This window comes from Arthrobacter methylotrophus (assembly GCF_039539965.1).
Taxonomy (GTDB): Bacteria; Actinomycetota; Actinomycetes; order Actinomycetales; family Micrococcaceae; genus Arthrobacter; species Arthrobacter methylotrophus.
The window spans coordinates 1,426,336-1,484,006 of record NZ_BAABED010000001.1; the positions used below are offsets into that span (position 1 = coordinate 1,426,336).

Consider the following 57,671-nt stretch of genomic DNA (forward strand, 5'->3'; position numbering starts at 1 on the left):
ATGTCTCCTTCTGGGCCTTTCCTCTGACGACGACGCTCCACGCCACGCCGAACTCGGCACTCACGCTGTCGGCTTCCAAAGCGACGGTGGAATCGGCGTCGATGGCTTCCTGCTTGGTGCCTGTCCCCGTCCGGAACACGAGGGATTCGCCATCCACCTTGTAGTTCACGGGGAAGATATCCGGATGGCCGTCCACGGTGAGCGCCAGGCGCCCCACTGATGTTTCGGCGAGCAGCCTCCAGCACTCCTGAGGCTCAAGGATGTCCGCCGTTGGGATGTTGTCTTTGCTAGTCATGCTGCCCATGCTAGGGCGTTGTTCCGACGGGCAACTAGGGCACAAGGACCCGATTCATTTTCGCCCGACGAAATGACCTTTGGCACTGGCCAACCGTGAGGATACGGGCGATCCTGACCACAGCCGATTCAGCGAGGACAGGGGACAGACCGTATGGTCACTGGGATTTACGTGAGCGCTGTTGCGCCGGAATCAGGCAAATCACTGGTTTGCCTGGGACTGGCCGACACCCTGCATCGCCATGCCGACAGGATCGGCTTCTTCCGCCCGATTGTCGAGGGCATCGACGCCGACCACGATCCGATGATTCTCATGCTTCGGCAGATGTACGGGCTCGACCCATCCGTCTGCCTGGGTGGGGTTACCCTCTCAGCCGCCCTTGGCATGCTGGGAGCCGGCAAAGGCGACGAGATATTCGGGGATGCCGTCGTGAAATACGGCCAGATCGCGAAGCAATGTGATGTAGTGATCGTCGATGGCTCAGACCTGAGGGGACACGACGCGGCCGCCGAATTCGACCTGAATGCCCGGCTGGCCAACAATCTGGGATTGCCAGTACTGGCGGTGGTGGGCGCCAAGGGTTTGTCCCCGGACGAAGCCGCGGACGCCGTCGACGTGGCTCGCAAGCAGCTGGCCTCGATGCACTGCTCTCTGCTGTCTGTCATGGTCAATCGGGCCGACGCCGGTGCCGTCGGCGACATTCATGCCGCGTTGCGCCCGGGCGCCAGCAGGCGCCCCGTCTACGTCATCCCGGAAATCGCAGAAATTTCGCGGCCCACGGTAGGCGACGTAGCGGCCGCCCTTCGCCTCGGCCAAGTGGCCGGCAGCACCGAGCTTGACCGCGACGTCGGTCAGGTCATGGTGGCCGCCATGACCGTGGGAAATTTCCTGAGTGGGCTCGGCGCAGGGGACTTGGTGATTGTGCCCGGAGACAGGGCAGACGTGATGGTTGCATGTTTGGCGTCTGCCTTGTCACCTCAATTTCCCACGCCCAGCGCCATGATCCTGACCGAAGGTTTGGCCGCTGACGCCAATGTTCGTCCGCTGCTCAACCATGCCCCGTTTCCGATATTCGCCAGCGACAAGGGCACGTACACCACGGCACACCTGGTCGCCGGGGTGCGCAGCGAAATCCATGCAAGCCAGCACCGCAAAGTGGCTGCGGCACTCGGCGCATGGGCCCGCTGCGTTGACGAGGCCGAGGTTTTGGAGAGGTTGTCCTTGCCTAGACCGACCACCATCACGCCTTTACGTTTCCTGCACGAACTCATCGAACGGGCCCGCGTGCAGAAGCGCAGGATCGTCTTGACCGAAGGGGAGGACGCCAGGGTGCTCCGTGCCGCTGAACTGCTGCACCGGCGGGACGTCTGCGAGCTGATCATCCTGGGGAACAAAGCCGCCGTGGATGGGTTGGCCGCGGCCCAGGGGATCGATCTTGACGGGTTGGCCGTTGTGGACCCGGCAACGTCAGGCCTGCGGGAGCGTTTCGCGGAGGAGTACCAGCGACTGCGGGCGCACAAGGGAATGGGCTTGGCGCGCGCCCGGGAAATCATGATGGAGGGTGCCTACTTTGGCACCATGATGGTTCAACTGGGTGAGGCAGACGGGATGGTTTCCGGAGCTTCGCACACCACGGCGAACACCATCCGTCCGGCGTTGGAATTCGTGAAGACCCGCGACGGAGTCCGCACAGTGTCATCCGTATTCTTCATGCTCTTCCCGGACCGTGTCCTGGTTTACGGGGACTGCGCCGTCATTCCGGAACCGACAGAATGGCAGCTTGCCGACATTGCGATCGCATCTGCGGACACCGCTTCACAATTTGGCGTGGAGCCCAGGGTAGCCATGCTGTCCTATTCCACGGGAGGTTCGGGCGCGGGCGGCGCAGTGGAGAAAGTGCGCCGCGCTACTGACTTGGTCAGGGCAGCCCGGCCGGACCTTCCCATTGAAGGGCCAATCCAGTACGACGCCGCCGTCGATGCGGCCATTGCCAACTTCAAACTGCCCGCATCCGCCGTGGCCGGCCAAGCAACGGTGTTCATCTTCCCCGACCTGAACACCGGCAACAACACCTACAAGGCGGTGGAACAGTCCTCGGGGGCGGTCGCCGTCGGGCCCATCCTGCAGGGTCTTCGCAAGCCAATCAATGATCTCTCCCGAGGTTCAACGGTGGAAGACATCATTAACACGGTTGCCATCACAGCGATACAGTCCCAGACGGTGAGCGCCAGCCCGGAGCCACCGTCCGCGCACGTCCCAAGAGATGAAATCGGCGCGCGGCTCCATGGGACCTGAGTGTCCGGTCCTAGAGCGACTCTTCGACGGCGACCCCGGACTGGAACTCCCGGCCGTCCGCTTCGCTGAAGGCCGTCATCACGTGTCCTTTGCCGAGACCGTTGATCGCCGAGAGGGGGAAGTTGCCCGTAATGGTGTTTCCGGAGTGCTCAACGCCCTTGAGGTCGTAGTTCTCTTCGGCGCTTTGGTCGTGGTTAAAGGAGAAGAAGGCGATTGGCTCCCCGTTCATGAACTCGATTCCCAGTCTTCGTTGAGAGGAATAGTCCGGACTCGCCGCTACGAGGCCCACAACGAAGGCGCCGGAACCAGGGATGTTGCCCTCGATCTCGAACTTGGCCACCAGCGTGGCTTCCGTGGCGGTGATGCTGGCCTGCTTCAGGAGTGCGTCATGGGTGCTCATGGCTCAATCCTGCTCTGTGCGACTCCTGCCGTCCAGCCCTGATTCTGGTTTTGTCGGAGCCGTGGCGTTAGACGGAATTGATCGCACACCAGGCCATAATCGGCGCTGACCAGCCGGGAGACGTGCTGATCGAGGTAATGATGGGGCCTCCTTCACCGGCCGGAAGGCTTCTACGGTTGAGGCATGAAGCGTTTGCTCGTTCCGTCCGCCGCGCTGTTGTGGGGCCTCCAGTTCGCCTTCCTCAACCCAGCACTGGCGCTCCTGCTGGTGGCCCTGTTCAATGCGAGCCCGGCCGAAGTGGGCTGGGTGCTGGCGGTCTACAACGCCAGCGGCTTCGTGTCTTCGCTGCTGTTGCCGGCTTACGCGGACCGTGCAATGGATTACCTGCGGCCCTTGCTTGCTTGCGGAGTTCTGACCCTGGTCTTGGCCGCAGTCTTGGCGGTGAGCACTTCGCTGCCGATCGCCGTCGTGGGCTTGATAGTCCTGGGCGGTCCGGCGGGGGTGGGCAGTTCGCTCCTGTTCGCGCATCTCAAGCATTCAGGTGCAGGGACTGCAGATGTCGTGAACACGCGCGCCATTGTCTCCTTCGCCTGGGTGGCGGGGCCGCCCCTGGCGACGTTCATCATGGGCGGCCTGGGCAATCGCGCGATCTTGCTTGCCCTCGGAGCAGTTGCGGTGCTCAATGTGGCGACGACGGCCGCCATGATTTCCCGGCGGCGGTCGGTCCCCGTCGAGACCCGTCCCCGGGCCGACGCCGACGGCGGGCAACTGTTCTCAAAAACGGGTGTCGCCGCCGTCGTCAGCTTTATCGCGCTGCAGGCCACCAACAGTGCCGCAGTGTCCATCATGGGCCTGTTCGTGACTCGAGGGCTCGGCGTGGATGTCATCTGGGCGGGGATCGCGCTCGGCGTCTCGGCCGCGCTTGAGATTCCTGCGCTCTTCCTCATCGGCCGGGTATCCCGGCGCTTCTCCAGCCGGGCCCTTATTGCTTCCGGATGCGTGGCCGGATTCGCGTACTACGCAGCCATGGCCTTTGTCTCCAACCCTGCCACCCTCATTGCGCTGCAGATGCTGAACGCCTGGTTCTTCGGGATTGTGGCCGGTGTGGGGTTGACGTTGTTCCAGCGGCTCATTCCCCGTCCGGGCCTTGCCTCCGGCCTGTACACCAATACACGGCGCGTCGGCGCTATCGTGTCAGGTCCCGTTATCGCCCTAGGGTCGACGACGGCGATCGGTTACCAGGGGGTGTTTGCCACCTGTGCCGCGCTCACCGTCCTGGCGCTGCTTGTCATGGTGTTGGCAGGCCGGGAGCCCCGGCGGGTGCCCCAGAGAGAGCTCCTCGCCACGACGGCCCCGAAAAGCGGGTTTTGAAGTTAGCGATTGATCCTGACCGCGCGCAGGATGATTCCGACGGCGAACATGGCGACGCCGAGGCCGGCTGAGAGCGGCGGGAGAGTCGCTACCAGGACGACGCAAGCCAAGGCCCCGAACGCTTGGAGTGCCTTGGGGTACTTGCGGTCTTCGGCCGGCTGGGTGAACGCAGCAATATTTGCGACCAGATAGTAGATGAGCACCCCGAAAGAGGAGAAGCCGATCGCGCCGCGCAAATCCGCGACCGTTACGATCATGCAGATCACGACGGCCAGGGCGACTTCGGCCCTGTGCGGGACCCGATAGCGGGGATGGACGGCCGCGAGCCAGCGCGGCAGATCGTGGTGCCGGGCCATGGCGAGCGTGGTTCGTCCCAAGCCCGCGATGAGTGCCAGCAGGGCACCCAATGCTGCTACTGCGGCGCCTGCGCGGACCACGGGGACGGCCCACGGCAGGGAACCGGTTCCGACCGCAACGGCGAGTGGTGTTGGCGTGCCTGCCACGCCGTCCGGACCCAGAGCCGCGAGAAGGGTTACGGCAATGACGGCGTAGAGAACCACCGTGATTCCCAATGCGATCCCGATGGCGCGCGGGATGGCGCGTCGGGGATCGCGGACTTCTTCCCCCATGGTTGCGATCCTTGCGTAACCGGCGAAGGCGAAGAACAGCAAACCGGACGATTGGAGAATCCCGTACCAGCCATGTGCCAGCAGCCCGTCGCCGAGAATGTTGCCTGGTGCGGGAGAGGAACCTCCCCAGCAGGCTGCGACAGCAATGGCGAGGGCCACCAGCACGGCGAGAACCAGAACGCGGGTCAGGCCCGCGGTCCGGGTGACGCCGTGGTAATTCACCACGGCGAGGACGACGACGGCGGCGATCGCCACGGGTCGTTCCCACCCCGCCGGCGCGGCATAGGCAGCGAAGGTCATGGCCATGGCCGCGGCACTGGCCGTCTTGCCGATCACGAAGCCCCACCCGGCCACGAATCCGGCCCACGGTCCCAGCCGCTCGCGACCGTAAATGTATGTTCCGCCCGACGTCGGGTAGACGGCGGCGAGCTGGGCGGACGACGTCGCGTTGCAGAAGGCCACCGCGGCCGCGACGACGAGGCCGAGCAACAGCCCCGAGCCTGCGGCGGCAGCTGCCGGAGTGAAGGCCGCGAAGACGCCGGCGCCAATCATGGAGCCCAGCCCGATGACTACTGCGTCAAAGGTACCCAGCCGGCGGGCCAGGGCTTGGGGGTTGCTCATGGGGGTTCTCCTTCAGCGTTCTCACCAAGCTTAAGTCCTGCGGTCCCATGGAATGCGCAGCGGATTCGGGCGGCTGGATGCGCCTAGGATTTCCCCGTGACTGTCAGGATGATGAGGACACAATTGAGGCCCACAATGAGTGCCGCGCTGGTCCATCCGGCAATCTTCAATGCCGTTGAATCGGTGTGGATGCCCATGATCTCGCGCTTTCCGGTGAGCCGGATCAACGGAATCAAGGCGAAGGGAATGCCGAAGCTCAACAGAACCTGGCTCAGCACGAGTGCAAGGGTGGGTTCTATGCCCGCGCCGAGAATGACCAAGGCCGGGACCAAAGTGACCACCCGGCGGATCACCAACGGTACGCGGATCTTGAGGAGGCCACCCATGACTGTTGCTCCGGCGTAGCATCCAACGGATGTTGAAGCCAGTCCCGAGGCCAGCAAACCGACGCCGAAGGCCACGCCGATGACCGGGCCAAGCGCCGAAGTGACTGCCGCATGTGCCCCTGCGATGGTGTCGGTTCCCTCGACTCCCCGCAAGCTGGACGCGGCCAAGAGGAGCATGGCGATGTTCACTGCCCCGGCCAGTGCCAAGGCCCCCACGACGTCCACGCGCGTTGTCTTGATGAGCCTTGTCCGCACGGCTGGATCGTCCGAGAAGCCATGTCTGTCACGTGCAAGGGCCGAGTGCAGGTAGATGGCATGCGGCATGACCGTGGCGCCGAGCATGCCTGCAGCGAGGAGGATGGTATCCGTACCTTCGAAACGCGGCACCAAACCTGCCAAGACACCCCCGGTCTCCGGAGGATTGACGAAAAGCCCCGAAACGAAACCGATGGCGATGACCGCCAGAAGCATCATGATCGCGTATTCGAAGGACTTCTGTCCGCGTGAGGACTGCAGCCCCAACAGCACCATGGACGCCAGCCCGATGATGGCCCCGCCCATGAGGAGGGGCAGTCCGAAGAGGAGGTTGAGGGCCACGGCGCCGCCAATGACTTCTGCCATGTCGGTAGCCCCGGCAACCACCTCAGCCTGAACCCAGTACAGCCTGCGACGGCGGGTTCCCAGCCTTTTGCCGAGGAGTTCCGGAAGGCTGTGCCCGGTGGCCAAGCCCAGTTTTGCCGACTGGTACTGCACCAGGACCGCCATGATGTTTGCTGCAACCAAGACCCACACGAGCAGGTAGCCGTAGTTCGCGCCGGCCGTCAGGTTTGCCGCGACGTTTCCCGGATCCACGTATGCGATCGCGGCCACGAAAGCCGGCCCCAACAAGAGCAGCCGGGACCGCCATCGGGACTTGACCGCTAGTTGCTCGACAATCGTTGTAGCCATGGTTTCCTCAACATCGGGGATGTGCACATGATGAGGATACCGTTAAGTTAGGCGTGCCGAAAACAAGGTTTTAGGAAGACCGTAGTATGCCCCGCCCAACTAACTCGCACTTGTGGTCGTTTTCGGGGCTGAGAACGACAACAAGTGCGAGTTAGTTGGGTTCAGGCGTGGGTAGGTTCTTCGACCAGCGCGGTGGCGATGCTGTCGGCATCCTCGAGGGCGGCGAGATATCGCTCGGCGTCCAGGGCCGCGGCGCATCCCGTGCCGGCCGCTGTAATGGCTTGACGGTAGCGATGGTCCACCGCGTCTCCACAGGCGAAGACTCCGGAGAGGTTGGTAACGGTGGTCGGGGAGTCGACTTTGATGTAACCCTCGGCATCGAGCTCCACCTGCCCCGCAACAAGAGACGTGCGGGGGACATGTCCAATGGCAACGAATATGCCCGTAGCCGCATGCTCGCGCGTTTCACCGGTGCGCGTGTCCGTCAACGTCAGGCCAGTGACCTTGGGGTCGCCGTGAATGGCGCTGACGACCGAATTCCATGCGAAGCGGATTTTCGGATTGTCCTTGGCCCGCTGGGCCATGATCCGGGAGGCTCGGAGCTCTCCTTTTCGCACGACGACGGTCACCGTCTTCGCGAAGCGCGTCAGGAACGTCGCTTCTTCCATGGCCGAGTCTCCGCCGCCCACCACGACAATGTCCTGTTCGCGGAAGAAGAAGCCATCGCATGTGGCGCACCACGACACGCCGTGTCCGCTGAGCTTTTTCTCCTCTGGCAGGCCGAGTTCCTTATAGGCAGAGCCTGTCGCGATGATCACGGCCGGTGCTTCATGGGTGTCGCCCGATCCGGTGACCACGCGCTTGAGGTGCCCGGCCAAGTGGACTTCCGTGGCGTCGTCGAACACTATCTTGGCGCCGAAGCGCCCGGCTTGCTCCTGCAGCCCGTCCATGAGGTCTGGGCCCTGGATGCCGGCGGGGAAACCGGGGAAATTCTCCACCTCGGTGGTGTTCATCAGCGCACCGCCGGCGGTGACCGATCCGGCAAGGACCAAGGGGCTCAGACCCGCCCGGGCGGCGTAGATCGCGGCGGTGTACCCGGCAGGTCCGGATCCAATGATGATTAGCTGTTTTTTGCTCATAGACAAGTGCAACAAGGACGAGGACTTCAATCAAGGGCTCGTCAATCCAAGCGCATAATGGGTGAATGTTCACCGAAGCGGAAGCCGAAGCCGTCCTGATCCGGCCCATGAAGCTGGACGATTGGCCCGAGGTCAGCGCGATCTTTATGGAGGGCATCGAGACCGGGCAGGCTACGTTCGAAGCGGCCGTCCCGGAGTGGGAACAATTCAACACAGGCCGCCTCCCGGATCATCGCTTCGTTGCCGAACTGGCGGGCAAGGTGCTGGGGTGGACGGCGGTTTCGGCGATATCGGCCCGCCCGGCATATGCCGGCGTCGTCGAACACTCCGTGTATGTCGCCGGGTCTGCGCGCGGACAGGGCATTGGAAGCCTGCTCCTGAAAGCTCTGGCAGCATCCACCGAGCGGCATGGCATCTGGACCATCCAGTCCAGCATTTTCCCCGAAAACCAGGCCAGTATCCGTCTTCATCTGGCCCATGGCTTCAAGATCGTCGGCCGACGCGAACGCATCGCACGCATGAGCGCCGGGCTGCTGGCCGGCCAATGGCGCGACACCTTCCTGCTTGAGCGCCGCTCATCCCTGCTTTGATTTCAGAACCTGCGGGTCCCAGTCCGCTACCCGGGCGGCCCCTGCTGCGCACGGATGACAAAATGCTCAACCCGACGGTCCGGAACCAACCAGATCAGCGCCACCACCGTGTACGTAGCGACGGCGAGCAGCGGCTGAACGAAGCAGAGGCCAAGCCCGGCAAGGTAGATCAGGGGCGAGGTCTTGCCCTTCCAGTCCCGGCCAAGCGCCTGAGCCAGCGCACCTTGCCTGCCCTGCTGACGGATCAACGACTGCTGCAGGACGAAGTAGGCAACTGCGGCGCAGAGCAGGTTGAACCCATAGGCCAACACCGGGACTTGCGCGAAACCGGACTCATCCATCCATCGGGTGCTGAACGGGAAGAGGGACAGCCAAAACAACAAGTGCAGGTTCGCCCAAAGGATCGCTCCGTTGACCCGATCGGCCAAGTGGATCATGTGGTGGTGGTTGTTCCAGTAGATCCCGACGTAGACGAAGCTGAGCAGGTAGCTAAGGAAAGTGGGGAGAACACTGAGGAGGCCATTCCAGCTCGGTTCCGGCGGCACGCGCAGCTCAAGCACCATGATGGTGATGACGATCGCGAGGACGCCGTCGCTGAATGCCTCGAGCCGGTTCTTGTTCATTGGGTTGCCTTCATGAGCACATCATCGTTGGTCCGGCCTAGAGTCGCCAGACGGTACTCCAAGGGCCGCCGCGCTCCGGATCCGAATGACCCTGGCCCGAAATGACCCTGTCCCGAAGCGCAGCGGCGAAGCTTCGGCTTAGCCCAGCGTGGACACGTCAATGACGAAGCGGTACCGCACATCGGAGGCGAGCACCCGCTCGTAGGCGCCGTTGATCTTGTCGGCCGGGATGACCTCGATCTCGGCGCCAATCCCATGTTCGGCGCAGAAATCGAGCATTTCCTGGGTCTCCCGGATGCCCCCGATCGCGGATCCGGCGAAGGACCGCCGTCCCGTGATGAGCGAGAAAACGTTGACCGGGAGTGGTTCCGCCGGGGCCCCCACGTTCACCAGCGCGCCGTCGAGCGTCAGCAACTGAAGGTAGGAGCTGATGTCGATGGGGGCGCTGACGGTGTTGATGATCAGGTCAAAGGTTCGCGCGAGCTTTTCGAAAGTGGCCGGCTCGCTCGTAGCGAAGTACTGGTCAGCGCCCAGTCGCAGGCCGTCTTCCATTTTCTTCAGCGATTGGGACAACACCGTGACGTCGGCGCCCATGGCGTGTGCGAGCTTGACGGCCATGTGGCCCAGCCCGCCGAGTCCGACGACGGCGACCTTCTTGCCCGGGCCGGCACCCCAATGCCGAAGCGGCGAATAGGTGGTGATGCCTGCGCACAGCAGGGGGGCGGCGGCGTCGAGCTCGATTCCTTGTGGGATGCGCACGACGAAGTCTTCCGTCACCACGACGTGCGTGGAGTAGCCGCCTTGGGTGATTGTCCCGTCGCGGTCTACGGCGCCGTAGGTCCCGGTCATGCCTTTGAGGCAGTACTGCTCCTCGCCCTTGCGGCAGTTCTTGCATTCGCGGCAGGAGTTGACCATGCAGCCGACGCCGACCTGATCGCCGATCGCGTGCTTGGTGACTTCGGAGCCGATCGCAGTGACAATTCCGGCGATTTCGTGGCCAGGGGCGAGAGGGTAGGACTGCGGTCCCCAATCGCCGCGGACGGTATGGATATCTGAATGGCAAATGCCTGCGTACTTGATCTCGATCAGCACGTCATGGGCGCCGACGTCGCGGCGCTCAATGGTGGTGGGGACGAGGGGTTCGTTCGCCGACGGGGCGGCGTAAGCGTTCACGGAAAACATGTTTCTCCTGTTGGTGGACGGAGGTTTGGTGGTCGCGGTGTCTGACGCGACGCCCCGTTGGGGGCAGCTGGCTCCGGGGTCCAGAGCGACACTATCCATCAAACAGGAGATTTCCGACGCGAGGGAGGCCCTGTTGGTAGGGGTACTGGCAGGGCCTCCCTCACGCAGCTGCTAGCTGTTACCGAGGAAGATGGGGTTCGTCAGTGCCGCCATGGGGCCGAGCGGAATGACCGTACCCATCTCCGTGCCGCTGCCGGAGGTGCCGTCGATCTTCGGATGCCGGACCTCTACACGCACGTACGCCGCGAGCTGCGGGGTGGTAACCCACGTGCTTGTTCCTTGGCCGGACGCGGGAAGCGTGACCTGCTGGGTCTGTCCTTCATCCGTGATGAAGCGTACGACGCCGTTCGGCACGCCGGCGATCTTCGCCGTCACCGTGACGGGCGTGTCTGCCGCGACGTTGAGCCGGTCTCCCACGGAGGCGCTCTTGCCGCCGGACGTGACCTGGAAATCCACCGAGATGTCAGCGGACTCGGCGATCCAGTTCCGTCCGTTACGGATGCCGTCCAGCAGGGCATCGCGGGACAACGCCGCGGCGTTGACCACGTTGTGTGGGAGTCCGATGACCTGCGGTGCACTGTGGGCGTCGCTGTTACCCATGGCCGGGAGCCAACGGCCACCCGTTCGCGCGGAGTGGGCCAGCATCGAGTCCCAAGTGTTGACGGAGGACTCGTCGTCCAGGGTCCAGGGGCCCGTCCATACCTCGACCGCGTCGGCGTCGTCATATCCGAATTTCCAGCGGCAGGCGACGTAGGGGCAATAGGGGTGGGCCGGGACAACGATTCCACCGGAGGCGCGGATCCGTTGGGCTTCCTTCTCGAATCCCTTGTCTCGGGCCCGGTAGCGCCAGTCGATCCATTCGCCCGGCTCCAGGCCGAGGGCGAGGTAATGGCCGTTCCGCGTGGTGACTTCCTCGCCCGTGAGGATGAGCAGGTCGTTGCCGGCGAGAGGCCCCCACACCCCGTGCGACGCGGGCGTGTTGTGGTCTGTGGAGATCATGAAGTCGAGACGCGCGGCACGTGCGCCCGCTGCGACCTCCTCGGGGGTGCGCTTTCCGTCCGAGTAGACCGTGTGTAGGTGGGCATCGCCGCGGTACCAGGCCGCGCCGCGGCCCGCGATCTGCTGCGGCGGGTACTGGGGCGTGAATGGCGTGCCGTCGGGCCCGTACTCAAGGGTGACGTTCACGGTGTAGCCAAGTCCTTGCTCGGCAACCTGATACGGGCCGAGGACAATGTTCCACGTGCCTTTTCCGATGGAACCCGGCAGGTAGCCCGGCGTCGTATCGCCCCCGACGCTGATACTGAATTCTGTCCGGAAACCGCCTGACCAGCCACGGAAGCCCTTGCCCGCGAGGTCGGTGCCTTTTTCATCGAAGATTCCGATGTCGCACGCATTGCCTAGAAACCCGGGGCCACCTGGGGCTTGCTGTAGGTGTAGGAAACGCTGATCTTGTTGACACCTGCCGGCACGTCGACCGGCAAATACACGAAGTCCGCGGCTCCGGGCTCAAGGTGGCCGGTAATCGTTTTGGTCTTGCTGGTTCCGGTCGCGGCTGCCGCGAAAGACACCGGCGCGAGGGTCAAAGCGGCGCCGGTCAATGCAGCGGCCAGAAAGCCGCGCCGGGAAGGGGAGAAAAAGACATTGTCGCCCGCATGGGCTTTGCATGGTGAAGTCACCCGCTCGATGATGCCGACGGTTACTGAACAGTAGGCAAAGCGAGTGAGAACGCCTCATGAAACCATGTCAGAAGCAAACCGTGTCCGACTAGTGGACCCGCTCAGCTTTGGCCCCTGCCGTAAGATCCATTTTCATCCCGCAGCCATCGGTCGTCTGGTGACAGTCGCCCTCGGCGCTTCGGCGGCCTTTGCAGCGGCGGATTCGCGGGAAAGGAATGCTCCGAGCTCACCGATGGTGCTCATCAGGGGCGCAGGGAAGACCACCGTGGTGTTCTTGTCCACGCCGATCTCCACCAAGGACTGCAGATTGCGCAGTTGCAGGGCCAAAGGGTGGGCCATCATGGTGTCGGAGGCCATACCAAGTGCTGCGGCGGCAAGGGACTCGCCTTCGGCGGCAATGATCTTGGCGCGCTTCTCACGCTCTGCCTCGGCTTGGCGGGCCATCGCGCGCTTCATGCTGTCCGGCAGTTGGATGTCCTTTAGTTCCACGAGGGTCACTTCGACGCCCCATTCCAATGTCAGTCCATCCAGAATCTGACGGATGTTGGCATTGATGACATCCGTTTCTGCGAGTGTCTCGTCGAGCGTGTGCTGCCCCACCACCTTGCGCAGCGTCGTTTGGGCGATTTGGTCAATCGCGGAGTAGACGTTTTCGATGGCGAGCACGGACTTGATCGCGTCCACCACCCGGAAATAGGCGACGGCGGAAATGTCCAGGCTGACGTTGTCCCGTGTGATGATCCCTTGGGATTGGATGGGCATGGTCACGATCCGCAGGGAGACTTTCCGCAGCCGGTCGACGAACGGGATGATGATCACGAGTCCCGGGGTCCTGAGGCCCTGGACCCTTCCGAGCCTCAACAGGACACCACGCTCGTACTGCGTGACAATGTGGACAGCCATCGAAAACCAGATGACCAGCAGGACAATCAAGACAATCAACCAGGTGATGGAGTTCGCTGTCATGGCCGCTCACCTGCTTCGCTGCTAGGTGCTGATACGTTCATGGCGGGGATCCTTCGGGGGTTGCAGTGTTGCTGAAGCGGGAGCCCTGATCCCGCGCGATGTGAAAGGAGCGCCCCAAGCGGGACGTTCCTTTCACCCTTGTGGACTAGACCCTTTCGCGGGTCCGGTCGATCACCGGTTCCGGATCGTTCGTGAACTCACGATGGCGGCGTGGGAATTCCCAGAACTTGAAGTCCTTGGCGTCCACCTTGGGCTCAGGGCGTTCCTCGGGTTCCCGTGAGGCATCTTTCCTGATGTCCCGCTGGAAATCCTTGCTGTACCCGTAGCACATCACTGACCTCCTTCTAGCGACTGCCCTTTAATCGTCCTCCCGATCGGGCATGCCGTCCACTTTCACGGCCTGTTCCGCATGTATGCACAATGGAGGGGTGAATTCCCCAACCGTCGCCCGGGACTCCGCGCCTACTTGCCGCCTTTTCGACCTGGAATCCATCGGGGCCGGGCTGGTCTTCGCAGACTCCTTGGGGGAACTCGCCCAGGCGTTGGCTGCAAGCGGATCCGTGGGAACCGCCGTCGTTCAGGCACCTCCGGGGACGGGAAAGACAACGCTTGTCCCGCCGCTGCTCGCGAACATCGCCGCCAGCGTGGCGAGCGGGGACGAAGGTCCCCGCATCGTGGTGACCCAACCACGCCGGGTCGCTGCCCGTTCCGCCGCACGGCGCCTCGCCGCCCTTGACGGCAGCCGCCTCGGTGACCGCGTCGGGTATACGGTGCGGGGAGAAAGCAAGACGAGCCCTGGAACCCTCATCGAGTTCGTCACTCCGGGGATCCTCTTGCGTCGCCTGCTCGCGGATCCGGGCCTTGAAGCGACAAGCGCCGTGATCCTTGATGAGGTCCACGAACGCGGCCTGGAGACAGACCTGCTGCTCGGAATGCTCATCGAGGTCCGTGAGCTGCGGGACGACCTCACCCTCGTGGCGATGTCGGCAACCCTTGACGCGCCACGGTTCGCTTCCCTGATCGGAAAGCACGACGGCGGCGGGCCGGCACCCGTCGTCGACTGTCCATCCGCGCTCCACCCCCTGACCGTCGACTGGGCGCCCGCGGCAGGTCCGCGGATGGACGGACGCGGCGTGACGCGCGCCTTCCTGGACCATGTGGCGGACACGGCCGCGGCGTCGTACACGGACACACTCGCAGCTGATCCGGACATCGACGCCCTGGTGTTCGTCCCGGGTGCGTGGGAGGTCTCCTACGTCGCTTCCCGGCTCCGTGCCCGCCGGGCTTCGAGGGTACCGGACGCGGAAGTATTGGAGCTTCACGGACAGGCAAGCCCGGCGGAACAAGACCGGGCTGTTTCCGGCCGGAATCCCGGCGACCCTCCCCGCATCATCGTCTCGACTGCGCTCGCCGAATCATCCCTGACAGTTCCGGGAGTGCGTTTGGTTATCGACTCGGGTCTGTCCCGGGAATTACGGCGTGATTCCAACCGCGGCATGTCCGGCCTGGTCACGGTCTCCTGCTCCCGCGCGTCCGCCGAACAGCGAGCCGGACGCGCGGCACGCCAAGGCCCCGGGCGCGTGGTCCGGTGCTACGAACAAAAGGCCTTCGCTGCCGCGCCAGCCCACCCCACACCGGAAATTGCGTCCGCGGACCTCACAGGCGCCGCGCTGGTCCTGGCCTGTTGGGGATCACCCGGTGGCAGGGGACTGGCACTTCCGGACGCCCCGCCGCAAGCCGCGATGGATGAGGCGATCGAAGTGCTCCGGGAACTCGGAGCGATTTCGCCGGACGGTCTTGCCACCGAGCTGGGAAAGACCCTGGCCAGGATTCCCGCTGACCCGCGCCTGGCCCGCGCCTTACTGGATGGCGCCGCCACGGTCGGTCATCGTACGGCTGCGGAAGCGGTCGCCCTCGTGGCAGGTGACCAGCGTGCTCCCGGAGCCGATTTGACGCGCCTCCTGGCCACGCTCCGGACCAGCAAGGATCCCGCGGCCAGGCGGTGGGCGGAGGATGTCCGACGGTTGGAGGCGATCGCGCGGCAGGAGACGTCCGCCGTCGCACCTTCCCCGCCCACGCCGGCAAGCTCGTCATCCCCGGCGAGCGCCGCTGAAGCCTTGGGGTTCGTCGTCGCGCTCGCGTTTCCGGACCGCGTGGCGCGCCGCGTTCCGGGGACGGGGCCTGAGCGCTACCTGCTGAGTTCCGGCACGCGGGCCGGCCTGCCATCCGGCAGTCCCCTCGCCCGGCACGAATGGCTCGCGGTGGCCGAAGTATCCCGCGCGGGCGGTCGGGATGCCGCAGGGACCGGTGCCGTCATCCGTTCGGCCGCGCCGGTGGCTGCGGACACCGCGGAGGCTGCCGCCAGCCATCTCCTCCTCGATACCGTGGAAGCAGAATTCACGCAGGGCAGGGTGACTGCCCGGCGCGAACGGCGACTGGGGGCGATCGTACTTTCGTCCACACCGGTGAGGCCCTCCCAAGACGAAGGACGCGCCGCCGTGGCGCGCGCCTTGGCAAAGGAGGGCTTGGGCACCATCGGGTGGTCGACGGCCGCGGATTCCTTGCGTCGGCGCCTAGCCTTGCTGCACCGCGAACTGGGTGCTCCTTGGCCGGACGTCTCCGAGCCGGCGCTGCTGGCCCGGCTGGACACCTGGCTGGCACCCGAGCTTGAAGCGCTCGCCGGAGGAGCGGGGACGAACGGGATCCACTTGACCGAACCGCTGCAACGGCTGCTGCCGTGGCCGGAGGCGGCACGTCTTGGCGAACTGGCGCCGGAATGGCTTGAGGTGCCGAGCGGTTCGCGGGTGCGAATCGACTATCCGGACGTGGCGGACGACGGCGGGCGGCCGGTAGTGGCGGTCAAGCTGCAGGAATGCTTCGGCTGGGCTGAGTCGCCCCGCGTTGCGGGCGGCCGGGTGCCTGTGCTGTTCCACCTGCTTTCCCCGGCCAGGCGACCGCTCGCCGTGACAGACGACCTGGCTTCCTTCTGGTCCGGCCCCTATGCGCAGGTACGGGCGGAAATGCGGGGCCGCTATCCGAAGCACCCCTGGCCAGAAGACCCCTGGACTGCGCCCGCCACGGCCAAGACCAAACGGAAGATGTGAGGCAGCAGGCGGCGGTTCCAGCGGTCTGAAAGGCATTCACAGGCTTCTTCTCTAGGATGCCACGGTGATGAACATGGAATTGCGTCCTGCTGACCTGGTCAACGATTGGTGGCAAGCCGTGCTGCGGGGATTCACCACGGCAGAGGTCCCGAGCATTTCGACGCCTGTTGTCTTGGGGATACTCGCTGCGGCCGTGGTACTGAGTATCCCGCGGGTCACATGGCGCTGGTTTGGCCTCTATGTGACCTTCGTGCATGAACTGGGGCATGCGTTCGCCGCCCTCATGACGGGGCGGGTTGTTCACGGGCTCCGGATTGGACTCGACCACTCCGGGCAGCTCCAGAGCAGCGGGCGCGGCAAGTTCGGCGCCGCCTGGTCCGGGTTCTGGGGCTATCCCTGCCCCGCGGTGGTGGGCGTTGCCCTCATCTGCTCGGTGTCAGCGGGACGATCGGGCGCGGCCATGTCCATCGGCGCGTTGGTCCTGCTGCTCGCGCTGATCTTTCTCCGGAATTTCACCGGTATCTTCGTCGCGCTCTGCAGCGCGGCGATCGCCCAGTTGCTCGTCATGTTCGCCAGTGCCTCCACGGTGAGCCACGTGGTGCTGGGGCTCGGCATCGCCCTGGAGGTAGGCGCGATTCGGGATTGGTTCAAGGTCGCATCAGTCCACACCCGGCGTCGGGACCGGCTCGCGTCCTCGGATGCCTACATTCTGGCCCGTTCCACCGGCGTGCCGTCGTTGCTGTGGCTCGTGGCTTTCGCAGTGGTCATCGGAGCAAGCGCGGCCTTGTCAGCTCGTGTGGTGTGGGGCATGCTCGCCTAGCGGCCGGCACCGGGGTTTCGGCACAGTCTGCCTGCCTTGCTCTTGCCGTGCGCCGGTGGAGGGTGTGGAATCGGTTAGCAAGGGACGCGGGGGACTCGGCTGCTATTCCAGGAGGTGCTCATGTCGGTGAAAGGCTCAGGCAGTGCAACGAAGGGGGCGAACCGGACCAACCCCGATCTTCGGCGCGCGGACCCTTCCTCGGCGGCGGCCGCGCGGCCCGAAAACATCCGCAATGTCGTCTTGATTGGCCGCTCGGGCGCGGGGAAGACAATGCTGCTCGAGTCTCTGCTCTACGCCTCCGGCGTCGTCACCCGCATGGGTTCGATCGTTGAAGGCACCACGGTGAGTGATTCGGAAGCAACGGCCATCCACCAGCAACGATCCATCGGACTCTCAGCAGCGCCGCTGGCTTTCGACGACATCAAAGTGAATCTCCTCGACACTCCGGGCTACGCCGATTTCATGGGCGAATTGCGTGCGGGGCTGCGCGCGGCGGACGCGGCGCTGTTCGTTGTGTCGGCCGTGGAGGGCTTCGACGCCGGAACCACCTCACTGTGGAACGAATGCGAGCGCGTCGGAATGCCCCGTGCAGTGGTGATCAGCCGGCTTGATCACCCGCGGGCGAACTACGACGCCGTCCTCGCCGAGTGCCGCGGAGCGTTCGGTGACTCGGTCCTGCCCCTTCATTTGCCGATGCGGAAAGATGACACAGTCTCCGGATTGCTCGGTCTGCTGTCGGGGTCGGTTTCGGAGTACACCGCCGGGGATCCACGACCCGCAGTTCGTCCCGCGACGAAGGAGGAACTAGCCAGCTCGGACGGTATCCGAGGTGAGCTGATCGAGGGCATCATCTCCGAGAGCGAGGACGAGACATTGATGGAGCGCTACCTCGGGGGAGAAGAGGTCCCCCTCGAGACCCTCGTGGAGGACTTGGAGACCGCGATCGTCCGAGGGACCTTCTTCCCTGTGCTGGCAAGCTCCTCGGCAACCGGAGTGGGCACGGCCGAGTTGCTGGAGGTACTCACCCGGGCGTTTCCGGCTCCCACGGAGCGGAACCTGCCCACGGTAACCGACCTGAGCGGGACGGAAGCCGCGCCCTTGACCTGCGATCCGGACGGCCCGCTCCTGGGCGAAGTGGTGCGGACTACCGTTGACCCGTTCCTGGGGCGTGTGTGCTTGGTCCGGCTCTTCTCGGGGACCCTTCGCGAGGACTCGGCCGTGCACGTAGGCGGGCACGGGCTGGCTGAAAGAGGCCACCCCGACCACGATAGCGACGAGCGGATCACCCACCTGTATTCGCCGTTGGGGTCCAGCCTTCGCCCGGTTCCGTTCGCAGTAGCCGGGGACATCTGTGCGCTCGCGAAGGTGGCGAGCGCCGAAACGGGAGACACCGTTTCCGCCCGCGAGGCTCCGCTGCTGGTGGAAACCTGGGACATGCCCGAGCCGTTGATGCCGGTCGCGATCGAAGCGGCCTCGCACGGCGATGAGGACGCACTGTCCAAGAGCCTGGCCAAAGTCGCGGCAGGAGACCCGACTCTGCGGGTCGAGCGCAACGCTGAAACACACCAGCTGGTCTTGTGGTGCATGGGGGAGGCGCACTCGGAGGCGGTCCTGGACAGGTTGCGCGAACAAGGAGTGAAGCTGCAAACGGTGGACGTCATCACGCCGCTGCGCGAGACATTTGCTACCCGGGCCACCGGCCACGGGCGCTATGTCAAGCAATCGGGCGGCCACGGGCAATACGCGATTTGCGATATCGAAGTGGAACCGCTTGACCGCGGGGCAGGATTCGAGTTCGTCGACCGGATTGTCGGCGGGGTGATCCCGGGAACGTATGTGGTTTCGGTCGAGAAAGGCGTCCGCGCGCAGATGAACAAAGGGGTGCGGGCCGGGTTCCCGGTGGTGGATATCCGGGTGTCTTTGGTCGGCGGCAAGACCCACAGCGTCGACTCTTCGGACGCGGCGTTCCAGGCCGCGGGCGCGCTCGCCTTGCGGGAGGCTGCCGCCGCGGGCAGCATCCAGCTCCTGGAACCGATATCGGCCGTGGCCGTCCTCGTCGCCGATGATCACGTAGGGGCCGTCATGAGCGATTTGTCCTCCCGCCGCGGGCGTGTCACGGGAACCACCTCCGTAGGCGGGGAAATTACCGAGATCAGTGCGGAAGTTCCGGAACAGGAATTGCTGCGGTACGCGATCGTGCTGCGGGGACTGACCGCCGGCAGTGGTCGATTCCGCCGCGAGTACTTGCGGCACGAGCCGCTGCCGCCGGGGATCGCTGTTGCCGCGAAGGCTTAATGCCTGCTTCTGCGGGTGGCTCAGCTGTTCTTGCGAAGGAATGCCGAGACCGGTGCAGCCAGGGACGCCCCGATGTCCGCCGCGCTCTTCTTGACCCCGGCGCGTTCAAAGGAATGGTTGCCACCGTCCCACCACTCGATGGAGGCGGTGGGGCCGATTCGGGCCACGACGTCTTCGAGGAGCTGCGGAGTCGCGAAGGTATCCCGGGTGCCTTGGAGGAACAGCATCGGCAGCGTGAGTCCATACAGGTGCTCGTCGCGGAGCTTCTCCGGTTTCCCTGGCGGGTGCAACGGGTAACCGAGGTAGACGAGTCCGGACGCGGGCATGCCCTCGGCGACGGCCATCGACGCCATGCGACCGCCGAAAGACTTTCCCGCAGCCCATTGAGGTTCGCCCTCTGAACGGGACGCCGCTAATTCCATGGCGGCTCGCCAGGCAGCGATCGCCGCAGGCGGCCGGTCGGGGAATCTCTTGCCGGCTTCCCGGTAAGGGAAATTGAAGCGCAAGGTCGCGACGCCGTCGTCGTTCAATGCGCGGGCGAGGCCTTCGAGGAAGGGATGCTCCATGCCCGCCCCGGCTCCGTGGGCGAGCACGAGGGTTGCGAACGGTTTGTCGGGCCGGGCGTAGATACCGGAAACCTGGGTGCCTTCAGTGTCTTCAGTGTCTTCAGTGTTTATCGTGTTTATCGTGATACGGGTTTCGGCGGCGTCCATGCTCACTCGAAGCGTGAGGGATCGCCGGTCCCGCGCCGCACCACTTCAGCCGTGCCGCTGGAGAAGTCCACCACGGTTGTGGGTTCCGCGCCGCAGTCGCCGGAATCGATCACCGCATCCACCAGGTTGTCCAAGCGTTCCTTGATTTCCCAGCCTTGGGTCAAGGGTTCTTCTTCGTCGGGGAGTAGCAACGTGCTGGATAGGAGCGGCTCGCCGAGTTCGGCCAGCAGGGCTTGGACGAAGTTATGGTTCGGAATCCGCACGCCCACCGTCTTTTTCTTGGGGTGCAGGAGCCTGCGCGGGACTTCCTTGGTGGCGGGCAGGATGAACGTGTAGCTGCCCGGGGTGACGGCCTTGATGCTCCGGAATACGTCGTTGTCGATCATGACGAATTGGCCAAGCTGCGCGAAGTCTTTGCAGACCAGTGTGAAGTGGTGCTTGCCGTCGAGCTGGCGGATCGAGCGGATCCGATCGAGGGCCTCCCTGTTGCCTATTTGGGCGCCGAGTGCGTAGCAGGAATCGGTGGGGTACGCGATCAGTCCGCCCGACCGCAGGATGTTCACCACCTGGGCAATTGCGCGTGGTTGAGGGTCCTGGGGGTGGACGTCGAAGAATCTTGCCATGCCATGAGCTTACGGGCACGCCGTACTTCAGGACAGGACATCCTTGCTCGTGAACTTGCCATAGGCCACAGCGCCGGCAGCCACGATGTAGCCCGCCTGCAGTAACGCGTTGTCCCCGAAGCTCGTCCAGGAGATGGGTTGGCGCAACAAGTCTGCGAAACCGAGCCAGTAGTGGCTGAACAGCCACGGGTGCAGCCAGTCCAATTGTGGTAGATTGTCGGCCACCTGCGACACCACGGACAGCACAACGGTTGTTGCCATGGCTCCGACAGGGACGTCGGTAAAGGTGGAGATTGCCAGCCCGATAGCGGAGAGCCCGAGCAACGACACGGCAATATAGGCAGAGATCAGCAAGGAACGCACCACGGATTGCCCGACGTCGATCGTGTCGCCGGAGAGCAGCGTGACGGGACCCACCGGGAAGAGTGCGACGCCGGCCAGCGCACCGGCGGCGGCCACCGTCAGGGTTGCTGCCAGGCAGAACACCACCGCGGCTGCGTATTTGATGAGCAACAACCGCATTCGTCCCGCCGGCGCCACGAGCAAGTATCTGAGCGTGCCGAGATTCGCCTCTCCTGCAATCGTGTCGCCCGCCACTACCCCGACCGTGAGGGGCAGAAACAAGGGAACGGAAACGATCATCGCCGTCACGCCGACGAAGAGCCCGTTTTGGGTGATGCGGTCCAGGAACGGTGGCCCGCGACCCGGAGCGACGGGATGCGAGCTCAGCTTGACCGCAGCGGCAATGAGGACGGGAATCGCTGCGAGCGCCAGCAGCATGGCCCATGTCCGCAGCCGTCTGAACAGGACCGAGAGCTCCGAGGCCAGGAGCGACCACGAGCTTGATGGCCGGGCGCCTGAAGGCCCGGCGCCGGGCGTGCCCGGGAAGGGTTCGGTTCCGCGTTCAGCCAGCAATGTCGAAGCCCTCTCCGGTGAGCGAGACGAAGCGCTCCTCCAGGCTGGCGTTTTCCACGCCGAATCCCCGGACCCGGACGCCGTCCGACACGAGGGCAGCCACAATGTCCTCGGGAACCACACTGCTGCCCGGCGGCCCGGTGCTCACGAGGCTCTGGCCATCGGGACCGGACGAGCCGGAAGGAGCTGCTGACAGTTCCGGCCGCAAGCCCAAACGGGACAGGACGCGGACAGCGGCCTCAACATCGGGCGTATGGAGTCGGATCGTGGCCTTTCCCGCGGCGCGGAGATCGTGGAGGGTTCCTTGCGCCACGAGTTTGCCTACACTCATGACGCCTACATGTGTGCACATCTGCTCCACTTCCGCAAGGAGATGGCTGGAAACGAACACTGTGGTGCCACCGTCCGCTAGGGAACGGACGAGGCTCCGCACCTCGCGGGTCCCTTGTGGATCAAGGCCGTTGCTTGGTTCGTCCAGGACGAGCAGTTCCCTCGGCCGCAGCAGGGCGTGGGCGATCCCCAGGCGTTGTTTCATCCCGAGGGAGTAGGCGCGGACCTTCTTGCCTGCAGCGTGTGTCAACCCCACCCTCTCGAGGGCCTCCTCCACGCGTGCCGCCCGGGTCCGGCGGGAAGCGTGCAGATCGGCGCTGTCCAATCGCCGAAGATTCGCGGCCCCGGACAGGAAAGGGTAGAAGGCCGGTCCTTCCACCAACGAGCCGACGTGGGGCAGGACTGTTGCCAGGTGGCGCGGCATTTCGCCGCCAAGCACCCGGATGTGGCCACTCGTGGCGGCTGCCAGACCAAGCAGTAGGCGGATGGTGGTGGTCTTGCCCGAGCCGTTGGGACCGAGGAATCCAAAGACCGAACCATGGGGAACTGCCAAGTCGATTCCGTCGACGGCGTCCCGGTGGCCGAAGCGCTTGCTGAGGCCTTGTGTTTCTATCGCCAGTTGCGCTGGCGGGGATCCCTCCGTCATGAGGCGGCGGCTGCGGCCTGCAACCGCTCAAGTGGCACCATTCCCGCGAAGATGCGGCCGTCGTCGAGCATCAAGACACTCACCAAGCTGGTGGTCAGCGCCCGGCCTCCCGGCACGGCCTGGCTAAGCTGGGCCGTCATGGGAGCGGCACGGACGTCGGTGGGCATGGTGCCTGCGGGCAACGCGACTACCGCGTCCCAGCCGCTGCCTGTGATCGACGGCTGGCCTGTTGCTGCTTTGGTTTGCGGCCCCTGGCCGGTCTTGTCCGGGAATGCACGCATTTGCGGGGTTGCTTTCTCCTCCACTGCGGCACCGCGCGGCGGGGTGAAACTGAACAAGCCGGCGTCGGGCGTTGACAGGCTCACGTCGGTGAAGGCGATCGAGAAGGCCGCTGCGGCCTGGCCCCGGGCCCTGACGTCGACGCCGAGCGGCAGTCCGGAGGCGGAGTCGACGGCGATGGTCACGGATTCGACGAGTGTCCCGGTGCTGCGCGGCTTGATCACCAGCTGGTAGGCGGTGCGGCCGGCCACCGTGGTTCCTTCTCCTACGGTCACTTCGGTGCTCGGCCCGACTGCGGCGAGGAAGTGCTGCGCGACGACGTCAGGTGTGGTCACTCCGGGAGTTGCCGGAGAGTGCAGGGCCGGGCCCGGTTTTGGCTCCACGGGCAGCGTCATATGCGCAGCACTGTTGTCGGCCGAGTTGTAGAGCCAGAGATTGGTGCCATTGCGGACGAGGTCACGCTCGGCGAGCATGTCCATCACTTGGAACCTGGCCTTGGCAGGGCCGTCCATGTAGACCCGGGCCGTGTGTGAACCGCTCAATAACTCGATGACGGAAGCCGGGCCCTGGGTGGCAACCGGTCCAGTGGAGGGGAATTGGGGGAGTCCCAGATCGGAGTTCTGTTGAAGCGTTCCGGACAAAGCACGGACGTCAGAGCGGGCGATCATTGCGATGACTTCTTCGGCCGTTTTATTCGGCAGGCTCGTCGCAGCTCCCGCTTGATATGAACCAGCCAGGGCCGCCGCAGCAAGGGCTAGGGGAACCATAGCGGCGGGCAACCAACGCAACCAGACGCGGGTCATGGCAACCTCGCGAACCATCCACTACAGGGGAAGTTCATGATTCAAGACTACTCCTGGTGCCCGGGGTGATCACGTGCTTCCTCAAGGTAGGAGTCCTGGCCGGTCTATGCAGGAATCCGCAGGGAGCACGAACTAAGCCCGGCCCGGCCAGCTTCTGCTTCCATGTGCCGGCCGGACTCCCGAAAGAAGCCCAAAATCCGTTCCGCGGCTACATCTTCAGGGTGGTCCGAACGAATTCCGCACTAGGCCTTGCATAGGCGGCCCCGAGGCGCTCGAACAAAGCGATTCCGGCCATGCCGGGCCAATCCTCGGGAAGGAATTCCGCAGGTAGCCCTGGATCGAGGTAGGGAATGATCCGCCAGCGGTCGATACACCGGACATATCGGGCAAATGTTCCGGCGGAGGGCCTAGGAGAGGCTCCGCACGGGCCCCCGGCATCGGCCGCTGAGCCATGATGCCCGATGAAGTCGCGATGCAGCTCTGCCACGGCCTCCAAATCCCACCAGGCCGCGGCCGCGTCGCGGAGGCTGCCGCCGACCAAGGGGGTCTCCGTGACGAACACCGTAGCCAGGGGGCGCAACTCGAGGTCCGCCAGGATCTCCTCCACTTCCTCGCGGAGCGAATCCGGGCAGATCCACAGGCCGGCTGCCACCGTGCCGCAGCCAATCCAGTGCAACCTCCGCCGGAGTTGGTGCCGCTTTTCCCGCTCGGTTTCCGGGATGGAAAAGGAAATCAGGCACCAACTGTCTACGGGTGACATGTGGCGGGGGTTGAAGATCCGGCGGTCCCCGCGGGCAAGCATCGCTGCGGCGCCGGCGGTGACCGCGAAGCCGGGAAAACCGAGACGCAGCTGAGGAAGGATGATGTCTTTTTTCTTCAAGCGGGATAATGCCGTCCGGGTTACAGCCGCGGTAACCCCGAGGGCCTCCATGAGGGCGATGATGTGCCTGGTGGACATCCATCCGCCGGCCTCACGCAGGTACAAGCCGATGACCGTGCGTAGCAACGACGTGGTGCTTCCCGGCCGGGAGTCCATGTCGTCAAGGACAGCACTCACAAGAGTTCGGCGAGGGCGTCACGGATGGCGGTTACGCCCAGCTCAATCTCGGCAAAACTGGTGCTGAGCGGCGAAAGGCCGATCCGCAGACCGTGCGGCGGACGGAAGTCCGGGATGACGCCCTGCTCCCACAGTTTCTGTGTCACTTCGCCGAAGAGGGGATGGTCGACCGTGACGTGGGAGCCCCGCTCCTCCGTGTTGCGCGGGCTGACAATCTCGGCGCCGAGCGGGACCAGCATCTCCTCAGCCAAGGCGACTGCGTACTCGGTGAGCTTGATGGATTTCTCCCGGACGGCATCCATGCCGACTGACGCGATCAGTTCCACCATGTCCTTGAGCGGCTGCATGGCGAGCACTGAAGGAGTGCCGGTGATGAAGCTCCGAATGCCTTTGGCCGGCTGGTAGCTTTCCGTCATGCCGAAGGGGTTGTCGGCCCCCATCCAACCCCAAATGGGTTGTTGCAGGCGGTCCTGCTGCGATGCGTTCACATAGGCGAAGGCGGGGGAGCCCGGGCCGCCGTTGAGGTATTTGTAAGTGCAACCCACCGCGAGGTCTACGCCCCAGGCGTCCAGTTCGACGGGAACTGAACCCACCGAATGGCACAGGTCCCAGAGCATGAGCGCCCCGGCGTCCTTCACCATGGTAGTGATCGCCGCGGCATCGGCGAGGAAACCGGAACGGTACGCTACGTGGCTGAGCACGACGACGGCGGTCCGCTCGCTGAGCAGGCCCTCTAAGTCCGTGGTCCGGACACCGGAGGCCGGGTTGGAAGCGAGCCACTTGATGGTGGCGCCCTTTTCGGACGCGATGCCCTCGATGATGAAACGGTCGGTGGGGAAGTTGTCCCGGTCCACCAAGATCTCGTTGCGGTCCGGCTGCGCATCCACTGCTGCGCGGATGAGCTTGTAGAGCATCACCGACGTGGAGTCACCCACGGTGACCTGGCCGGGAGCCGCGCCCAGGGTGACGACGCCGATCCGGTCACCGACTGTGGTGGGCTCGTCCATCCATTGTTCGTCCCAGCCCCGGATCAGGCGGCTGCCCCAGGCGTCCTCGACGAACGAAGCCAGCTTGGTCGAAGTGGCCTTGAGAGGGCGCCCGAGCGAGTTCCCGTCCAAGTAAGCGGTGAGCTGGCCGTCTGCCGGGGAATAAAAGGCCTCACGCTGCTCGGCGAGGGGATCGGCGGCGTCGAGTTCTGCCGACGTCGGCCGTTGCGTTTGCTGCGCGCTGTTCATGTCTCTCCTGAAGGAAACTGATGGGGTTGCTGGACGTGCTGGCTTGGCTGGAATTGCTGTTCAGTTGCCGATTTCGGTGCGGACGGCGTAGAGCTCCGGGAAGAAGGTCAAGCCAAGGGCCCGCTTGAGGAAGTCGACGCCTGAGGAGCCGCCCGTGCCCACCTTGAATCCGATGGTTCGCTGCACCGTACGCAAGTGGCGGAAGCGCCAGGTCTGGAAATTGTCCTCGATGTCCACGAGGTCTTCGCATGCCTCGTAGAATCCCCAGGGGGTGTCTTCCGATTCGTAGATCTTTTGGAAGACGGGGACTAGCTCCTTCTGGAACGTCCACGGTTCGCTGGTGTCCCGTTCCAGGATTTGAGGGGGAACGGCGTAGCCGGCCCGCGCGAGGACTGCGAGGAAGGCATCGTAGAGCGTCGGCTCCTCCAAGAGGGTGCTGAGCTGGCTGTGCGCTGCCGGATCGCTCTCGAAGACCCGGAGCATGTCGCGGTTCTTATTGCCCAGCAGGAACTCTACGCCGCGATACTGGTGGGACTGGAACCCTGACGAGCTGCCCAGGAAGCGCCGGAATTCGGAGTACTCGCGCGGTGTCAGGGTGCCAAGGACTGACCACTGTTCCGTCATGGTCCGCTGGATCGCCTTGACCCGTGCGATGCATTTCAGGGCCTTGGCAAGATGGTCCGCATCAAGGAGCCGGCGGGCTTCAAGGAGCTCGTGCAGGACGAGCTTGAGCCATAGCTCGCTCGTTTGATGCTGGATGATGAACAGCAATTCGTCATGGTGTTCAGGGGTACTCAACGGGTGCTGGGCCGTCAGCAGGCGGTCAAGGTCCAGATACCCGCTGTAGGACATGGCCTGGCTGAAGTCGGTACGGACCGAATCCTCGATGTGCCTGATGCTTTGGGCGGAGTGGCCCGTTGGTTTTTCCATGTCTTGAGCGTATCAGTTATGTGACGGGCGTCAATATAGTGAATTTATGAAAAGCCTTGGTTGTTGCGAGTCTTCCTAAGGTTCCTTTTTGTTGCCTGAGTGAACCGCTCGCGAGGTCTATACGTTGTAAAATCGGCAAGGGGGTATGCGGGCTCCAGGAGGCTCCATGTACCAGCAGACAGTCAGCATCCGAGATATATCAGCAGGCAGTCAGCATTCGGAGGTAGTTGGACCAGAACACCGCCTCGGTATCGAACAAAGTGCGCTTCAAGCGCACACAAAACTTCGAGGCCGGGACCTCATAGTGCAGAAATACGGGGGATCCTCCGTGGCCGACGCGGCAGCCATCAAGCGCGTGGCCGGGCGGATCGCTGAGACCCGGGCGGCCGGACACCCCTTGGTGGTCGTGGTGTCGGCAATGGGCGACACCACCGACGAACTTCTTGACTTGGCAGTGTCCCTGAGTCCCAGTCCTCCCGCAGACGAGCTTGACACCTTGCTGACCACCGGCGAGCGGATCTCGGTGATGCTCTTGGCGATTGCATTGTCGGACCGGGGGGTTCCGTCCCGGACTTTCAGCGGAAAGAAAGCCGGACTGGTTACCGACGGCGTCCACGGTAAGGCACACATTGTCGACGTCGACCCGCGCCGTATCCGCGCATGCCTGAAGCGCGAAGAAGTTGCCATCGTGGCCGGGTTCCAGGGAAAAGGGCTCAAGAAGAAAGGGGTCACCACGCTGGGCCGGGGCGGTTCAGACATCACTGCGGTAGCCTTGGCCGCCGCCTTGGGTGCCGGGATGTGCGAAATCTACACCGACGTGGACGGCGTTTACACCGCGGACCCCCGCGTCGTTCCCAAGGCACAAAAAATCGACGTCATTTCAAATCCGGCAATGCTGGAACTGGCTGCCTCCGGCTCCAAGGTGCTGCATCCCAGGGGCCTCGAGTATGCCAGCCGGTTTGGCGTCCCCCTCCATGTGCGCTCTTCATTCAGCCGTGCAGGGGGAACACTGGTCATGCCCGTTCAGGACCATGGACCCGGCCGTGACCATAAGCCGACATGGGACCATAAGCCCGACTGGGACAGGGTTCCGGTTGTGGAGCAGCCAGTGGTCTCCGCGGTTGAGTGTGACTCGTCGATGGCGATGCTGACAGCGGTGGGAGTAGCAAACGTAGCCGGAAAGTCCGCCGAAATATTCAGGATTCTTGCGGATGAGCATGCCTACGTCAGCATGGTCGTCCAGAACGCGTCGTCCGGGAATGCAGGTGGAAGCGATATTTCCCTGGCACTGGCCCGCCGTGACGCGCACCGTGTGCGGTCGGCGCTCTCCGCATCCCAGGTGGCCATTGGCTTCCGCGGACTTCACTACGACGACGAAGTCGGCAAGTTGTCGCTGATCGGGCTGGGGATGCGCACGGATGCCCAGGTATTTTCCCGGCTCTTCAAAGCCCTGTCGGACGCCGGCGTCAACATCGAGCTGATTTCGACGTCGGACATGTGCATCGATGTCACCATGCGGGCGGCCGTGCTTGAGGACGCGAGGCGCGCCGTTCGGTCAGCCTTCGGGCTGGAGTATGCCGGGGAGGAGGCCGTCACTGCGACTTAGCGGGGCCGCAGCGCCGGCTCCCCCTTCTCCCCGTGGCCAAGAGGAACGAACCGCGGGAAGCGCTCAGTCATGGATCCGCCTTGCGGATCCATGGGATAAGGACCTATTGCCATGAACACTCTCCCGCAGCAGGCAACACTGACCTCGGCGCACGTCACCGGACCCCTCCCAGGACCCAGATCCGCCGAAATGTTGGCGCACCAGGAACGCGCCGAGTCCAGTGCCAGGACCTACCCGCGGCATCTGCCCATAGCGATCGCCGAAGGCCAAGGGGCCTTTGTCCGGGACATGGACGGCAATGTCTTCATCGATTTCCTGTCCGGCGCCGGAGTTTTGTCCCTTGGCCACAGCCATCCCGAACTGGCTGACGTTGTCGCCGGTCAGGTGCACAGTTTGAGCCATGGACTTGATTTCCCGACACCGGCGAAAGACGCCTTCACGAGGGCACAGCTGTCGATGCTCCCCGGGGACTCGCCGACAGGATGAAGATCCACTTCTGCGGACCGACTGGTGCGAATGCCGTGGATGCTGCCATCAAATTGTGCAAGACGGCTACCGGGCGCGCGGACATTGTGTCGTTCCAAGGAGGGTTTCATGGCAGCAGCGCCGCGGGCATGGCGTTGACCGGGCTCGTCGAACAGAAGCGCCCGGTAGCGAACGGGATGCCCGGAGTGCACTTCTTCCCGTTCTCCTACTGCTCCCGGTGCCCGGTTGGCCTGCACCGGGCGACGTGTTCAACCAACTGTGTCCAGTTCCTCGAAAATTCCCTCAAGGATCCCCTCGGAGGCATTCCCCTTCCTGCGGCCGTCATTATGGAAATGGTCCAGGGCGAGGGCGGGGTTGTCCTGGCGACGACGGAATTCGCTCAAACCGTGCGCAGGGTGACCCGGGAGCTGGGGATTCCGTTGATTATCGACGAGATCCAGACCGGGTGCGGCCGTACCGGGACGTGGTTCGCGTTTGAGCAGTTCGGAATCGAGCCGGACGTCATCATCGCTTCCAAGGCCCTCAGCGGAATTGGCCTCCCCGTTGCGCTGATCATCTACAGCAAGGAACTGGACTGCTGGCTCCCCGGCGCGCACACGGGCACGTTCCGAGGAAACCAGCTCGCCTTCGCGGCGGGAGCCGCAGCGGTAGAGGTTATCCGGCGCGACGATGTTCTCGGCAACGTACGCAGGCGCGGGGAGCAGATACGCCGGCTATTGAGTCCTTTGGCCGTCAATCCCTGGGTGCGCGAGGTTCGCGGCCGCGGCCTGATGTGGGGAATCGAACTCGCCGATCCGGAGACAGGCCGCCCGGCAGGGGACATGGCCCGTGCAGTTCAACTCAGCGCCCTCGAGCTGGGCCTGATTCTCGAATGCGGTGGCCGGGACGACGCCGTGGTCAGGCTCCTTCCCCCGCTGAACATCACGGAAGAGCTCGTCGAGGCCGCATGCAAGCTCCTACTGGCCGCTATTACCGAACAAAGTTCCAGGGCGGGTCAAGCGGCTCTTGACAAGCAAGCGGCTCTCGCCGCCAACAAGACAACAGGCGAAGCGGCCCCCTAGGGCCAGGACACCGAGACTGCATTGGGAGCGAAGCGTGGGAAGACATGTGGACCAGGGCAGGACCCCCAGCAAAGCGCCCACAAGCGCCAGGCTCAAGGCACACCCCAGGGACAGGACCTTGGTGCTGGTAGGCGCAGAGCGGGGCACCTCCTCCACCCCGAGGGGTGCCGAAGAGCGCCTTGAGGAGCTCTTCGAAGAACGATGCGACCGGCAGCAAGCCGAAGGCCGCCGTGGCCATCCCGCCGTGGACACAGCGGATGGACCGCTGAGATATGAAGAAATCGACGTCCGGGCGAACCGGCTCGCCCGCTTCCTCCTGGCCCACGGGGTCAGCCCGGGCGACAGAATCGCACTGCTCTTTGACGACGCGGTGCGGTCCTACATCTGCATGCTGGCCGTCCTCAAGGCCCATGCCGTCTACGTGCCCCTCGACCCGGCGTTTCCGTCGGACAGAATTTCCTATATTGTCGCCGACTCCGACGTAGCCATGGTCCTCACGGAATCCCGCCTCGCGGACACTCTCCTGCCTGATGCTGCGGCTCGCGCGATGTACCTGGACAAAGCGGACCGGGAAATTTCAGCGTTCGCCCCGTCCCGCTTGGACTGGCCCGCGCCTACTAGCTCGGCCGACGGCCTTGCCTACATCATTTACACCTCGGGCTCCACCGGAAGACCAAAGGGGGTAGCCATATCCCACGCGAGCATCTGCCACTTCGTGAGGGTCGCCGCCGACACCTACGGCTACAACGCAGATGACCGGGTTTACCAGGGCATGACCACGGCATTCGATTTCTCGGTGGAGGAGATCTGGGTGCCTTGGATGGTGGGGGCCACCTTGGTCCCAAGGCCGCCCGGGAACAACCTTCTCGGCGCGGATCTTGCGGAGTTCATCAGCGCCCGGAACATCACGGCACTCTGCTGCGTACCCACCCTGCTCGCCACCCTTGACGACGAGGTGCCCGGTCTTCGGTTCCTCCTCGTCTCCGGCGAGGCATGTCCCGCCGACCTGGTGGTCCGTTGGCACAGGCCCGGGCGGCGCTTCTTGAATGTCTACGGGCCTACCGAAGCGACCGTGACAGCCACCTGGGGCACGGCGGAGCCCGGCAGGCCCGTGACCCTGGGCAAACCTTTGCCCGGCTATTCGGCAGTCATCCTGGACCCCGTCGAGGACCGTGCACTGCCTCACGGGGAGCTGGGCGAAATCGGACTGGCCGGCATCGGGCTCGCCCAGGGCTACATCAACCGGCCCGAACTCACCGAAAAGGCCTTCATTCCCGATTTCCTCGGCTTGGAGGACAACCCCTCCCACCGCATCTACCGCACCGGCGATCTTGGCAGGTTCAACGAGCGCGATGAGATCGAATACCACGGCCGGACTGACACGCAGGTAAAGGTCCGAGGCTACCGGGTCGAGCTCAGCGAGATCGAGAACGTGCTTTTGCAGATGCCGGGCATGGGGGTGGCCGTCGTCAAGACCTGGGAACCCGAGCCGGGCATGACGGAACTTGTTGCCTACTACACGATGTACGAAGGCGCAGCAAGAGTGGAGGGAATCGAAATCCGGACGTGGCTGGGCGAAAGACTCCCGGCGTACATGGTGCCGGGCTATTTCCAGTACCTCCGGAGCATGCCGGTGATGGTCAGCGGGAAGGTGGATCGCAAAAAGCTTCCGAATCCCAGCGGTCCACGCGCAATCAGTACAGACTTCGCCGACACGAGCCCGGCAACGGCTACGGAGCAGATCCTCGCCCCGGCCTTGGCTGCGGCCCTACAGCTCACGTCAGTCTCCGCCACGGCCAACTTCTTCAACGACCTCGGCGCAAACTCCCTGCTGATGGCGCATTTCTGCGCGAACGTCCGCAAGGAAGCACATTCCCCGTCCGTCTCGATGCGCGATGTCTATGCCCATCCGACCATCGCTGCTTTGGCGGCCGCCCTGGACGCCAATGAAACGAGGTTGTCCCCAGCCCGCGCCGACGACGGCTCGGAAGCCGCGGCGGTGCCCTTCCTCCGTGTCGGGACAGGCCAGTACGTCTTGTGTGGGGCCTTGCAGGCAATCGCCGCGCTGGCCTACGCCTACGTGGCGGTCCTCATTCCTTTCGCCGGCCAACAATGGATTGCGGCGTCCCGGCAGCCCATCGACCTCGTGGCGCGCTCGGCCGGCGTCGGCTCACTGGCGTTCCTCGTACTGGCCATCCTGCCCGTCGGGCTGAAGTGGGTCCTCATCGGCCGTTGGAAGGCCCGAGAGTTCCCCGTCTGGTCCCTGAGCTACTTCCGCTTTTGGTTCGTGAAGACCGTCATTAACACGAGCCCCATCCGCATGTTTGTCGGGACACCGGTCTTCCCCTTGTACCTGAAGGCATTGGGGGCCAAGATCGGCCCCCGGGTCACGGTCCTCTCCTCAAAGATTCCGGCCTGCACCGATTTGCTGACGGTGGGCGCGGACACGGTCATCAGGAAGGACTCCACGTTCAACTGCTACCGGGCCCACGCCGGCCGGATCCAGACGGGGTCCGTGACCCTGGGGCGCAACGTTCTGATCGGCGAGCAGTCCGTGCTGGACATCGATACAGTCATGGGCGACGACGCCCAACTGGGACACAGCTCGTCACTGCACCGATTCCAAAGCGTTCCCCCTGGCTCCATCTGGAACGGCTCGCCGGCCCAGCCCGCTGGCACAGGCTTCCGCCGTGCGGGGCAGGCCAACAGCGGAACGCGCCGTCGGGTTAGCTTCAGCTTCTGGACGGTCGTCATCCACATGGTGGTGTCATCCGCCGCACTCGCGGCTCTCGACGTCGTACTCGCCTCGCTCCCTTCGGGCGATACAGACCCGACCCGGCTCAGCTTCTGGGCGACGCTCCTGTTGCTCTCGTTCATCGTTCTCTTCGGCAGCATCGTCACCGCCTTCGTCCTTGCAGCCACCGTTCCCAGGCTGCTGGCGCTCGTGCTCGTCCCTGGCAAGGACTACCCGCTCTATGGCGCCCGCTTCGGACTTTTCCGCACCATGCAGCGGCTGACCAACCTCAAGGAACTCCTTAAACTGACCGGCGACAGCTCCATGATCGTGCACTACTTGAAGCTCTTGGGCTACAAACAACCGAACATGGTGCAGACCGGCTCCAACTTCGGTGTCGGGCTCAAGCATGACAGCCCCACCATGATTACTGTCGGCACCGGCACCATGGTCTCGGACGGTCTCTCCATCATCAACGCCGACTACTCGGACACGGCGTTCCGGCTCTCGCCTGCCGCCATCGGGACCAAGAGCTTCTTTGGTAACAACATTGCCTATCCCGCCGGGGCTGCCGTGGGCGACAACTGCCTGATCGGGACCAAGACGATGGTGCCGCTGGAGGGTCCGCTGCGCCAAGGGGTCGGCCTCCTGGGGGCGCCGCCGTTTGAAATCCCGCGGACCGTGGACCGCGACAGCACCTTTGATCGGTTCAGGACAGCCGATGAACTGCGGCGCCGCCTCCCGGCAAAGAACCGGCACAACGCCGTGACAGTGGCCCTCTATCTCCTTGCCCGCTGGGTCGAGCTGTACGTGATCCTCCTCGCGGCGTGGGCAACGCAGACCCTGTTGCCCAACGCAGGGGGCATCGGCGCCTTGGCGGGGCTGGGGGCCATGATCGTGACCACGAGCGTTCTGACAATCCTCGTGGAGCGGGCATCCCTGGGCTTCGGAAGACTTGCCCCCGTGCTCTGCTCGATCTACGAAGTACCCTTCTGGCGGCATGAACGATTCTGGAAGCTCAGTGCCGGGGGAGTCGTGCAGATGTTCAATGGGACACCGTTCAAACCGGTGATCTGGCGACTGCTGGGGGTCCGCATGGGCAAGAAGGTCTTCGACGACGGCTGTGGGATTCCCGAAAGGACTCTCGTCACCATCGGAGACCACTGCACCCTCAATGCCAACTCCGTCGTGCAGTGCCATTCCATGGAGGATGGCGCGTTCAAGCTGGATGCGATCTCTGTCGGCACCGGGTGCACCCTGGGGGTGGGCGCATTCATCCATTACGGCACCACCATGCACGATGGCTCGGAACTCGAAGCCGACTCGTTCCTCATGAAGGGCGAGGACGTCCCGGCAGGGGGTATCTTCGGCGGCAATCCTGCGCGCGAATTGACCCGGCAAGCCGTACTGCGCTGACACCAGCGTTTGCCTTACGCTGGCCTTGTTGGCACGTCCGGGAGGGGGCTGCATGACAACCGTGAGGGTGTCGCTGTACCTCGATGTCGACGGCGTCGTGAATCCTTTCGGTCCCATGGGCTTCACGGATTGGGGTACTGAGTGGAAGATCGCTGACGCCGGAATATTGGAGGTGGTGTATGCGGCCGAATTGGTTGAAGGGCTCAACCAGCTCGCCGTCCACCCCGCAGCGAGGTTCGTCTGGCTGACCACGTGGCAGCGGCTGGCCCCGGAGTTCCTGTGCCCGGCAATCGGCCTCCATGGTGAGCATTGGCCGGTGCTGACCAGCGACGGCTGGGACATGAGTGCCGATTGGTGGAAGCTGGATGTTTTGCAGAGGGACGTCCAAGAGTCCGGAGTCGATCGCATCGTATGGATGGATGACCAGCTGGCCCATGAAGCCGCGGCCCGATCCTGGGTCGAATTCCTCGGCAGCCGTGTGCTTTGGATCTCACCAGACCCGCGGCGGGGCCTCTCCCGGAGCGAGATAGCGGCGGTTCGACAATTCCTGGGATAAATTCGGTGTTTGGCCATGCCGTCATTGGCACGTAGGATTCATAAGGTTTCAGACCGCCCTATTGAATTCCGCCAGTGAAGTCATATGAACATTTGCTGAACTGTGCACGGCGGGCCCGGGGGAGTGGAACTGCGCATCGTCGACTCTGCAGATTGGGCACTAGGTGGGAATCACCTTCATGGTCGCGCTTGTTATAGCGCTGGCCTTATTTTTTGACTTCACCAACGGGTTCCACGACACGGCGAACGCCATGGCCACTCCAATCGCAACGGGGGCCATCAAGCCCAAGACGGCTGTTGCCCTGGCCGCGGTCCTCAACCTCGTAGGCGCGTTCTTGTCGACCGAAGTGGCGAGGACCATTTCCGGAGGCCTTATCCGTGAAGGCACGGACGGTATCCACATCACCCCCGAGATCATCTTCGCCGGACTGATGGGAGCCGTCCTGTGGAACATGTTTACTTGGCTCAAGGGGCTGCCGTCGAGTTCTTCCCACGCGCTTTTCGGCGGCCTGATAGGTGCGGCGATCGTTGGCATCGGCTTCCATGCCGTCAACTTCGATACCGTGCTCCAGAAGGTCATTCTTCCGGCCGTCTTCTCCCCGCTGCTCGCCGGTGCCGTGGCCTATCTGTGTACCAAACTGGCCTACGCCCTGACGTCCCGGCACGACCCCGAAACCGGTGACAAGCTGGCCCAGAAGCGCGGCGGATTCCGCACCGGCCAGATCTTCACCTCCAGTCTTGTAGCCTTGGCCCACGGCACCAACGACGCTCAAAAGACCATGGGGATCATCACCCTCGTCCTGATCGCCGCCGGAACCCAGCCCGCCGGCAGCGGCCCGCAGCTCTGGGTCATCGGTGCCTGCGCACTCGCCATCGCCATCGGAACCTACGCTGGCGGCTGGCGCATCATCCGGACCATGGGCTCCGGGCTGACCGACGTCAAGCCGGCCCAAGGTTTTTCTGCGGAGGCCAGCACCGCCTCGGCGATCCTTGCGTCTTCCCATCTCGGCTTCGCGCTGTCCACCACGCAGGTGGCCTCCGGTTCGGTCATCGGCTCGGGACTCGGACGTAAAGGCACGACGGTCCGCTGGGGAACAGCGGGTCGTATCGCCACTGGCTGGCTCTTCACCCTCCCCGCCGCCGCCATCGTGGGCGGCCTGACCGCTTTCCTCATCGGAACCGGCTCCGTCGGCGTGGCGATCGCCGCGATCGTGGGCACCGGCGTCGTCGTCTACATGTTCATTTACTCGAGGAAGTCGCACGTGGGCCACCACAACGCGGTGGAAGTCGAGGAGGCCGGCACTGCCGTCCGCTTCCGCAAGAAGCAGACTGTTAAACAAAGTCTGGGCAAGAGCAAAAGTAAGGACATCCAGGCATGAAGTGGTTGGAACTGGTGCAGGTCGCCGGGGCGACCCTGGTGGCGGCAGTGGTATTGGTAGTGCTGTACTCGCTCGGTGTTCGCCTCACTGCCATCGCGGGCGACGCCCGGCAGAAGTCACCGGGCCTGGTCCGGTCCTTTGCCTATCTTTGTTTCATAGCGTGCGGAATCGCGGTGCTTTTCGGGATCTATCTGATCGTCCCGTACTTCACGAAGTAGCTGGGAACCCCGCGGCCGAATGAGTAGGGTGGGGCCATGTCGGAATTCCAGTACTACGTGGCATCCTCGCTTGACGGATTCATCGCCACCCATGAGGACGATCTCGGCTGGCTGCTCCAGTTCGAAGAAGCCGAAGGCGTCACCGAAAGTTACGAAGACTTCATGACGGGCATCGGCTGCGTTGTCATGGGCGGCCAGACGTACCGCTGGCTCATGGAACATGAAGCCGGCACGTGGCCCTACCCCGGTATCCCCTGTTGGATCTTCACCCACCGCGAATATTCCGCGCCCGCGGGAGCGGATGTCACGTTCGTGCGTGGTGAGGTCGAGGAGTTTGCATCGGACCTGCTTTCCGACGCCGGCGAGAAGAACGTATGGCTGGTTGGCGGTGGAAACCTCGTCGCCCAGTTCGCCAAGGCGGGACTGTTGGACGAGATGATCGTCACCCTGATCCCCGTCGCGCTGGGTTCCGGCAAGCGTCTCCTGCCAGTCGAGAGCCCGACGGCGTCGCTTGAGTTGCTCTCGTGCCGCACCCTTGGCGGCGCGGCAGTGGAGCTGCGGTATAGGTTCCCCGGACGGGCTCGTTGAGTCAGTGGCGCTGATTCTCCCGGATCATGTTGGTGATCCGGGCCGTCGACAAGCGGCGCCCGTGCTCGTCGGTCATGACGATTTCGTGGGTGGCGAGCGTCCCGCCCAAGTGGATGGCTGTGCATGTGCCGGTGACCAGGCCGCTTGCTACCGAACGGTGGTGGGTTGCACCCACCTCGATCCCCACCACGTGGCGTCCGGCTCCCGCATGCAAGGCCGCTGCGAAGGAGCCCAAGGTTTCGGCGAGGACCACATGGGCTCCGCCGTGGAGGATGCCGGCAACTTGGGTGTTGCCTTCCACCGGCATGGTGGCAACGGTCCGTTCCGGGCCCAGTTCAAGGAATGTGATGCCCATCTTCGCCACGAGCGAGCCCACGCCATAGCGCGAAAGCCAACCATGTAACTCCTGCGGAACGCCGGCTGCATTGAGCTCGTCAGTGAATGGGCCCGGCGTGAAATTGTCCATCATGGCAACTAGGCTGGCACCTGTGAGCGAAACAACCAAACCGGACTCGGTTCCAACTGAAACGCCAGTGTCAACTGGAACAGCAACATCGACTACCACCGCAACGACACCAGACCCTTCAGGAACCATCGCAGGCACGACGGCGGGTAGCCGCCCCCGGCTTCTGGTCCTCGATGGGCACTCCATGGCATTCCGGGCGTTCTATGCCTTGCCTGCAGAGAATTTCGCCACGTCCTCGGGACAGCACACCAACGCCGTGCACGGATTCACCTCGATGCTGATCAACCTCATCAAGGACCAGAAACCCACCCACGTGGCGGTCGCCTTCGACGTCTCGGATGACACCACCTTCCGCAAGGCCGAATACAGCGAATACAAGGGTGGTCGCAATGAAACCCCGGCCGAATTCCGTGGACAGATAGATCTCATCGACCAGGTCATGGCGGCTTGGGGCATCAAGACCATCAAGATGCCCGGCTACGAGGCGGACGATATCCTGGCCACCCTCGCCGCCCGGGGCGAGTCCGCAGGTTACGAAGTCCTCTTGGTTTCGGGAGACCGGGACGCCTTCCAGCTGATCACGGACAATGTGTTCGTGCTGTACCCGAAGCAGGGTGTTTCCAACATCCCGCGCATGGACGCGGCGGCCATCGAAGAAAAGTACTTCGTTCCGCCGTCGCGCTACTCCGACCTCGCCGCGCTCGTGGGGGAGTCGGCGGACAATCTCCCGGGCGTCCCAGGCGTCGGTCCCAAGACCGCTGCCAAGTGGATCAATCTTTACGGCGGCCTGGACGGGATCCTGGAAAACCTGGATTCGATCGGCGGCAAAGTCGGCGGTGCGCTCAAAGAAAACCTCGATGCCGTCAAACGCAACCGTCGCCTCAACCAGCTGCTGAGCAACCTTGAGCTCCCGGTGACACTCGCCGAACTGGAAGAACCGCGTCCCAACCGCCAAGAGGTCGAGGCCCTGTTCGATACCCTTGAGTTCAGGACGCTCCGTGCCCGGCTGTTCGCGCTGTATGGCGATGACACCGCCGGAGCGCCCCCGGAAACCATCGAAGCGCCCGCCTATGCGGTCCTGGACGAAGCCGGCGCCTTGGAAGCCTTTTTCGCTGCCGGTGCGGGGAGCCGAGCGGCAGTCGCAGTGCAGTTGGTTCCGGGGCGGATTGGCGACGACGCCGCTGCCGTTGCCGTGGTGCGGTCCAACGGAGCCGCCTACATTGACCTTTCAAGCTTGGACGCGGCGGCGGATGCCGTCCTGGCCAAGTGGCTGCGGGACCCCGAAGAAGCCAAGGTCATGCACGAATTCAAGTCCGCGCTGAAGGCCCTGCACTACCGGGGTCTTGGCCTGGAAGGCGTGGTGGATGACACTTCCATCTCGGGCTACCTGATCCAGCCGGATCGCCGCAGCTACGAACTGGCCGAACTCGCCCAGCACCATTTGCGGATCACTCTCGCCACGGCAGCTACGCAAAGTGGCCAACTGGAGCTTGAGCTCGGTGACGGGCCGGACGGGGCCGCGGCTGCCGCGCTCGTCCAGGAGGCCGCCGTCGTGCACGCACTGAGCAAGCACTTCGAAAGCGAGCTGGCCGAACGCAAGGCCGAAGCCCTCCTGACCACGCTGGAGCTGCCTGTCGCGCGGGTTCTGGCCCAGATGGAACTTGCGGGTATCGCCATCTCGCTGGACCGCCTGAACGAACAGCTGGCGGACCTCTCCAAGGTGATCGACAACGCGCAGGAGCAGGCGTTCGCCGCGATCGGCCACGAAGTCAACCTAGGCTCGCCCAAGCAACTGCAGACCGTCCTCTTCGAGGAACTTGGCTTGCCGAAGACAAAGAAGATCAAGTCCGGCTACACCACAGACGCTGCCTCGTTGAAGGCCCTCCTGGAGAAGACCGGCCACGAGTTCCTGGTCCAGCTCATGGCCCACCGTGAATCTTCCAAGCTGGCGCAGATGTTGGAGACGCTCAAGAAATCAGTGGCCGAGGATGGCCGCATCCACACCACGTACGCACAAAACGTCGCGGCCACAGGGCGTATTTCCTCGAACAATCCCAACCTGCAGAACATCCCCGTGCGTAGTGAGGAAGGCAAGCGCGTCCGGGGGATCTTCGTGGTCAGCGAAGGCTATGAATGCCTGTTGTCCGCTGACTACTCGCAGATCGAAATGCGTATCATGGCGCATCTCTCCGGAGACCAGGGGCTTATCCAGGCCTACAAGGAGGGCGAGGACCTGCACCGCTATGTGGGCTCGCACATCTTCAATGTGGCTCCGGAAGACGTCACCAGTGCCATGCGTTCCAAGGTCAAGGCCATGTCGTATGGACTGGCCTACGGGCTGACCTCGTTTGGCCTGTCGAAGCAACTGGAAATCTCGGTCGACGAAGCCAGGACCCTCATGAAGGACTACTTCGACCGCTTCGGCGCAGTGCGCGACTACCTGCGCGGCGTGGTCGAGCAAGCCAGGATCGATGGCTACACCTCCACGATCGAAGGCCGGCGCCGGTATCTTCCGGACCTGACCAGCACGGACCGCCAACACCGGGAGATCGCCGAACGCATTGCGTTGAACTCGCCGATCCAGGGTTCGGCTGCGGATCTCATGAAGCGGGCGATGCTCGGAGTTTCAGCAGAGTTGACCAGCCAGGGGCTCACATCGCGGATCCTGTTGCAGGTCCATGACGAACTCGTGCTCGAGGTAGCCCACGGCGAACGCGAAGCGGTCGAAAAGCTCGTGGCCGAACAAATGGGGTCGGCGGCCCAGCTGACGGTGCCCCTGGATGTGCAGCTCGGGGTCGGCTCCAGTTGGTACGAAGCCGGGCACTAGCCGGAGGCCCGTGCAGGATTTGACCGGCCGGCACGGGGCACGCCGCCACTATGGTGGCGTGCTCCGTGCGGTCTGGCTAGGCTCGGGACGTGGCTGATCCCAAGGAAACAAAAGAAAAATATACTGTTAGGCGCTTTCGTTCCGTCGACAAGGAGAACCCGGACTACGGACAAGCACGTGATTGGCTCCGGGCCGTCGGCTTTGGATTCCACGAGGAGCAACGAAGCGATGACCTTATCGACAAAATCCTCGCAATGTACCAAGCGGACAACCGCGAGCTGACGGGCGTTTACGTCAACGACGAACCTCCATTGCATGCGCTCAGCCCGGGATTTCCGGTGGCGACCTTTGGAACGTTGGAAAACAAGCTCAACGTTGGCTTCGGCCAGGAACTGCGGACACGCCAGATCACCGCCGTCACCGTCCGCGGCACGCACCGGCGCCACGGCATCCTGCGGGGGATGATGACCGCCGATCTTGCCGACGCCAGGGACGATGGCTTGGCCATGGCGGCACTGACGGCTTCCGAGGGATCCATCTACGGCCGTTTTGGATTTGGTGTCGCCACCTTTGAGCGGAGCATCAAGGTGGATACCGGTCCAAGATTCCGCGTTCGTCACGAGCCCGTTGGCCGGGTGGAAATCGCGGATCCCAAGGTCCTGCTCGAACTGGCGCCCGGGATTTTCGACGGCGTTCACCGGCGCACTCCCGGGTCGATCGTGCGCCAGGACTCCTACCGCCACCACGTGTCGGGAGCCATGACGCGCGACGGCAGCGAGGACAAAGCGATCAAATGTGCCCTCCACTATGCGCCGGACGGCACCATTGACGGCTACGTGTCCTACAAGTTCGCCGGCTGGGACTCGAAGCCGTACACCGTGGAAATCGTGGACCTCATCGCTGCCACCGATTCCGGGTATTTGGAACTGTGGCAGTTCCTGGGCAGCATCGACCTCGTTGACCAGGTCTCCTGGGTTGATGCGCCCGTCGAAGATCCGCTCGCGTGGTCCCTTGTGGACGGTCGTTGCGTCGCGTCGTCGGACTACCGCGACATGTTGTGGTTGCGTGTCCTGGACGTCCCTGCGGCTTTGTCAGCCCGCCGCTACGGCACCGACGGGCGTTTGGTCTTGAAAATCCGGGATGCGCTCGGCTTTGCCGACGGTACGTGGGAATTGGCGTCCGACGGCAGTGTGGTCACCGTCAGGGACGCCAGTGGCGGGAGCCAGGATGTGCGCCCGGATCTGAGCATGGACGTCACGGATCTGGGGTCTGTCTATTTGGGCGCCGTGAGTCCGGTAACCTTGGCTTCGGCAGGACGGATCCGGGAGCACACGCCGGGCGCAACAGTGACTGCCCAGCACATGTTTGCCGTTGAACGTCCAGCCCACTGCCTGACCCACTTCTAGGCAAAACCCACACGCAGGACCTACAACAGAAGAAGGATTCCATGGGGGAATTCGCGCCGGGTGGACCGTCCACCGGCCAATCAGTGCTGCCTCGCCGGAGGTCGTTGCTGGCCGTGGCCGCAGGACTTGCGGCGACGGCCCTGGCTGCTTGCGGGGAACCGCAAGCAGCCAGGGCTCGTCCGGCCCAGGCTTCGACGCCGGCCCAGGCTTCGACGCCGGTCCTGGAGGATGTCAGCCAACGTCCGGTGGTGCCCGAAACGCGTCCGGCAGTCCCGTCAAAAGCGCAGCTTGTGACCGAATTCTCCGGGCGCAAACCCGTCGAATGGGGGCTTGATGTCACTGGAGTGGTTTCGAAAACAGCGTCCACACACGCGGTCTTGACGTTCGATGCCTGTGGTGGCCCCCACGGCTCGGACTGCGATCAACGCTTGCTCCAGACCCTGCGCAAGCTCAATGTCCCCGCCACGTTGTTCCTCAACGGGCGCTGGATCAAGGCCAATCCCGGGCTGGCTGCCGATCTCGCGGCTGATCCATTGTTCGAATTGGGCAATCACGGCTTCCAGCATCGGCCGCTATCGGTCAGTGGGCGTTCCGCTTACGGCATCGCGGGCACGTCCACCGTGGGCGAGGTGTATGACGAAATCATGGGAAACCAAGAGGTTATGGAGCAACTTTGCGGGAAAGTCCCCCGCTTCTTCAGGGCGGGAACCGCCTACTATGACGATGTCGCGGCCGCGATCACCCGCGCTCTGCAACTTGTTCCTGTGAGCTTCACCGTGAACGGCGACGGCGGTGCGACCTTCCCGGCCCCCACGGTGGCGGCGGAGGTGGGAAAAATCGGCGTAGGACAGGGCGCAGGCCAGATCGTGATCTCGCATTTCAACCAACCTGCCGGTGGAACCGCCGAGGGGTATGCGCGTGCCTTGCCGGGCTTGCTGGACCGCGGTGTGACGTTCGCGCGGCTCGGTGACACGCTGACGCTTTGACCCTCCTCAAGGCGAACGACTAGAATGAACGGGCGCATGCTAGGTGCGCGCAAATTTACAATCCACAATTCAGGATGACCCGGCATGTTGCCGTGTCCTGCGGACCGGCGACGGAAAGCGGGCGGTTTGCCTGACCGATACTCTATCCACAACGGAGCCCCTACTACATGACCATCACCTCCACCGAGAAGCCCGGTACCCCCGTAGTCGCGATCAACGACATCGGTACCGCTGAGGACTTCCTCGCAGCTGTCGACGCCACCATCAAGTACTTCAACGATGGAGACCTCGTCGAAGGTATCGTCGTCAAGGTCGACCGCGACGAAGTTCTGCTCGACATCGGTTACAAGACCGAAGGTGTCATCCCTTCCCGTGAGCTTTCCATCAAGCACGACGTTGACCCCGGGGACGTCGTCTCCGTTGGCGATCAGGTCGAAGCCCTGGTGCTTACCAAGGAAGACAAAGAAGGCCGTCTGATCCTCTCCAAGAAGCGTGCTCAGTACGAGCGTGCCTGGGGCGACATCGAAAAGGTCAAGGAAGAAGACGGTGTTGTCACCGGTACCGTCATCGAGGTTGTCAAGGGTGGTCTTATCCTCGACATCGGTCTGCGCGGCTTCCTGCCCGCATCCCTCGTCGAGATGCGCCGTGTCCGTGACCTCGCTCCGTACATCGGTCAGCAGATCGAAGCCAAGATCATCGAGCTGGACAAGAACCGCAATAACGTTGTTCTTTCCCGCCGCGCATGGCTCGAGCAGACCCAGTCCGAGGTTCGCTCCACGTTCCTCAACAAGCTGGAAAAGGGCCAGGTTCGTCCCGGCGTCGTTTCCTCCATCGTCAACTTCGGTGCATTCGTGGACCTGGGCGGCGTAGACGGTCTGGTTCACGTTTCCGAGCTGTCTTGGAAGCACATCGACCACCCGTCCGAGGTTGTCGAGGTTGGCCAGGAAGTCACCGTCGAGGTTCTCGAAGTGGATCTGGACCGCGAGCGCGTGTCCCTGTCCCTCAAGGCTACGCAGGAAGACCCGTGGCAGACCTTCGCCCGCACCCACGCCCTCGGCCAGGTTGTCCCGGGTAAGGTCACCAAGCTGGTTCCGTTCGGTGCGTTCGTTCGCGTCGAAGACGGCATCGAAGGCCTCGTGCACATCTCCGAGCTGGCTGTCCGCCACGTTGAGCTTGCTGAGCAGGTCGTCTCCGTTGGTGACGAGCTCTTCGTCAAGGTCATCGACATCGACCTCGAGCGCCGCCGCATCTCCCTCTCCCTCAAGCAGGCTAATGAGGGCGTTGACGCTGACAGCACCGAGTTCGACCCGGCTCTGTACGGCATGGCCGCTGAGTACGACGAAGAGGGCAACTACAAGTACCCCGAGGGCTTCGACCCCGAGTCGAACGAATGGCTCGAGGGCTACGAGACGCAGCGCGCCGCTTGGGAGCAGCAGTACGCTGATGCCCAGGCACGCTGGGAGGCTCACAAGAAGCAGGTTACGCAGCACGCTGCTGACGACGCCGCTGCTGCCGCTTCCGGCGAGAGCGACTCGGGCACCACCAGCTACTCCTCCGAGCCGGCTGCTACCGAGTCCAACGCGGGCACCCTGGCATCCGACGAGGCCCTCGCCGCTCTGCGCGAGAAGCTGACCGGCAACTAACTTGCCACGGGCCCGGGTCACCGGGCTTGAATGAAAGCGGCTCCCGCGATTCAGATACGGATCGCGGGAGCCACTTTCTTTAACTGCTGAAACTGCTGATTCCTTCGTGCACGTTCGCTCTTGCCCAGCCCTCCACGGGACATGCCCAGCCTTCGCACCAAGGACTGGGCATATAAGTATTATGTCCAGCGGTAACGATCAGCGGAGGGCATGCTCGGTGTTCTTTTGCCCAGCCCTCCACGGGACATGCCCAGCCTTCGCACCAAGGACTGGGCATATGAGTATTATGTCCAGCGCTAACGATCAGCGGAGGGCATGTCCCTCGGTGGAGGCCTAGCCGGGGACGTCTACCCATTCCGTTCCTTGCAACCGGAGTCCGGCGGTGCCTCCGGTCATGGACGCGAGCCGCTCACCGGCGTCGGCGATTACTTGTGGATCATCGGGCAGTGCCAGGCGGAGGATCGTCTCCGCGGGCTCGTAGCTGGTTTCAGCCATGACGAAGCCAGCTGAGCGCAGATCGTTCTCCAGCCTTCCGGCAGCTTGGTGGGGCACGGCGATCTCGCAGATCCGCAGGCGCCGCCGTCTAACGAGGGGAGCGGAGTCCAACGCCGCCGAGACCGACTCGGAGTACGCGCGGACCAGTCCGCCGGCGCCCAGGAGGATCCCGCCGAAATAGCGCACGACGACGGCACTCGCGTCGCTGAGATCAGCCACCCCGGGCAGGGTCTCGCGTTTGAGGAGTGCTTCGAGCATGGGGATCCCCGCCGTTCCGGAAGGCTCGCCGTCGTCGTTGGAGCGCTGGATGACGCGGTCCGGACCGAGCACGAAAGCGGAGCAGTGGTGCCGGGCATCATGGAATTCCTTGCGCAACTCTGCCACGAGGGCGCGCGCGGCGGCCTCGTCGGAGGCACGGCGCAGCACGGTGATGAAGCGCGAACGCTTGATCTCAATTTCGTGGCGGAAATCGACTCCGAGCGCCAAGGTCGTGTACGCGGTCGCCCTGCTGTCTTCCTGTTCTGCCACCGGACCAGTCTAGTGTGGAGGGGTGCTGAAGATTGGACTCACCGGCGGGATCGCCTCCGGCAAATCGCTTGTTTCCACCCGGTTGAGGGAGCTGGGTGCCGTCTTGATCGACGCCGACGCTCTTGCCCGGGAGGTAGTGGAACCGGGCACCCCGGGCCTGGCCCGCGTCATGGCTGAGTTTGGCCAGGACATCGTCGACGCCGGTGGCCGCCTCGACCGGGCACGCCTCGGAACGATCGTGTTCGCCGAGCCGGATCGTCGCGAGGCGCTCAACGCGATCGTCCACCCCCTCGTCAGGGAACGGGCAGCCGCGATGCTTGCCACGGCAAAACCCGGAGACGTCGTGGTCCAGGACATTCCCCTCTTGGTCGAAACCGGACAGGGCAGCGCCTTCCATCTGGTGTTGGTGGTGGATGCGCCGGACGCGGAGCGCATCCGGCGCATGACGGAGATCCGAGGCATGACGGACAACGACGCTGTGTCCAGGATGGCCGCCCAAGCGAGCAGGCAAGAGCGGTTGGTTGCAGCGGACATCGTGTTGGACAACTCCGGAAGTGTCGAGGACATGATGGGGCTCGTGGACACCCTGTGGAAAGAACGCTTGGCGCCGTTTGCCAGCAATCTCGCAGCAGGCAGAGCGGCACCACGAACCGGCGCGCCCGCGCTGTCCCCGCCCAACCCCGACTGGCCGGTCCAGGCCGGGCGTTTGCTTGCGCGGATCCGGCGGGCGTCTGCGGAAGTGCTGGACGCGGACCATATCGGCTCGACAGCGGTACCCGGGCTTCCGGCCAAAGACGTCATCGACCTGCAAGTCACTGTGTCCTCGATGGAAGCCGCGGACCGGATAGCGCCGGCCTTGGGTGAAGCCGGATTCCCGTTGCGGGAAGCTTCCGCCCGCGACACACCCAAACCGCTGGACCCGGATCCCGCGGCATGGCAAAAGCGATTCCATTCCAGCGCGGATCCCGGACGGCCCGTCAACGTCCATGTCCGGGTAGTTGGAAGCCCTGGTTGGCGCTACGCCTTGTTGTTCCGGGACTGGCTCCGGGCGAACCCCGATGCCGCAAGAATGTATGCCGAGATGAAAAGGGGGCTTGCCGGGACGTACGCCGGCGACCATCGCACCGTGGGGTATGCGGATGCCAAGGAACCATGGTTTACCCAGGTAGCCTGGCCGCTCATGGATGCCTGGGCCGCGAGCAGCGGGTGGCGGCCGCCGTCGTACTCCGTGGCGCAAAGCTAGGGGGCAGGCATGATCGGGAGACGCAGAATCACGCCGCATCTTGAGGGACAGCGGCTCGGCGGTATCCGCGCGCTGGCCTGGGCCGGCGTCGTTCTCATGGCCGGAGCCGCGCTGCTCTGGTTCCTGGCCGGCGGTCGCGGGGAATTCGTCGCCGGAATGCAAACGGCGACGTGGCGGGTTCTGGTACCGGCGGCCGCCTTCTGGCTGGCTTGGGTCCTGTGGCTCGTGGCCGGGGTGTGGTTCGCCATCAAGATGTTCCGCTCTATCATGGGGCGTCTGGACGACAGTTGGACACGGCCTGGCGGAGGTGGCGGTCCAGCGGGAAAACGCGGACAGTAACTGTCCGCGGGCGGGGGTACATTGGATTCATGAGCCTTGCCCAGGAGATCAACCGTATTGTCGCGCCCTTCGAGGTCATCAGCGAATTCCAGCCCGCAGGTGACCAGCCGGCCGCTATCGCGGAACTGACGGAACGCATCAACAATGGCGAAAAAGACGTGGTGCTGCTCGGAGCCACCGGTACGGGCAAGAGTGCCACCACCGCCTGGCTGATCGAACAGGTCCAGCGGCCCACCTTGGTGATGGTCCAGAACAAAACCCTGGCCGCGCAGCTCGCCAACGAATTCCGGGAACTGCTCCCCAACAACGCGGTGGAGTACTTCGTTTCCTACTACGACTACTACCAGCCCGAAGCCTACGTTCCCCAGACGGACACCTTCATCGAGAAGGACTCCTCCGTGAATGAGGAGGTGGAACGCCTGAGGCACTCGGCAACCAACGCGCTGCTGACCCGCCGGGATGTCATCGTGGTCGCCACCGTCTCCTGCATCTACGGCCTCGGCACCCCGGAGGAGTACATTGCCGGGATGGTCACCCTCACCAAGGGCGCCGAAATGAACAGGGACGACCTGTTGCGCAGGTTTGTCGCCATGCAATACACGCGCAATGACATGGATTTCCACCGCGGGACGTTCCGGGTCCGCGGAGACACCGTGGAAATCATCCCCATGTACGAAGAGCTGGCCCTGCGCATTGAGTTCTTCGGCGATGAGATCGAGAACATCTACACTCTGCATCCGGTCACGGGAGATGTCATCCGTGAGGAAACCGAGATGTACATCTTCCCCGCCTCGCACTATGTCGCGGGGCCGGAACGCATGTCCCGCGCCATCACGGCCATCGAAGCAGAACTCGCTGAGCGGCTCAAAGTCCTGGAAGGCCAGAACAAACTGGTGGAGGCCCAGCGTTTGCGCATGCGTACCACGTACGATCTCGAGATGATGCAGCAAATGGGTTTCTGCAACGGGATCGAGAACTACTCACGCCACATCGATGGGCGCGGCTCAGGCACCGCCCCGCACTGCCTCATCGATTACTTCCCGGACGACTTCCTGCTGGTCATCGACGAATCCCACGTCACGGTTCCGCAGATCGGCGCCATGTACGAAGGCGACATGTCGCGCAAGCGCACGCTTGTGGACCACGGCTTCCGGCTTCCCTCCGCCATGGACAACAGGCCGCTTAAATGGGATGAATTCCTGGAACGGGTCGGCCAGACCGTCTATCTTTCCGCCACCCCGGGCAAGTACGAGCTTGGCAAGGCGGACGGTTTTGTCCAGCAGATCATCCGCCCCACCGGACTGATCGATCCTGAAGTCGTCGTCAAGCCGACGAAGGGCCAGATCGACGACCTTCTTGGCGAGATCCGGACCCGTGTGGAGCGCGACGAACGCGTGCTGGTCACCACGCTGACCAAGCGTATGGCCGAGGACCTCACCGACTACCTGCTGGGCCACGGGGTCAAGGTCCAATACCTGCACTCCGATGTCGACACCCTCCGGCGCGTGGAACTGCTCCGCGAACTCCGCATGGGTAGCTTCGACGTCTTGGTGGGCATCAACCTGCTCCGTGAGGGCCTCGACCTGCCCGAAGTGTCACTTGTCAGCATCCTGGACGCCGACAAGGAAGGCTTCCTGCGCTCGGCCACCTCCCTGATCCAGACCATCGGCCGTGCCGCACGTAACGTGTCCGGCCAGGTCCACATGTACGCCGACCGGATCACGGACTCCATGGCCAAGGCCATCGAGGAAACCAACCGCCGTCGGGAGATTCAGGTCAAGTACAACGCGGACAACGGCGTCGATCCCCAACCGTTGCGCAAGAAGATCGCAGACATCACCGATCAGCTCGCCCGCGAGGACGCTGACACGCGTGAGCTGCTGGCAACGTCGGGCAAGAATGCTCGCGGAAAGGGCAAGGGGGCCACCACTGTCCGGAAGGATGGCTTGGCCGCGGCACCGGCCGAAGACCTCGTGGGACTGATCGAACAGCTGACCGAGCAGATGCATGCGGCTGCCGCCGAACTGCAGTTTGAGATCGCCGCGAGGATCCGTGACGAGGTCGGCGACCTCAAGCGTGAGCTCCGCCAGATGCAATCCGCCGGGCACGCTTAGGGTAAAGTTGAGCCTACGTAGGGGAGTATCCCAAGCGCTACGTCCGTCAACACGCCAGGCATAGATGCCTCGCCGGGCCTAGCGGATCGCTGTGTGAGCTGATTGCCGGGAGGCATGGAGACACAGGCAGGTCGGAGAGACTTACGCCGTTTCGGCGTACCTGCGAAAGGCTTGTAGATGGAACTCCCCGTTTGGTTTGAGGTCGGCTCATTTGCTGTCCTCGGAATCATCCTCCTGGTCGACCTCCTGTTGGTGATCAAGCGCCCGCATGAACCTTCCATGAAGGAAGCAGGCCTCTGGGTCGCTTTCTACGTCACCCTCGCTTTAGTGTTCGCCGGAGCGATGTTCGCTTTTGCCGGGCCGGAGCATGGCAGCCAGTTCATCGCCGGTTGGGTGACGGAATACAGCTTGAGTATTGACAATCTCTTTGTCTTCATCATCATCATGGCGCGCTTCTCGGTGCCCCGGAAGTATCAGCAGGAAGTGCTGATGGTGGGTATCATCATCGCGTTGGTCCTGCGCGGTATCTTCATTGCTGTTGGCGCGGTGGTCATTGAGCAGTTCAGCTGGGTCTTCTACATCTTCGGCGCTTTCCTGCTGTGGACGGCGTGGAAGCAGGCCAGGGACGACGGCGAGGACGAGGAAGACACTTCCGAAAATCCACTCGTCGCCCGCCTGCGCAAGCTGGTACCGATGTCCGAGAAGTTCGACGGCGGCAAACTGCGCACCACGGTTGACGGCAAGAAGCTCTTCACTCCCATGCTGATCGTCTTCGTGACCATCGGCATGACGGACCTTCTGTTTGCGGTGGATTCCATTCCGGCCATCTTCGGACTGACACAAAGTGCCTTCATCGTCTTCACTGCCAACATCTTCGCCCTGATGGGCCTGCGCCAGCTGTACTTCCTGCTGGGCGGCCTCATGAACCGCTTGATCTACCTCAAGCACGCATTGTCAGTGATCCTTGCGTTCATCGGCGTCAAGCTGGTACTGCATGCCATGCACGTCAACGAACTGCCCTTCATCAATGGTGGCCGGCATATTGAATGGGCGCCGGAGATCCCCACCTATGTTTCCCTGGCAGTCATCGTCGGCACCATCGTGGTGGCGGTTCTTGCGAGCCTCATGAGTCCGGCCGCCAACAAGTCCAAGCTGGACGCCCGGCTCGAGGAAGATTCCCGCAAGAGCATAAACAAGGTGTCCGGCCACTGACGATTGAACACCGCTGAACCCCGGCCACAGTCGTGGCCGGGGTTCAGTTGGTACCGCGAACCATTCCCAGGAGACGGTTGAAGATCCCTTCTCCGTCTTCGCCGATCCCGTCGTGGTGGAAGTCTGCCGTGGTCCAGGCCTGCAGCCCGCGCACGGCGGCGGCGGTCTCCATGGACAGCTGGAAGTCCACATAGATGTCGTTGCGATACACCGCAGCCGCCACGGGCACCGTGTTCGCGTTCAGCCTGGCCACGTCGTAGAGGGGCTTCCAGTCCTGTTTGGCTGCCAGCAGTTCAGCCACTTCCCGCAAGGAAACCAAAGCCGGGTCCTGTTCGAAATACCAGGGATAGACCATTTCGCCCGTCAGGAGCGGCTCTTCGGCCCTGGGCTGGAACTCAGGGAACTCCGCAAGTACGCGCCACGCCGCCCAATCCGTAGCTTGCTGCTGGCCGTAGATGGCCTCGTGCAGGACCGCGTACAGGGGATTCGACGCCCGGGAAACGAGCCCGTGCACCTGTTCCAGAAATGCATCGGAGAGGCGCTCCCCGTCCCGGGACGGCACAAAGGCATCCTCCAGGAGGGTGTGCAGGGCATCAACGCGGGTGTTCCCGCCCAGGAACGATCCCACCATTTGGAAGCGTTCGGTGGTGAGACGTTCTCCGCTGGGCAGCCGTTCCTGGGTGGCTTCCAGATGCCGGGAAATCCGGGTGACCAGTTCGCGGTCCTCCGGATACCACGCGAAGTATTCCGCGTTACGTTCGGCAACCCGCTGGAAGGTAGCCCGGTAGACGCGCTCGGCGGGACCGTCCAATGGCGCGAGCCCTCCCGTGATGAGTACTTCGCTCAACCCTTCCGGCGCGAACGAGAGGTAGCTCAGTGCGCAGAAACCGCCGAAGCTCTGACCAAGGACGGTCCACGGCTCCGAGCCCAGGGCGTTACGGATGAGCTCGGCGTCGGCCACGATCGAGTCTGCCCGGAAATGCGTGAGGTAACGCGCCTGGGCCTCCGCATCGCCTTGGATCGGCAGCGAGGTGCGGTCCGCTGGCGTGGAGAGGCCGGTGCCCCGTTGGTCCAGCATCAGGATGCGGAAGCTCCTTGCGGCAGCCTTCATCCAGCCGGACAAGGACGTGGTCCGCGTTCCGCGTCCGCCTGGGCCGCCCTGGAGGTAGAGCAACCATGGCAGCCGGCTCGCGTCTTCAGCAGTGTGCTCAGCGGAAACGAACTCCCGGGCAAAGACGGTGATGGTTTCCCGAGTGCCGTTCCCGGCGTCCTCCGGCCGCGTGGAAGGCCAATGGTCGAGGGGGACCGTGAAGAAGTGCTCGGCAGTCCGGACACCCCGGAACTCGTGATGTGCCCGGATGGTGTGTGCGGCCTGCTCAACCACGGGCTCAGCCACGCGCCATGACCCTGTCATCGCTGCCGAAGGCACCCAGGGCTTCGCCGGTCAGCCGGAACGTGGTCCAGCCGTCCATGGGCACGGCACCCAGGCTGCGGTAGAAGTTGATAGACGGTTCATTCCAGTCCAGGACACTCCATTCCACCCTGGCATAGCCGCGTTCGACGGCGGTGGCGGCCAGATGCTGCAGAAGCGCCTTCCCGTGGCCCTCGCCGCGTGCGTGGGGCGAGACGTAGAGGTCCTCGAGGTAGATGCCGTGGACGCCTTCCCACGTGGAGTAGTTCAGGAACCACAAGGCGAATCCCTGGACGTCCCCGGCCGCGTTTTCCGCAATGTTCGCGTATACCCGAGGACTTTCGCCGAACAAGGCCGCGGTCAGCAGTTCCGGAGTGTTCTTGACGGCGTCGGGCTCTTTTTCGTAGATCGCGAGTTCGTGGATCATCTGCAGGATCGCGGGGACATCGGACACTGTGGCAGGGCGGATAACACTCATGATTCGAGCTTACTAGGCGCCTAGAGGCGGTTGACTGCGGTCACTTTGACCACGGCGGTGCCGGTCTCGTCGGAAGCTGCCAAGTCCACGTCGGCGGAAACGCCCCAGTCATGGTTGCAGGCAGGGTCGTCGAAAATCTGCCGCACCCGCCAGACGCCGGGCTCCTCGGTGATCATGAGGAGCCCGGGGCCCCGGGCGTCGGGGCCGGTTCCGATGTCGTCGTGTTCGTCGAAGTAGTCGTCCAAAGCGTCTTCCCAGCGCTCCGAGTCCCAGCCGCTGCCGGCGTCGAGCTCGCCCAAGGCGTCGGCGTCTTCGTCGGCGAACAGTTCGACGCGCCGGAACATTTCGTTGCGGACCATGACCCTGAAGGCGCGGATGTTGGACGTGAGCGACGGCGGCGGGGGAGGCGGAGCGTCGTGCGGCGTCGGAGCGACCCCGGAGGTGAGCTCTTCCCACTCGTCGAGCAGGCTGGAGTCGACTTGGCGGACCAGTTCGCCCAGCCACGCAACGAGGTCTTCGAGGTCTTCCCGGAGGGCGTCCTGCGGGACCGTCTGGCGCAGGGCCTTGAAGCCGTCCGCCAAGTACCGCAGCACGATCCCTTCGGAGCGGGCCAGTCCGTAGAACTGGACGAACTCGCCGAAATTCATGGCACGCTCATACATGTCGCGGACCACCGACTTGGGTGCCAACTCAAAGTCGCCCACCCAGGGAGCTGCCTTGCGGTACACCTCGAACGCTTCGCCCAGGATTTCCGCCAGGGGCTGCGGGTAGCTGACCTCTTCAAGCATCGCCATGCGCTGGTCGTAGTCAATGCCATCGGCCTTCATTGCGGCGACGGCCTCTCCGCGTGCCTTCTTCTGCTGCGCAGAGAGGATCTGACGGGGCTTTTCGAGGGTTGCTTCGATCACAGACACGACGTCCAGAGCGTACGACGGCGACTCCGGATCCAGGAGTTCGAGCGCGGCAAGCGCAAACGGCGAAAGCGGCTGGTTCAGGGCGAAGTTGGCTTGCAGGTGAACTGTCAGCCGGACGGAACGGCCTTCTGCTTCCTGCTCGGCCTCGGGAATGCGTTCAACCACTCCTGCTGCCAACAGCTCGCGGTAGATACCCAGGGCCTTCTTCATGAGCTGCAGTTGGGCCGGGCGCGACTCGTGGTTTTCGGTGAGGAGGCGGCGGGCAGCGGCAAACGGGTCGCCGGGGCGCTCCATCAGGTTGAGCAGCATTGCATGCGTCACGGTGAAACTCGACGTCAGCGGTTCCGGCACTGACTCGACCAAACGCTTGAAGGTGGGCTCCCCCCAGGAGACGAAGCCTTCCGGAGGTTTCTTCCGTACGACTTGCCGTAGTTTCTTCTGGTCATCGCCGAACTTCGCGGTGGCCTTGGCCATCGCCTTCGCGTTCTCCACTACGTGTTCGGGAGCCTGCACCACAACAGTTCCGGCAGTGTCATAGCCTGCGCGGCCCGCGCGGCCGGCGATCTGATGGAATTCCCGCGAATTGAGGAGGCGGGTGCGGACGCCGTCGTACTTGCTCAGTGCCGTCAACAGGACAGTGCGGATGGGAACGTTGATTCCGACCCCGAGCGTGTCGGTACCGCAAATGACCTTCAGGAGGCCCGCCTGTGCCAGTTGCTCCACGAGGCGGCGGTATTTGGGCAGCATGCCGGCGTGATGGACGCCGATGCCGTGCCGGACCAACCGGTTCAGGGTCTTGCCGAAGCCTGCCGCAAAGCGGAAACCGGCAATGAGCTCGGCAATCTTGTCCTTCTCCTCGCGGGTGCACATGTTGACGCTCATGAGGTTCTGGGCCCGCTCAATGGCCTCGACCTGGCTGAAATGCACCACGTACACAGGTACCTGCTTGGTGCTCAGCAGTTCCTCGAGGGTTTCGTGGACCGGCGTCTGCTGGAAGTAGTAGTGCAGCGGGATGGGCCGTTCGGCCGAACTGACAGTGGTGGTGGACCGCCCGGTGAGTTCGCTCAGACCGGCTTCGAAGCGGCTGACATCTCCCAAGGTGGCCGACATCAGCAGGAACTGGGCCTGGGGGAGTTCCAGGAGCGGGACCTGCCACGCCCAACCGCGCTGGGGATCGGAGTAGAAGTGGAACTCGTCCATGATGACCGTCCCGAGCTCTGCTTCCTTGCCTTCGCGCAGGGCGGTATTGGCGAGGATTTCGGCGGTGCAGCAGATAATCGGTGCATCCTGGTTGACCCCGGAATCACCTGTGATCATGCCCACGTTCTCCGCCCCGAAGATCTCGCAGAGGGCGAAGAACTTCTCCGAGACCAGGGCCTTGATGGGGGCCGTGTAGTAGCTGCGCACGCCTCGGGACATCGCTTCGAAGTGCGCGGCAATGGCTACCAGGGACTTCCCGGATCCGGTAGGTGTGGCGAGGATGACGTTGGCGCCGGAGGCGAGTTCCATGATGGCCTCGTCCTGGGCAGGGTAGAGCTGCAGGCCGCGGCTCTCCGTCCACTCGACAAAGCGGGTGTAGATTTCGTCCGGGTCAAGGTTTCCGCCGCCTGATCCGGCATGGGAAGTTCCGGGAAGCTGCTCAAGAAGTTTCATTGCCTCCCAGCTTAGTGTGGGTGGAGCAGACCACGGAGCAGAGCATGGAGATCAGCGATGGAGACAACAGTGAAGTGGGATCCCGCCAAGTACATCGAGTTCGGCAATCATCGGGACCGGCCGTTTTTTGACCTGACGCCGAGGATCCTGACGGAAGACCCTCGGCGCGTCGTGGATCTAGGCTGCGGTCCGGGGAACCTGACGGCGACCCTTGCGACGCGATGGCCGGGCGCCGTCGTCGTCGGGCTGGACTCCTCAGCGGAAATGCTGGCCAAAGCCGAACCCCTCGCTGCCGACCGACCGGGTCTTTCATTCGTCCACGCGGACATTGCCGGGTGGACGCCGGAAGCGGACACCGACGTCGTCGTCAGCAACGCCGCACTGCAATGGGTCCCAGGCCACCTGACCATGCTCGCAGGGTGGCTGGAGGCGCTGAAACCCGGCGCCTGGTTCGCGCTACAGGTCCCCGGAAATTTCGGCGCGCCTTCCCACGCGCTCATGCGGCAACTCGCGGGTTCGCCGGAATGGTCAGGGAGGCTGTCCGGTGTGCTGCGCCATGATGACGCCGTCGGGGAACCCGGTGATTACCTGAGGATCATGCTCGACGCCGGATGCGAGGCCGACGCGTGGGAAACCACCTACCAGCAACTGCTGCCGGGGGCCGATCCTGTGTTGCACTGGGTGCGGGGGACTGGTCTCCGTCCGGTGCTCGCAGCCCTCCCCGAGGACGAAGCAGCCGATTTCGAAAACCAGTATGCGGCCATGTTGCGGGAAGCCTACCCCGCTGGCCGGCATGGGACGGTTTTTCCCTTCCGGCGGGTTTTCGCGGTAGCCCAAAAGCGTGGTTGAGCGCGCACGGCTCCTGCGGGCTTCCCAACAGCTCGAATTGCAGGGCTTCCCGGGGCGATCTGAATTAGAATGACAAGGCGGTCGTGGGGGCGGAATCGTGCGGAATCCGCCCTTCGGACACCAACGATGGGAGGCAAAGTGCTGGCATCCGTGCTGCTGCAGCGCCTAGCCCCCTACAAAGCCCACGTCCTAGCCATTGTGCTCCTGCAAGTGGTCCAGACCGGAGCTGCGCTCCTCCTGCCCACTTTCAACGCAAAGATCGTCGACGACGGCCTTGTGGCCGGAAACAGCGAAGTGATTCTGCGACTCGGCGGCTGGATGATGGTGCTCACGGTCATCCAGGTCCTCGCCGCCGTGCTTGCCGGGTACCTTGGTGCCGTCGTTGCCATGAAGATCGGCAGGGGTCTGCGCCGTGATCTTTTCGAGAAGATCCATTCGCTGCCCGACCAGGATATCGCGGCTTTTGGGCCGGCTAGCCTCGTGGTGAGGAGCACCAATGACGTCCTGCAACTCCAGAACATCACGGTCCTCGTTTTCAGCATGCTGGTTGCGGCGCCGGTCATGGGCATTGGCGGGGTCATTTTGGCAGTCGAACAGGACGTGGCCCTGTCGTGGATCGTTTTTGCCATCATTCCGGTGCTGACGATCATCATGCTCTTCATCGTCCGGAAGCTCGTGCCGCTGTACCGCGAGGGGCAGGGCTTAGTGGACCGGATCAACAGCGTGCTCCGGGAACAGATCATGGGGACCGCCGTGATCCGTGCCTTCGTCCGTCAGCCGTTTGAGATGAAACGCTTCGAGACTGCCAACGATGCCTTGACGAACAACAACCTCCGATCCGCCCGGATTGTCGCGGCCATGCTTCCGCTTGTCATGATCGTTGTCAACCTCTCCTCGGCAGGAGTGGTCTGGCTCGGTGGGCACCGGATCGTTGCCGGAACCATGCAGTTGGGTGCACTCACGGCGTTCATCGCCTATATCATGCAGATTCTCCTCGCGATCATGATGGCAATGTACGTACTGAGCACGGCTCCGCGCGCCGCCGTCAGCGCTGAACGCGTCACTGAAGTGCTCAACACTTTGTCTGAACAGGTCGTGCCGGGGAGCGATGCTGGCGCTGTGGGCGTTCGGGTGCCCCGGTCGAAGGGATTGCACTTCCACAATGTCTCTTTCGCCTATCCGGGGGCGGAGGCGCGCGTAGTGGAGGGCATCAGTTTCCATGCGGCTCCCGGTACCACGACGGCGGTGATCGGATCCACCGGAAGCGGCAAGTCAACCATCGTCAGCCTGGTGCCAAGACTACTCGAGGCGAGCAGCGGCAGTATCTCGCTCGATGGCCAGGACATCGCCACGATGCCACTCGGTGCCCTGCGCAGCAGTCTCGCTGTAGTTCCCCAAGAAGCGTGGCTGTTTCGCGGAACCATTGCGGAGAACCTGCGCATTTCGCTGCCATCGGCCAGCGATTCCCAATTGTGGTATGCGCTTGAGATGTCCCAGGCTGCGGATTTTGTGGCCGGGCTGCCTGAAGGACTGGAAACCACATTGTCCCAAGGCGGCGCAAGCCTCTCCGGCGGTCAGCGACAGCGCCTGTGCATTGCCCGCGCAATGCTGCGTCCGGCGTCGGTCTACCTCTTCGACGACAGCTTCTCCGCATTGGATTCAGTCACCGAAGCAAGACTCAAGACTGTCCTTGAATCCGAACTTCGGGACGCCGCCGTCATCATTGTTGCCCAACGGGTCAACACCGTGGTGTCGGCAGACCAGATTCTCGTCATTGATGAGGGCCGCCTTGTGGCAAGCGGGACCCACGACCAACTTCTGGGGTCCTCTGAGACGTACCGGGAGATTGTTGCGTCCCAGCTCGAAACGGAAGAAACCTCGTGAACGGCGATAGCGTGCACCGTGAGCGCCCCGGGACGCCAGTGGGGTCGCTCCTCCGCCTCGCCGGGTTGCTGCGGCCATCCCGGAGTATCATGATCGCCGCAATTTTGTGCATTTGCGGTTTTGTCACCCTCAACGTTGCTGCTCCGAAGGTGCTCGGCGACGCCACCGACGTCATCGCTGCTGCCGTGTTCGGTGCACAGTTCAACACGGAGCGCTTTGTCCTCCTGTTGCTGGTAGCCGCATCCATGT

49 protein-coding genes (2 of these 49 only partly in view) are annotated in these 57,671 nt (G+C 63.7%); 25 read left to right on the plus strand and 24 right to left on the minus strand.

What is annotated here, in order from left to right; translation table 11 throughout:
• Positions 1-295, minus strand: the 5' portion of a protein-coding gene (locus ABD884_RS06970) for a pyridoxamine 5'-phosphate oxidase family protein (RefSeq protein WP_345041142.1). 176 nt of this gene lie to the left of the window's left edge; only the first 295 of its 471 coding nucleotides appear in the window; its start codon is at positions 293-295; its stop codon lies beyond the left edge, outside the window.
• 153 nt (positions 296-448) lie between these two features.
• Here ABD884_RS06970 and pta point away from each other — a divergent pair, with 153 nt between their 5' ends.
• Positions 449-2,590 (plus strand): phosphate acetyltransferase, encoded by a 2,142-nt coding sequence (pta, locus tag ABD884_RS06975; protein ID WP_345041147.1) that lies wholly within the window; start codon positions 449-451, stop codon positions 2,588-2,590.
• Between the two features lie 10 nt (positions 2,591-2,600).
• On the opposite strand, the gene ABD884_RS06980 is transcribed toward pta, so the two are convergent.
• Positions 2,601-2,990 (minus strand): hypothetical protein, encoded by a 390-nt coding sequence (locus ABD884_RS06980; RefSeq protein ID WP_345041151.1) that lies wholly within the window; start codon positions 2,988-2,990, stop codon positions 2,601-2,603.
• Between the two features lie 183 nt (positions 2,991-3,173).
• On the opposite strand from ABD884_RS06980, the gene ABD884_RS06985 reads away from it, so the two are divergent.
• Positions 3,174-4,361 carry an MFS transporter gene (locus tag ABD884_RS06985; protein ID WP_345041157.1) on the plus strand — a complete coding sequence of 396 codons (1,188 nt, stop codon included), beginning with the start codon at positions 3,174-3,176 and terminating at the stop codon, positions 4,359-4,361.
• Positions 4,362-4,363: 2 nt separating this feature from the next.
• Here the strand turns inward: ABD884_RS06985 and ABD884_RS06990 are convergent, their stop codons facing one another.
• The 3 genes from ABD884_RS06990 to trxB form a co-directional block, all read right to left on the minus strand.
• The gene (locus ABD884_RS06990) at positions 4,364-5,611 is read right to left on the minus strand and encodes an APC family permease (protein WP_345041163.1); all 1,248 of its coding nucleotides are present in this window, start codon (positions 5,609-5,611) and stop codon (positions 4,364-4,366) included.
• Positions 5,612-5,694: 83 nt separating this feature from the next.
• Entirely contained in the window at positions 5,695-6,945 is a 1,251-nt protein-coding gene (locus ABD884_RS06995) for an Nramp family divalent metal transporter (RefSeq protein ID WP_345041171.1), read from the minus strand.
• A gap of 161 nt (positions 6,946-7,106) precedes the next feature.
• Complete coding sequence (gene trxB, locus ABD884_RS07000) at positions 7,107-8,084, minus strand: thioredoxin-disulfide reductase (RefSeq protein WP_345041176.1); 978 nt, start codon at positions 8,082-8,084, stop codon at positions 7,107-7,109.
• A gap of 65 nt (positions 8,085-8,149) precedes the next feature.
• Between trxB and ABD884_RS07005 the strand changes: the two genes are divergently transcribed.
• Positions 8,150-8,674, plus strand: coding sequence for a GNAT family N-acetyltransferase (locus tag ABD884_RS07005; RefSeq protein WP_345041183.1), 525 nt, complete (start codon positions 8,150-8,152; stop codon positions 8,672-8,674).
• Positions 8,675-8,700: 26 nt separating this feature from the next.
• Here the strand turns inward: ABD884_RS07005 and ABD884_RS07010 are convergent, their stop codons facing one another.
• From ABD884_RS07010 to ABD884_RS07035, 6 genes are all read right to left on the minus strand, one after another.
• Positions 8,701-9,297 (minus strand): TMEM175 family protein, encoded by a 597-nt coding sequence (locus ABD884_RS07010; protein WP_345041198.1) that lies wholly within the window; start codon positions 9,295-9,297, stop codon positions 8,701-8,703.
• A gap of 138 nt (positions 9,298-9,435) precedes the next feature.
• On the minus strand, positions 9,436-10,479 hold the full coding sequence (locus tag ABD884_RS07015) for an NAD(P)-dependent alcohol dehydrogenase (RefSeq protein WP_345041203.1): 1,044 nt from the start codon (positions 10,477-10,479) through the stop codon (positions 9,436-9,438).
• Positions 10,480-10,650: 171 nt separating this feature from the next.
• A complete protein-coding gene (locus tag ABD884_RS07020) occupies positions 10,651-11,724 on the minus strand; it encodes a CehA/McbA family metallohydrolase (protein WP_345041214.1) in 1,074 nt (357 codons plus the stop codon).
• A gap of 212 nt (positions 11,725-11,936) precedes the next feature.
• Complete coding sequence (locus tag ABD884_RS07025) at positions 11,937-12,215, minus strand: hypothetical protein (RefSeq protein ID WP_345041218.1); 279 nt, start codon at positions 12,213-12,215, stop codon at positions 11,937-11,939.
• Between the two features lie 132 nt (positions 12,216-12,347).
• Entirely contained in the window at positions 12,348-13,181 is an 834-nt protein-coding gene (locus tag ABD884_RS07030; RefSeq protein ID WP_345041227.1) for a slipin family protein, read from the minus strand.
• Positions 13,182-13,326: 145 nt separating this feature from the next.
• Complete coding sequence (locus ABD884_RS07035) at positions 13,327-13,512, minus strand: hypothetical protein (RefSeq protein ID WP_345041234.1); 186 nt, start codon at positions 13,510-13,512, stop codon at positions 13,327-13,329.
• 82 nt (positions 13,513-13,594) lie between these two features.
• On the opposite strand from ABD884_RS07035, the gene hrpB reads away from it, so the two are divergent.
• The 3 genes from hrpB (at position 13,595) to ABD884_RS07050 (ending at position 19,400) form a co-directional block, all read left to right on the plus strand.
• Positions 13,595-16,285 (plus strand): ATP-dependent helicase HrpB, encoded by a 2,691-nt coding sequence (hrpB, locus tag ABD884_RS07040; protein ID WP_376955398.1) that lies wholly within the window; start codon positions 13,595-13,597, stop codon positions 16,283-16,285.
• A 67-nt stretch (positions 16,286-16,352) separates the two neighbouring features.
• A complete protein-coding gene (locus tag ABD884_RS07045; protein ID WP_345041254.1) occupies positions 16,353-17,105 on the plus strand; it encodes a M50 family metallopeptidase in 753 nt (250 codons plus the stop codon).
• A gap of 120 nt (positions 17,106-17,225) precedes the next feature.
• Positions 17,226-19,400: an elongation factor G-like protein EF-G2 gene (locus tag ABD884_RS07050; RefSeq protein ID WP_345041258.1), complete on the plus strand. Its 2,175-nt coding sequence runs from the start codon at positions 17,226-17,228 to the stop codon at positions 19,398-19,400.
• Between the two features lie 20 nt (positions 19,401-19,420).
• Here the strand turns inward: ABD884_RS07050 and ABD884_RS07055 are convergent, their stop codons facing one another.
• From ABD884_RS07055 to kynA, 8 genes are all read right to left on the minus strand, one after another.
• A complete protein-coding gene (locus ABD884_RS07055) occupies positions 19,421-20,113 on the minus strand; it encodes an alpha/beta hydrolase family protein (protein WP_345041265.1) in 693 nt (230 codons plus the stop codon).
• Positions 20,114-20,115: 2 nt separating this feature from the next.
• A complete protein-coding gene (locus tag ABD884_RS07060) occupies positions 20,116-20,736 on the minus strand; it encodes an L-threonylcarbamoyladenylate synthase (protein WP_345041277.1) in 621 nt (206 codons plus the stop codon).
• Between the two features lie 27 nt (positions 20,737-20,763).
• Positions 20,764-21,564 (minus strand): ABC transporter permease, encoded by an 801-nt coding sequence (locus ABD884_RS07065; protein ID WP_345054661.1) that lies wholly within the window; start codon positions 21,562-21,564, stop codon positions 20,764-20,766.
• Between the two features lie 76 nt (positions 21,565-21,640).
• Positions 21,641-22,627 carry an ABC transporter ATP-binding protein gene (locus ABD884_RS07070; protein WP_345041287.1) on the minus strand — a complete coding sequence of 329 codons (987 nt, stop codon included), beginning with the start codon at positions 22,625-22,627 and terminating at the stop codon, positions 21,641-21,643.
• On the minus strand, positions 22,624-23,727 hold the full coding sequence (locus ABD884_RS07075; protein WP_345041291.1) for a LolA family protein: 1,104 nt from the start codon (positions 23,725-23,727) through the stop codon (positions 22,624-22,626). Before ABD884_RS07075 ends, ABD884_RS07070 begins: the two co-directional genes overlap by 4 nt.
• 190 nt (positions 23,728-23,917) lie before the next feature.
• The gene (locus ABD884_RS07080) at positions 23,918-24,766 is read right to left on the minus strand and encodes a PaaX family transcriptional regulator (RefSeq protein WP_345041296.1); all 849 of its coding nucleotides are present in this window, start codon (positions 24,764-24,766) and stop codon (positions 23,918-23,920) included.
• A complete protein-coding gene (kynU, locus tag ABD884_RS07085) occupies positions 24,763-26,001 on the minus strand; it encodes a kynureninase (protein ID WP_345041301.1) in 1,239 nt (412 codons plus the stop codon). The genes ABD884_RS07080 and kynU overlap by 4 nt, the downstream gene beginning before the upstream one ends.
• A gap of 60 nt (positions 26,002-26,061) precedes the next feature.
• On the minus strand, positions 26,062-26,931 hold the full coding sequence (kynA, locus tag ABD884_RS07090) for a tryptophan 2,3-dioxygenase (protein WP_345041308.1): 870 nt from the start codon (positions 26,929-26,931) through the stop codon (positions 26,062-26,064).
• A gap of 166 nt (positions 26,932-27,097) precedes the next feature.
• Here kynA and ABD884_RS07095 point away from each other — a divergent pair, with 166 nt between their 5' ends.
• The 8 genes from ABD884_RS07095 to ABD884_RS07130 all read left to right on the plus strand — a co-directional run bounded on the left by ABD884_RS07095 (position 27,098) and on the right by ABD884_RS07130 (position 36,974).
• Positions 27,098-28,537 carry an aspartate kinase gene (locus ABD884_RS07095; protein ID WP_345041312.1) on the plus strand — a complete coding sequence of 480 codons (1,440 nt, stop codon included), beginning with the start codon at positions 27,098-27,100 and terminating at the stop codon, positions 28,535-28,537.
• Between the two features lie 111 nt (positions 28,538-28,648).
• Complete coding sequence (locus ABD884_RS07100; RefSeq protein ID WP_345041320.1) at positions 28,649-29,023, plus strand: aminotransferase class III-fold pyridoxal phosphate-dependent enzyme; 375 nt, start codon at positions 28,649-28,651, stop codon at positions 29,021-29,023.
• Positions 29,020-30,084 carry an aspartate aminotransferase family protein gene (locus ABD884_RS07105; protein ID WP_345041326.1) on the plus strand — a complete coding sequence of 355 codons (1,065 nt, stop codon included), beginning with the start codon at positions 29,020-29,022 and terminating at the stop codon, positions 30,082-30,084. Before ABD884_RS07100 ends, ABD884_RS07105 begins: the two co-directional genes overlap by 4 nt.
• Before the next feature lie 34 nt (positions 30,085-30,118).
• Complete coding sequence (locus ABD884_RS07110; RefSeq protein ID WP_345041337.1) at positions 30,119-34,234, plus strand: Pls/PosA family non-ribosomal peptide synthetase; 4,116 nt, start codon at positions 30,119-30,121, stop codon at positions 34,232-34,234.
• A 52-nt stretch (positions 34,235-34,286) separates the two neighbouring features.
• Positions 34,287-34,790: an HAD domain-containing protein gene (locus ABD884_RS07115; RefSeq protein WP_345041344.1), complete on the plus strand. Its 504-nt coding sequence runs from the start codon at positions 34,287-34,289 to the stop codon at positions 34,788-34,790.
• Between the two features lie 163 nt (positions 34,791-34,953).
• On the plus strand, positions 34,954-36,168 hold the full coding sequence (locus ABD884_RS07120; RefSeq protein ID WP_345041349.1) for an inorganic phosphate transporter: 1,215 nt from the start codon (positions 34,954-34,956) through the stop codon (positions 36,166-36,168).
• Positions 36,165-36,386, plus strand: a complete 222-nt coding sequence (locus ABD884_RS07125) for a hypothetical protein (RefSeq protein ID WP_345041355.1) — start codon at positions 36,165-36,167, stop codon at positions 36,384-36,386. Before ABD884_RS07120 ends, ABD884_RS07125 begins: the two co-directional genes overlap by 4 nt.
• 36 nt (positions 36,387-36,422) lie before the next feature.
• Positions 36,423-36,974 (plus strand): dihydrofolate reductase family protein, encoded by a 552-nt coding sequence (locus ABD884_RS07130; RefSeq protein ID WP_345041363.1) that lies wholly within the window; start codon positions 36,423-36,425, stop codon positions 36,972-36,974.
• 1 nt (position 36,975) lies between these two features.
• On the opposite strand, the gene ABD884_RS07135 is transcribed toward ABD884_RS07130, so the two are convergent.
• On the minus strand, positions 36,976-37,443 hold the full coding sequence (locus ABD884_RS07135) for a hotdog fold thioesterase (protein WP_345041375.1): 468 nt from the start codon (positions 37,441-37,443) through the stop codon (positions 36,976-36,978).
• Positions 37,444-37,624: 181 nt separating this feature from the next.
• Between ABD884_RS07135 and polA the strand changes: the two genes are divergently transcribed.
• The 4 genes from polA (at position 37,625) to rpsA (ending at position 44,302) form a co-directional block, all read left to right on the plus strand.
• Positions 37,625-40,267: a DNA polymerase I gene (gene polA / locus ABD884_RS07140; RefSeq protein WP_345054664.1), complete on the plus strand. Its 2,643-nt coding sequence runs from the start codon at positions 37,625-37,627 to the stop codon at positions 40,265-40,267.
• Positions 40,268-40,356: 89 nt separating this feature from the next.
• Positions 40,357-41,673: a GNAT family N-acetyltransferase gene (locus tag ABD884_RS07145; RefSeq protein ID WP_345041382.1), complete on the plus strand. Its 1,317-nt coding sequence runs from the start codon at positions 40,357-40,359 to the stop codon at positions 41,671-41,673.
• Positions 41,674-41,714: 41 nt separating this feature from the next.
• The gene (locus tag ABD884_RS07150) at positions 41,715-42,659 is read left to right on the plus strand and encodes a polysaccharide deacetylase family protein (protein ID WP_345041391.1); all 945 of its coding nucleotides are present in this window, start codon (positions 41,715-41,717) and stop codon (positions 42,657-42,659) included.
• Positions 42,660-42,826: 167 nt separating this feature from the next.
• Positions 42,827-44,302 carry a 30S ribosomal protein S1 gene (gene rpsA / locus ABD884_RS07155; RefSeq protein WP_028267366.1) on the plus strand — a complete coding sequence of 492 codons (1,476 nt, stop codon included), beginning with the start codon at positions 42,827-42,829 and terminating at the stop codon, positions 44,300-44,302.
• 333 nt (positions 44,303-44,635) lie between these two features.
• Here rpsA and ABD884_RS07160 read toward each other — a convergent pair whose 3' ends face one another.
• On the minus strand, positions 44,636-45,325 hold the full coding sequence (locus ABD884_RS07160; protein WP_345041401.1) for an IMPACT family protein: 690 nt from the start codon (positions 45,323-45,325) through the stop codon (positions 44,636-44,638).
• A 22-nt stretch (positions 45,326-45,347) separates the two neighbouring features.
• On the opposite strand from ABD884_RS07160, the gene coaE reads away from it, so the two are divergent.
• The 4 genes from coaE to ABD884_RS07180 all read left to right on the plus strand — a co-directional run bounded on the left by coaE (position 45,348) and on the right by ABD884_RS07180 (position 50,233).
• Positions 45,348-46,568 (plus strand): dephospho-CoA kinase, encoded by a 1,221-nt coding sequence (gene coaE / locus ABD884_RS07165; protein ID WP_345041411.1) that lies wholly within the window; start codon positions 45,348-45,350, stop codon positions 46,566-46,568.
• Between the two features lie 9 nt (positions 46,569-46,577).
• On the plus strand, positions 46,578-46,907 hold the full coding sequence (locus ABD884_RS07170; protein ID WP_345041417.1) for a hypothetical protein: 330 nt from the start codon (positions 46,578-46,580) through the stop codon (positions 46,905-46,907).
• Positions 46,908-46,936: 29 nt separating this feature from the next.
• Positions 46,937-49,021: an excinuclease ABC subunit UvrB gene (gene uvrB, locus ABD884_RS07175; protein WP_345041423.1), complete on the plus strand. Its 2,085-nt coding sequence runs from the start codon at positions 46,937-46,939 to the stop codon at positions 49,019-49,021.
• A gap of 177 nt (positions 49,022-49,198) precedes the next feature.
• On the plus strand, positions 49,199-50,233 hold the full coding sequence (locus ABD884_RS07180) for a TerC family protein (protein ID WP_345041429.1): 1,035 nt from the start codon (positions 49,199-49,201) through the stop codon (positions 50,231-50,233).
• A 43-nt stretch (positions 50,234-50,276) separates the two neighbouring features.
• Here ABD884_RS07180 and ABD884_RS07185 read toward each other — a convergent pair whose 3' ends face one another.
• From ABD884_RS07185 to ABD884_RS07195, 3 genes are read right to left on the minus strand one after another with little or no spacing between them, the layout of a single operon-like run.
• Positions 50,277-51,629, minus strand: a complete 1,353-nt coding sequence (locus tag ABD884_RS07185) for an alpha/beta fold hydrolase (RefSeq protein ID WP_345041439.1) — start codon at positions 51,627-51,629, stop codon at positions 50,277-50,279.
• Positions 51,622-52,122: a GNAT family N-acetyltransferase gene (locus ABD884_RS07190; protein ID WP_345041444.1), complete on the minus strand. Its 501-nt coding sequence runs from the start codon at positions 52,120-52,122 to the stop codon at positions 51,622-51,624. The genes ABD884_RS07185 and ABD884_RS07190 overlap by 8 nt, the downstream gene beginning before the upstream one ends.
• A gap of 20 nt (positions 52,123-52,142) precedes the next feature.
• Positions 52,143-54,689: a DEAD/DEAH box helicase gene (locus ABD884_RS07195; RefSeq protein WP_345041449.1), complete on the minus strand. Its 2,547-nt coding sequence runs from the start codon at positions 54,687-54,689 to the stop codon at positions 52,143-52,145.
• Positions 54,690-54,746: 57 nt separating this feature from the next.
• Between ABD884_RS07195 and ABD884_RS07200 the strand changes: the two genes are divergently transcribed.
• From ABD884_RS07200 to ABD884_RS07210, 3 genes are all read left to right on the plus strand, one after another.
• Positions 54,747-55,538, plus strand: a complete 792-nt coding sequence (locus ABD884_RS07200; protein ID WP_345041457.1) for a trans-aconitate 2-methyltransferase — start codon at positions 54,747-54,749, stop codon at positions 55,536-55,538.
• A 126-nt stretch (positions 55,539-55,664) separates the two neighbouring features.
• Positions 55,665-57,422: an ABC transporter ATP-binding protein gene (locus ABD884_RS07205; RefSeq protein WP_345041464.1), complete on the plus strand. Its 1,758-nt coding sequence runs from the start codon at positions 55,665-55,667 to the stop codon at positions 57,420-57,422.
• Between the two features lie 89 nt (positions 57,423-57,511).
• Positions 57,512-57,671: the beginning of an ABC transporter ATP-binding protein gene (locus ABD884_RS07210; RefSeq protein ID WP_345041468.1), read on the plus strand. 1,652 nt of this gene lie beyond the right edge of the window; only the first 160 of its 1,812 coding nucleotides appear in the window; its start codon is at positions 57,512-57,514; its stop codon lies off the right edge, out of view.

What these genes read in the sequence shown, in the direction of transcription:
- ABD884_RS07105 (WP_345041326.1), top strand. Translation starts at nt 29,020, where the DNA reads ATGAAGATCCACTTCTGCGGACCGACTGGTGCGAATGCCGTGGATGCT.
- kynA (WP_345041308.1), bottom strand. Translation starts at nt 26,931, where the DNA reads ATGGAAAAACCAACGGGCCACTCCGCCCAAAGCATCAGGCACATCGAG.
- ABD884_RS07180 (WP_345041429.1), top strand. Translation starts at nt 49,199, where the DNA reads ATGGAACTCCCCGTTTGGTTTGAGGTCGGCTCATTTGCTGTCCTCGGA.
- hrpB (WP_376955398.1), top strand. Translation starts at nt 13,595, where the DNA reads ATGCACAATGGAGGGGTGAATTCCCCAACCGTCGCCCGGGACTCCGCG.
- ABD884_RS07190 (WP_345041444.1), bottom strand. Translation starts at nt 52,122, where the DNA reads ATGAGTGTTATCCGCCCTGCCACAGTGTCCGATGTCCCCGCGATCCTG.
- ABD884_RS07015 (WP_345041203.1), bottom strand. Translation starts at nt 10,479, where the DNA reads ATGTTTTCCGTGAACGCTTACGCCGCCCCGTCGGCGAACGAACCCCTC.
- ABD884_RS07035 (WP_345041234.1), bottom strand. Translation starts at nt 13,512, where the DNA reads ATGTGCTACGGGTACAGCAAGGATTTCCAGCGGGACATCAGGAAAGAT.
- ABD884_RS07170 (WP_345041417.1), top strand. Translation starts at nt 46,578, where the DNA reads ATGATCGGGAGACGCAGAATCACGCCGCATCTTGAGGGACAGCGGCTC.
- ABD884_RS06980 (WP_345041151.1), bottom strand. Translation starts at nt 2,990, where the DNA reads ATGAGCACCCATGACGCACTCCTGAAGCAGGCCAGCATCACCGCCACG.
- ABD884_RS07010 (WP_345041198.1), bottom strand. Translation starts at nt 9,297, where the DNA reads ATGAACAAGAACCGGCTCGAGGCATTCAGCGACGGCGTCCTCGCGATC.
- ABD884_RS07205 (WP_345041464.1), top strand. Translation starts at nt 55,665, where the DNA reads ATGGGAGGCAAAGTGCTGGCATCCGTGCTGCTGCAGCGCCTAGCCCCC.
- ABD884_RS07125 (WP_345041355.1), top strand. Translation starts at nt 36,165, where the DNA reads ATGAAGTGGTTGGAACTGGTGCAGGTCGCCGGGGCGACCCTGGTGGCG.
- trxB (WP_345041176.1), bottom strand. Translation starts at nt 8,084, where the DNA reads ATGAGCAAAAAACAGCTAATCATCATTGGATCCGGACCTGCCGGGTAC.
- ABD884_RS06995 (WP_345041171.1), bottom strand. Translation starts at nt 6,945, where the DNA reads ATGGCTACAACGATTGTCGAGCAACTAGCGGTCAAGTCCCGATGGCGG.
- ABD884_RS07100 (WP_345041320.1), top strand. Translation starts at nt 28,649, where the DNA reads ATGAACACTCTCCCGCAGCAGGCAACACTGACCTCGGCGCACGTCACC.
- ABD884_RS07195 (WP_345041449.1), bottom strand. Translation starts at nt 54,689, where the DNA reads ATGAAACTTCTTGAGCAGCTTCCCGGAACTTCCCATGCCGGATCAGGC.
- ABD884_RS07115 (WP_345041344.1), top strand. Translation starts at nt 34,287, where the DNA reads ATGACAACCGTGAGGGTGTCGCTGTACCTCGATGTCGACGGCGTCGTG.
- kynU (WP_345041301.1), bottom strand. Translation starts at nt 26,001, where the DNA reads ATGAACAGCGCGCAGCAAACGCAACGGCCGACGTCGGCAGAACTCGAC.
- ABD884_RS07095 (WP_345041312.1), top strand. Translation starts at nt 27,098, where the DNA reads ATGTACCAGCAGACAGTCAGCATCCGAGATATATCAGCAGGCAGTCAG.
- ABD884_RS06990 (WP_345041163.1), bottom strand. Translation starts at nt 5,611, where the DNA reads ATGAGCAACCCCCAAGCCCTGGCCCGCCGGCTGGGTACCTTTGACGCA.
- ABD884_RS07130 (WP_345041363.1), top strand. Translation starts at nt 36,423, where the DNA reads ATGTCGGAATTCCAGTACTACGTGGCATCCTCGCTTGACGGATTCATC.
- ABD884_RS07050 (WP_345041258.1), top strand. Translation starts at nt 17,226, where the DNA reads ATGTCGGTGAAAGGCTCAGGCAGTGCAACGAAGGGGGCGAACCGGACC.
- ABD884_RS06985 (WP_345041157.1), top strand. Translation starts at nt 3,174, where the DNA reads ATGAAGCGTTTGCTCGTTCCGTCCGCCGCGCTGTTGTGGGGCCTCCAG.
- ABD884_RS07150 (WP_345041391.1), top strand. Translation starts at nt 41,715, where the DNA reads ATGGGGGAATTCGCGCCGGGTGGACCGTCCACCGGCCAATCAGTGCTG.
- ABD884_RS07200 (WP_345041457.1), top strand. Translation starts at nt 54,747, where the DNA reads ATGGAGACAACAGTGAAGTGGGATCCCGCCAAGTACATCGAGTTCGGC.
- ABD884_RS07030 (WP_345041227.1), bottom strand. Translation starts at nt 13,181, where the DNA reads ATGACAGCGAACTCCATCACCTGGTTGATTGTCTTGATTGTCCTGCTG.
- rpsA (WP_028267366.1), top strand. Translation starts at nt 42,827, where the DNA reads ATGACCATCACCTCCACCGAGAAGCCCGGTACCCCCGTAGTCGCGATC.
- ABD884_RS07045 (WP_345041254.1), top strand. Translation starts at nt 16,353, where the DNA reads ATGAACATGGAATTGCGTCCTGCTGACCTGGTCAACGATTGGTGGCAA.
- ABD884_RS07055 (WP_345041265.1), bottom strand. Translation starts at nt 20,113, where the DNA reads ATGGACGCCGCCGAAACCCGTATCACGATAAACACGATAAACACTGAA.
- ABD884_RS07005 (WP_345041183.1), top strand. Translation starts at nt 8,150, where the DNA reads ATGTTCACCGAAGCGGAAGCCGAAGCCGTCCTGATCCGGCCCATGAAG.
- ABD884_RS07075 (WP_345041291.1), bottom strand. Translation starts at nt 23,727, where the DNA reads ATGGTTCGCGAGGTTGCCATGACCCGCGTCTGGTTGCGTTGGTTGCCC.
- ABD884_RS07135 (WP_345041375.1), bottom strand. Translation starts at nt 37,443, where the DNA reads ATGATGGACAATTTCACGCCGGGCCCATTCACTGACGAGCTCAATGCA.
- ABD884_RS07060 (WP_345041277.1), bottom strand. Translation starts at nt 20,736, where the DNA reads ATGGCAAGATTCTTCGACGTCCACCCCCAGGACCCTCAACCACGCGCA.
- polA (WP_345054664.1), top strand. Translation starts at nt 37,625, where the DNA reads ATGGCATTCCGGGCGTTCTATGCCTTGCCTGCAGAGAATTTCGCCACG.
- uvrB (WP_345041423.1), top strand. Translation starts at nt 46,937, where the DNA reads ATGAGCCTTGCCCAGGAGATCAACCGTATTGTCGCGCCCTTCGAGGTC.
- pta (WP_345041147.1), top strand. Translation starts at nt 449, where the DNA reads ATGGTCACTGGGATTTACGTGAGCGCTGTTGCGCCGGAATCAGGCAAA.
- ABD884_RS07070 (WP_345041287.1), bottom strand. Translation starts at nt 22,627, where the DNA reads ATGACGGAGGGATCCCCGCCAGCGCAACTGGCGATAGAAACACAAGGC.